The organism is Microvirga sp. CF3016, from assembly GCF_036314085.1.
Lineage (GTDB): Bacteria > Pseudomonadota > Alphaproteobacteria > Rhizobiales > Beijerinckiaceae > Microvirga.
On the sequence record NZ_JAYGGM010000003.1, the window covers coordinates 279543 to 336041 of the forward strand.

53 protein-coding genes and 1 tRNA gene (2 of these 54 running past the window's edge) are annotated in these 56499 nt (G+C 65.9%); 29 read left to right on the top strand and 25 right to left on the bottom strand.

Going from position 1 to position 56499, the window contains the following annotated elements; all coding sequences use genetic code 11:
• The 4 genes from VB672_RS05850 to VB672_RS05865 form a co-directional block, all read right to left on the bottom strand.
• Positions 1 to 1333 carry the 5' portion of an MFS transporter gene (locus tag VB672_RS05850; RefSeq protein WP_329783236.1) on the bottom strand. The gene continues 17 nt to the left of window position 1, outside the view, so only the first 1333 of its 1350 coding nucleotides appear in the window; its start codon is at positions 1331 to 1333; the stop codon falls past the left edge of the window.
• Complete coding sequence (gene bluB, locus VB672_RS05855) at positions 1330 to 1983, bottom strand: 5,6-dimethylbenzimidazole synthase (protein WP_329783237.1); 654 nt, start codon at positions 1981 to 1983, stop codon at positions 1330 to 1332. The genes VB672_RS05850 and bluB overlap by 4 nt, the downstream gene beginning before the upstream one ends.
• A 4-nt stretch (positions 1984 to 1987) precedes the next feature.
• On the bottom strand, positions 1988 to 6811 hold the full coding sequence (locus tag VB672_RS05860; RefSeq protein WP_329783238.1) for an NAD-glutamate dehydrogenase: 4824 nt from the start codon (positions 6809 to 6811) through the stop codon (positions 1988 to 1990).
• Positions 6812 to 7018: 207 nt separating this feature from the next.
• Positions 7019 to 7360: a winged helix-turn-helix transcriptional regulator gene (locus VB672_RS05865; protein ID WP_329783239.1), complete on the bottom strand. Its 342-nt coding sequence runs from the start codon at positions 7358 to 7360 to the stop codon at positions 7019 to 7021.
• Between the two features lie 95 nt (positions 7361 to 7455).
• Between VB672_RS05865 and VB672_RS05870 the strand changes: the two genes are divergently transcribed.
• The 3 genes from VB672_RS05870 to VB672_RS05880 all read left to right on the top strand — a co-directional run bounded on the left by VB672_RS05870 (position 7456) and on the right by VB672_RS05880 (position 10463).
• Positions 7456 to 8472, top strand: coding sequence for a zinc-binding alcohol dehydrogenase family protein (locus VB672_RS05870; protein ID WP_329783240.1), 1017 nt, complete (start codon positions 7456 to 7458; stop codon positions 8470 to 8472).
• A gap of 489 nt (positions 8473 to 8961) precedes the next feature.
• Positions 8962 to 9342, top strand: coding sequence for a DUF2794 domain-containing protein (locus VB672_RS05875; protein WP_173949073.1), 381 nt, complete (start codon positions 8962 to 8964; stop codon positions 9340 to 9342).
• Between the two features lie 125 nt (positions 9343 to 9467).
• On the top strand, positions 9468 to 10463 hold the full coding sequence (locus VB672_RS05880) for an SDR family oxidoreductase (RefSeq protein WP_329783241.1): 996 nt from the start codon (positions 9468 to 9470) through the stop codon (positions 10461 to 10463).
• 110 nt (positions 10464 to 10573) lie between these two features.
• On the opposite strand, the gene VB672_RS05885 is transcribed toward VB672_RS05880, so the two are convergent.
• Positions 10574 to 11818 (bottom strand): MFS transporter, encoded by a 1245-nt coding sequence (locus VB672_RS05885; protein ID WP_329783242.1) that lies wholly within the window; start codon positions 11816 to 11818, stop codon positions 10574 to 10576.
• 7 nt (positions 11819 to 11825) lie between these two features.
• The gene (locus VB672_RS05890; RefSeq protein ID WP_329783243.1) at positions 11826 to 12362 is read right to left on the bottom strand and encodes a GNAT family N-acetyltransferase; all 537 of its coding nucleotides are present in this window, start codon (positions 12360 to 12362) and stop codon (positions 11826 to 11828) included.
• 112 nt (positions 12363 to 12474) lie between these two features.
• Between VB672_RS05890 and VB672_RS05895 the strand changes: the two genes are divergently transcribed.
• Together VB672_RS05895 and VB672_RS05900 are read left to right on the top strand one after the other, a co-directional pair.
• A complete protein-coding gene (locus VB672_RS05895) occupies positions 12475 to 13983 on the top strand; it encodes an MFS transporter (RefSeq protein ID WP_329783244.1) in 1509 nt (502 codons plus the stop codon).
• 100 nt (positions 13984 to 14083) lie between these two features.
• The gene (locus VB672_RS05900; RefSeq protein ID WP_329783245.1) at positions 14084 to 14410 is read left to right on the top strand and encodes a GYD domain-containing protein; all 327 of its coding nucleotides are present in this window, start codon (positions 14084 to 14086) and stop codon (positions 14408 to 14410) included.
• Between the two features lie 81 nt (positions 14411 to 14491).
• Here the strand turns inward: VB672_RS05900 and VB672_RS05905 are convergent, their stop codons facing one another.
• The 3 genes from VB672_RS05905 to VB672_RS05915 all read right to left on the bottom strand — a co-directional run bounded on the left by VB672_RS05905 (position 14492) and on the right by VB672_RS05915 (position 18799).
• Positions 14492 to 15274 carry a Bax inhibitor-1/YccA family protein gene (locus tag VB672_RS05905; protein WP_329783246.1) on the bottom strand — a complete coding sequence of 261 codons (783 nt, stop codon included), beginning with the start codon at positions 15272 to 15274 and terminating at the stop codon, positions 14492 to 14494.
• Positions 15275 to 15501: 227 nt separating this feature from the next.
• Complete coding sequence (locus VB672_RS05910; protein WP_329783247.1) at positions 15502 to 18090, bottom strand: ABC transporter permease; 2589 nt, start codon at positions 18088 to 18090, stop codon at positions 15502 to 15504.
• Between the two features lie 10 nt (positions 18091 to 18100).
• The gene (locus tag VB672_RS05915) at positions 18101 to 18799 is read right to left on the bottom strand and encodes an ABC transporter ATP-binding protein (protein WP_442931918.1); all 699 of its coding nucleotides are present in this window, start codon (positions 18797 to 18799) and stop codon (positions 18101 to 18103) included.
• A 66-nt stretch (positions 18800 to 18865) separates the two neighbouring features.
• Between VB672_RS05915 and VB672_RS05920 the strand changes: the two genes are divergently transcribed.
• From VB672_RS05920 to VB672_RS05950, 7 genes are all read left to right on the top strand, one after another.
• Positions 18866 to 19528, top strand: coding sequence for an arylesterase (locus VB672_RS05920; RefSeq protein WP_442931920.1), 663 nt, complete (start codon positions 18866 to 18868; stop codon positions 19526 to 19528).
• A gap of 64 nt (positions 19529 to 19592) precedes the next feature.
• Complete coding sequence (locus VB672_RS05925; protein WP_329783249.1) at positions 19593 to 20636, top strand: aldo/keto reductase; 1044 nt, start codon at positions 19593 to 19595, stop codon at positions 20634 to 20636.
• Between the two features lie 125 nt (positions 20637 to 20761).
• Positions 20762 to 21298 (top strand): RNA 2',3'-cyclic phosphodiesterase, encoded by a 537-nt coding sequence (thpR, locus tag VB672_RS05930; protein ID WP_329783250.1) that lies wholly within the window; start codon positions 20762 to 20764, stop codon positions 21296 to 21298.
• Positions 21299 to 21334: 36 nt separating this feature from the next.
• Positions 21335 to 21925 carry a histidine phosphatase family protein gene (locus VB672_RS05935; protein WP_329783251.1) on the top strand — a complete coding sequence of 197 codons (591 nt, stop codon included), beginning with the start codon at positions 21335 to 21337 and terminating at the stop codon, positions 21923 to 21925.
• An 85-nt stretch (positions 21926 to 22010) separates the two neighbouring features.
• The gene (locus tag VB672_RS05940) at positions 22011 to 23027 is read left to right on the top strand and encodes a YeiH family protein (protein WP_329783252.1); all 1017 of its coding nucleotides are present in this window, start codon (positions 22011 to 22013) and stop codon (positions 23025 to 23027) included.
• A gap of 66 nt (positions 23028 to 23093) precedes the next feature.
• Positions 23094 to 23396, top strand: coding sequence for a 4a-hydroxytetrahydrobiopterin dehydratase (locus tag VB672_RS05945; protein WP_329783253.1), 303 nt, complete (start codon positions 23094 to 23096; stop codon positions 23394 to 23396).
• A 3-nt stretch (positions 23397 to 23399) separates the two neighbouring features.
• Positions 23400 to 23804 (top strand): GFA family protein, encoded by a 405-nt coding sequence (locus VB672_RS05950; protein ID WP_329783254.1) that lies wholly within the window; start codon positions 23400 to 23402, stop codon positions 23802 to 23804.
• 181 nt (positions 23805 to 23985) lie between these two features.
• Here the strand turns inward: VB672_RS05950 and VB672_RS05955 are convergent, their stop codons facing one another.
• Positions 23986 to 24771, bottom strand: a complete 786-nt coding sequence (locus VB672_RS05955; protein WP_329783255.1) for an SDR family NAD(P)-dependent oxidoreductase — start codon at positions 24769 to 24771, stop codon at positions 23986 to 23988.
• 79 nt (positions 24772 to 24850) lie between these two features.
• On the opposite strand from VB672_RS05955, the gene VB672_RS05960 reads away from it, so the two are divergent.
• From VB672_RS05960 to rlmN, 3 genes are all read left to right on the top strand, one after another.
• Positions 24851 to 25237 (top strand): YkvA family protein, encoded by a 387-nt coding sequence (locus VB672_RS05960; protein WP_329783256.1) that lies wholly within the window; start codon positions 24851 to 24853, stop codon positions 25235 to 25237.
• Positions 25238 to 25536: 299 nt separating this feature from the next.
• Positions 25537 to 26241 (top strand): hypothetical protein, encoded by a 705-nt coding sequence (locus tag VB672_RS05965; RefSeq protein WP_329783257.1) that lies wholly within the window; start codon positions 25537 to 25539, stop codon positions 26239 to 26241.
• A gap of 141 nt (positions 26242 to 26382) precedes the next feature.
• Positions 26383 to 27696 carry a 23S rRNA (adenine(2503)-C(2))-methyltransferase RlmN gene (gene rlmN / locus VB672_RS05970; RefSeq protein ID WP_329783258.1) on the top strand — a complete coding sequence of 438 codons (1314 nt, stop codon included), beginning with the start codon at positions 26383 to 26385 and terminating at the stop codon, positions 27694 to 27696.
• A 92-nt stretch (positions 27697 to 27788) separates the two neighbouring features.
• Here rlmN and VB672_RS05975 read toward each other — a convergent pair whose 3' ends face one another.
• Entirely contained in the window at positions 27789 to 28295 is a 507-nt protein-coding gene (locus VB672_RS05975) for a hypothetical protein (protein ID WP_329783259.1), read from the bottom strand.
• 127 nt (positions 28296 to 28422) lie between these two features.
• Between VB672_RS05975 and VB672_RS05980 the strand changes: the two genes are divergently transcribed.
• Entirely contained in the window at positions 28423 to 28920 is a 498-nt protein-coding gene (locus tag VB672_RS05980; protein ID WP_329783260.1) for a hypothetical protein, read from the top strand.
• Here VB672_RS05980 and VB672_RS05985 read toward each other — a convergent pair.
• Positions 28892 to 29533 carry a LysE family translocator gene (locus VB672_RS05985; protein WP_329783261.1) on the bottom strand — a complete coding sequence of 214 codons (642 nt, stop codon included), beginning with the start codon at positions 29531 to 29533 and terminating at the stop codon, positions 28892 to 28894. The two genes, VB672_RS05980 and VB672_RS05985, sit on opposite strands and share 29 nt — an antisense overlap.
• Positions 29534 to 29679: 146 nt before the next feature.
• On the opposite strand from VB672_RS05985, the gene VB672_RS05990 reads away from it, so the two are divergent.
• Genes VB672_RS05990 through VB672_RS06000 form a run of 3 tightly spaced genes read left to right on the top strand, consistent with a single transcriptional unit; the run spans position 29680 to position 31714 of the window.
• Complete coding sequence (locus VB672_RS05990) at positions 29680 to 30285, top strand: LemA family protein (protein WP_442931921.1); 606 nt, start codon at positions 29680 to 29682, stop codon at positions 30283 to 30285.
• A gap of 13 nt (positions 30286 to 30298) precedes the next feature.
• On the top strand, positions 30299 to 31102 hold the full coding sequence (locus VB672_RS05995; RefSeq protein ID WP_442931922.1) for a TPM domain-containing protein: 804 nt from the start codon (positions 30299 to 30301) through the stop codon (positions 31100 to 31102).
• Positions 31103 to 31714 carry a TPM domain-containing protein gene (locus VB672_RS06000; protein ID WP_329783262.1) on the top strand — a complete coding sequence of 204 codons (612 nt, stop codon included), beginning with the start codon at positions 31103 to 31105 and terminating at the stop codon, positions 31712 to 31714.
• Here the strand turns inward: VB672_RS06000 and VB672_RS06005 are convergent, their stop codons facing one another.
• The 8 genes from VB672_RS06005 to VB672_RS06040 form a co-directional block, all read right to left on the bottom strand.
• Positions 31715 to 32470, bottom strand: a complete 756-nt coding sequence (locus VB672_RS06005; protein WP_329783263.1) for a DUF1223 domain-containing protein — start codon at positions 32468 to 32470, stop codon at positions 31715 to 31717.
• Positions 32471 to 32480: 10 nt separating this feature from the next.
• On the bottom strand, positions 32481 to 33428 hold the full coding sequence (locus tag VB672_RS06010; protein WP_329783264.1) for a lipid A biosynthesis lauroyl acyltransferase: 948 nt from the start codon (positions 33426 to 33428) through the stop codon (positions 32481 to 32483).
• A 136-nt stretch (positions 33429 to 33564) separates the two neighbouring features.
• Positions 33565 to 34587 carry a zinc-binding dehydrogenase gene (locus VB672_RS06015; RefSeq protein ID WP_329783265.1) on the bottom strand — a complete coding sequence of 341 codons (1023 nt, stop codon included), beginning with the start codon at positions 34585 to 34587 and terminating at the stop codon, positions 33565 to 33567.
• Positions 34588 to 34801: 214 nt separating this feature from the next.
• Positions 34802 to 35548 (bottom strand): SDR family NAD(P)-dependent oxidoreductase, encoded by a 747-nt coding sequence (locus VB672_RS06020; protein WP_329783266.1) that lies wholly within the window; start codon positions 35546 to 35548, stop codon positions 34802 to 34804.
• Between the two features lie 3 nt (positions 35549 to 35551).
• Complete coding sequence (locus VB672_RS06025) at positions 35552 to 36832, bottom strand: beta-ketoacyl-ACP synthase (protein ID WP_329783267.1); 1281 nt, start codon at positions 36830 to 36832, stop codon at positions 35552 to 35554.
• Positions 36833 to 36842: 10 nt separating this feature from the next.
• Entirely contained in the window at positions 36843 to 37967 is a 1125-nt protein-coding gene (locus tag VB672_RS06030) for a beta-ketoacyl-ACP synthase (protein WP_329783268.1), read from the bottom strand.
• Positions 37967 to 38428, bottom strand: coding sequence for a 3-hydroxyacyl-ACP dehydratase FabZ family protein (locus tag VB672_RS06035; RefSeq protein WP_329783269.1), 462 nt, complete (start codon positions 38426 to 38428; stop codon positions 37967 to 37969). Before VB672_RS06035 ends, VB672_RS06030 begins: the two co-directional genes overlap by 1 nt.
• A 196-nt stretch (positions 38429 to 38624) precedes the next feature.
• Positions 38625 to 38906: an acyl carrier protein gene (locus tag VB672_RS06040; RefSeq protein WP_009490841.1), complete on the bottom strand. Its 282-nt coding sequence runs from the start codon at positions 38904 to 38906 to the stop codon at positions 38625 to 38627.
• 310 nt (positions 38907 to 39216) lie between these two features.
• On the opposite strand from VB672_RS06040, the gene VB672_RS06045 reads away from it, so the two are divergent.
• Positions 39217 to 39939: a fused DSP-PTPase phosphatase/NAD kinase-like protein gene (locus tag VB672_RS06045; protein ID WP_329783270.1), complete on the top strand. Its 723-nt coding sequence runs from the start codon at positions 39217 to 39219 to the stop codon at positions 39937 to 39939.
• Positions 39940 to 39948: 9 nt separating this feature from the next.
• Here VB672_RS06045 and VB672_RS06050 read toward each other — a convergent pair whose 3' ends face one another.
• A complete protein-coding gene (locus VB672_RS06050) occupies positions 39949 to 41736 on the bottom strand; it encodes an ABC transporter ATP-binding protein (RefSeq protein ID WP_329783271.1) in 1788 nt (595 codons plus the stop codon).
• A gap of 185 nt (positions 41737 to 41921) precedes the next feature.
• Here VB672_RS06050 and VB672_RS06055 point away from each other — a divergent pair, with 185 nt between their 5' ends.
• Complete coding sequence (locus VB672_RS06055; RefSeq protein WP_329783272.1) at positions 41922 to 42548, top strand: LysE family translocator; 627 nt, start codon at positions 41922 to 41924, stop codon at positions 42546 to 42548.
• A 13-nt stretch (positions 42549 to 42561) separates the two neighbouring features.
• On the opposite strand, the gene VB672_RS06060 is transcribed toward VB672_RS06055, so the two are convergent.
• Together VB672_RS06060 and VB672_RS06065 are read right to left on the bottom strand one after the other, a co-directional pair.
• Positions 42562 to 44958, bottom strand: a complete 2397-nt coding sequence (locus tag VB672_RS06060) for a transketolase-like TK C-terminal-containing protein (protein WP_329783273.1) — start codon at positions 44956 to 44958, stop codon at positions 42562 to 42564.
• 153 nt (positions 44959 to 45111) lie between these two features.
• Positions 45112 to 45186, bottom strand: a tRNA-Gly gene (locus VB672_RS06065).
• Between the two features lie 149 nt (positions 45187 to 45335).
• Here VB672_RS06065 and VB672_RS06070 point away from each other — a divergent pair.
• The 4 genes from VB672_RS06070 to VB672_RS06085 are packed head-to-tail and all read left to right on the top strand — an operon-like array spanning position 45336 to position 47761.
• A complete protein-coding gene (locus VB672_RS06070) occupies positions 45336 to 45863 on the top strand; it encodes a prolyl-tRNA synthetase associated domain-containing protein (protein WP_329783274.1) in 528 nt (175 codons plus the stop codon).
• Between the two features lie 52 nt (positions 45864 to 45915).
• The gene (gene trxA / locus VB672_RS06075) at positions 45916 to 46812 is read left to right on the top strand and encodes a thioredoxin (RefSeq protein WP_329783346.1); all 897 of its coding nucleotides are present in this window, start codon (positions 45916 to 45918) and stop codon (positions 46810 to 46812) included.
• 29 nt (positions 46813 to 46841) lie between these two features.
• A complete protein-coding gene (locus tag VB672_RS06080; protein ID WP_329783275.1) occupies positions 46842 to 47513 on the top strand; it encodes an LON peptidase substrate-binding domain-containing protein in 672 nt (223 codons plus the stop codon).
• A gap of 26 nt (positions 47514 to 47539) precedes the next feature.
• Positions 47540 to 47761 carry a Trm112 family protein gene (locus VB672_RS06085; protein WP_329783276.1) on the top strand — a complete coding sequence of 74 codons (222 nt, stop codon included), beginning with the start codon at positions 47540 to 47542 and terminating at the stop codon, positions 47759 to 47761.
• A gap of 64 nt (positions 47762 to 47825) precedes the next feature.
• Here the strand turns inward: VB672_RS06085 and VB672_RS06090 are convergent, their stop codons facing one another.
• Positions 47826 to 48707, bottom strand: coding sequence for an HpcH/HpaI aldolase/citrate lyase family protein (locus tag VB672_RS06090; protein WP_329783277.1), 882 nt, complete (start codon positions 48705 to 48707; stop codon positions 47826 to 47828).
• A gap of 66 nt (positions 48708 to 48773) precedes the next feature.
• Here VB672_RS06090 and VB672_RS06095 point away from each other — a divergent pair, with 66 nt between their 5' ends.
• The 4 genes from VB672_RS06095 to VB672_RS06110 all read left to right on the top strand — a co-directional run bounded on the left by VB672_RS06095 (position 48774) and on the right by VB672_RS06110 (position 55683).
• On the top strand, positions 48774 to 49511 hold the full coding sequence (locus tag VB672_RS06095) for a DUF429 domain-containing protein (protein WP_329783278.1): 738 nt from the start codon (positions 48774 to 48776) through the stop codon (positions 49509 to 49511).
• Between the two features lie 3 nt (positions 49512 to 49514).
• Complete coding sequence (locus VB672_RS06100; RefSeq protein WP_329783279.1) at positions 49515 to 50456, top strand: threonine/serine dehydratase; 942 nt, start codon at positions 49515 to 49517, stop codon at positions 50454 to 50456.
• A 13-nt stretch (positions 50457 to 50469) separates the two neighbouring features.
• Positions 50470 to 51144, top strand: a complete 675-nt coding sequence (locus tag VB672_RS06105; RefSeq protein ID WP_329783280.1) for a carbonic anhydrase — start codon at positions 50470 to 50472, stop codon at positions 51142 to 51144.
• 114 nt (positions 51145 to 51258) lie between these two features.
• Positions 51259 to 55683, top strand: a complete 4425-nt coding sequence (locus VB672_RS06110) for a hypothetical protein (RefSeq protein WP_329783281.1) — start codon at positions 51259 to 51261, stop codon at positions 55681 to 55683.
• Between the two features lie 99 nt (positions 55684 to 55782).
• Here the strand turns inward: VB672_RS06110 and VB672_RS06115 are convergent, their stop codons facing one another.
• Positions 55783 to 56499 carry the 3' portion of an aspartate-semialdehyde dehydrogenase gene (locus VB672_RS06115; protein ID WP_329783282.1) on the bottom strand. It continues 315 nt past the right edge of the window, so the window shows 717 of its 1032 coding nt (coding positions 316–1032); the start codon falls outside the window, past its right edge; the stop codon is at positions 55783 to 55785.

Sequence of the window (56499 nt, forward strand, 5' to 3'; positions counted from 1 at the left end):
CGCTCAAGAGCCAGAACCCGACGAGCAGGAACAGGATCAGCACCGCCGGTCCTGCCGCCTGGGTTTGGAAGATCGTCGTTGCAACCGCAACGGCAAGTGGCGCGAGGAAGGACGTGACCTTTCCCGACAGGGCCAGCAGGCCGAAATAACGCCCGGCCTCCCGCGCCGGTACGAGCCGCGCCAGCAGGCTGCGCGAGGAAGCCTGCAACGGTCCAGCGACGGAGCCAATGACAAGGCCGAGCAGCACGAACATCTTTTCGGGCGCGGAGGCGTAGAGGCCGTCATCGGGCGCCGGGGGCGCGGCTGGCACCACGAAGAGGACGTGATCGCGCCCGAGCGAGAGCACGCCGACGCAGACGAGGGCGAGAGTGACGATCGCCCCGAGGATCACGGGCTTTGCGCCGATGCGATCGTCGAGCCGCCCGCCGATCAGGGCGCCGATCGTGCCGGTGATGGTGAGCAGGATGCCGAAGATGCCGAGTTCGATGGCCTGCCAGCCGAACACGCCCGCCCCGTAGATGCCCCCGAAGGCGAAGAGCGCCACCAGGGCGTCCTGATAGACCATGTTGGCGATGAGGAAGCGCCCGACGCTCTCGTGCCGACGGGCGTCCGCGATGGTGCTCCTCACCTGCTCAAGTCCTTTGCGCGCGGCCTCGTTCAGGCGCATCCCCGAGCGCGGGACATCGGGGGTGACAAGGAAGAGCGGCAGCACGAAGACGAGGAACCACAGGGCCGAGAACGGTCCCGTGACGCGGTCGCCTTCGCGGGTGGCCGGATCGAGGCCGAACAGGGGATCCAGGCCGAAGACCGTCTTCATCGTCGCCGGATCGGCGGCGAGGAAGCCGAGCACGATCACGAGCGACACCAGGCCGCCCAGATAGCCCATGGCCCAGCCGGTGCCGGAGAGGCGGCCATAGCGCTCCGGCGGCACGAGATGCGGGATCATGGCGTTGTTGAACACCGCCGCGACCTCCACGGCCACCGTGCCAAAGGCGAATCCGATGAGGGCGACGGCGATCGCAAAGGGCTGCCCCGGCGCGGCGTACCACAGGGCGAAAGACGCGATGACCAGCACGAGGCCGCAGGTGGCGATCCAGGGCTTCTTCGGCCCGGTCGCGTCGGCGATGGAGCCGAGGACCGGCGACAGGACGGCGAGCACGAGCCCCGCCGCCGCCGTCGCATAGCCCCACAGGCTCTGCCCTGTCACCGGATCGGGCGCGAGCGCCGAGGCGAAATAGGGCGCGAACACGAAGGTGGTGACGAGGGTGAAGAACGGCTGGCAGGCCCAGTCGAACAGAAGCCAGCCCAGAATGGCGGGGCGCGAAGCGCTCATCGACGTTCCTTGAAGATGGAATCGAAAGGTAAGCGGTCCTGCCAGCCATGTCTCTGGAGTTCGGGATCGAGATGCGCCTCGACAGGATAACCGACGCACAAATACGCGATGAGCGTCCACGTCGATGGGACGTCGAGTGCGTGCTTGACCTCCTCGGGATCGAGGATCGAGACCCAGCCGACCCCGAGGCCCTTGGCCCGCGCAGCCAGCCAGAACGATTGAACGGCGGCCACGACGGAATACCGCAGCATCTCCGGCATCGTGCGCCGTCCCAGACCATGCCCGTCCTGTGTCTGCTCATCGCAGAACACGGCAAGATGCACGGGAGCCTCCCTCAGTCCCTCGAGCTTGAGACGGGCATAAAGATTGGCCCTCTCCCCGTCATAAGCCTGAAGGGCCTCGGCGTTGCAGCGCTCGAAGCTCGCAACGACGGCTTCGCGCATGGCCGCAGAGGCCACATGGACGAAGCGCCAGGGCTGAGAGTTGCCGACGGATGGCGAGAGGGCAGCAATTTCGATGAGAGAACGCAGCGCCGCAGGATCGACCGGATCGGCACGGAAGCGCCGGACGTCCCGGCGCCACCGCATCAACTCGGACAATCGGACCTGAAACGCATGGTGGAACTGCGCGTCTCCAGTCTGACCCGACAAGGCCTCAACTCATCCGCGCAAGATCCCCGAGCAGGCTCGCCGCCACGGTGATCTTCGACAGGGTCAGGCCCGACGAGACGATGCCGTCGACCGCGCTCCGGATGCGGTTGACGTCGGCGCCGCGCTTCTCGCTCCAGGCACGCACCGCCTCGGCGCCGGACAGATCCTGAGACGATACTTCCGCCGTCAGGCCGCGATGGGCATAGGCGATGCTGTCGATGGCACGGTCGAGCGCCAAACGGTCGAAATAGTCGCTGACATTGATCTGCTGCGCCGCGCTGATGAGCGCGCCGAGCCGGAACGAGGCCTCGAGGGCGAAATGGGTGCAGGCGATGTCGCTGACGGGCTTACCGGTCTTCTGCGCCGTCTGCACGACATCGGGCGCCGCCACGAGATCGGGCAGCGACGCGATGCGCCGCGCCAGGTCCTCCGGCGTGCCCTCGTCCACCAGCGCCTTGGTGCGGGCGTCCCAGGCCGTCCGGGCCTCGGGCGAGAGCGTTTCCGTGAGGTTGCGCTCGATCTCGGCGATGCCGGCCCGGTAAGTGCCGATGATCTCGTCGAGGGAATGGTTGACGAAATCCACGTTGCGGATGAACCAGACGATCCGGTTCATCAGGAGATCCTGCAATTCGCCGTAGAGGCGCAGCTGACCCTGGCCCGACACGACACCGTCGAGGGCATCGATGGCGACGTTCATCTCGGTGAGGCCGAAGGAATCGCGGGTCGCCGCATAGGCGGCCGCGATGGTCGGGGCATCGGCGCCGGTCTGGTCGACGAGGCGTGCCACCATGGTCGGCCCGCCCCGGTTGATGATGGCGTTGGCAAGCTGCGTCGCGATGATCTCGCGGCGCAGGCGATGGCTTGCGATCGCGTCCGGGAAACGTTCGCGCATCTCGGCCGGGAAGTAGCGCTCCAGCTCCTTGCCGAGATACGGATCGTCCGGCACGGGGCTTTCCAAAAGCTCGTCGTGCAGGGAAAGCTTGGCATAGGCGAGCAGCACCGCGAGCTCCGGCCGCGTCAGGGCCTCCCCGCGGCGTCCGCGCTCGGCCAGGGTGCTGTCGTCCGGCAGATACTCGACGGCCCGGTTGAGGCGTCCCTGGGCCTCCAGCATGTGCATGAGCCGGCGCGCGAAGCCGAGATCGGCGACGCCGAGTTGCTCGGAGAGCGAGATCGCCAGGGTCTGCAGGTAGTTGTTGCGCAGGACGAGGGCCGCCACATCCTCGGTCATGTGAACGAGCAGCTCGTTGCGCTGCTCTTCGCTGAGACGTCCGTCGCGTTCCGGGGTGGTGAGCGCGATCTTGATGTTCACCTCCACGTCGGAGGTGTTGACGCCCGCCGAGTTATCGATGGCATCCGTGTTGAGGCGGACGCCGCTCTGCGCCGCCTCGATGCGCCCGCGCTGGGTGACGCCGAGATTGGCGCCCTCACCGATGACCTTGGCGCGCACCTCCGGACCGGTGATGCGGATCGCGTCGTTGGCACGATCGCCCACCTGCTCGTCGGTCTCGATCGACGCGCGGATATAGGTGCCGATGCCGCCGAACCAGAGCAGATCGACGCGGGCTTTCAGGATCGCGTTCATCACCTCGGCCGGCGTGGCCTGCGGCTTGTCGATGTCGAGAAGCGTGCGCATCTCGTCCGAGAGCGGGATCGATTTCGCGCTGCGCGGGAACACGCCGCCGCCCTGCGAGATTAGGCTCTTGTCGTAATCCTGCCAGCTCGAACGGGGCAGATTGAACAGCCGCTCGCGCTCCAGATAAGAGGCTTCCGGATCCGGATTGGGATCGATGAAGATGTCGCGGTGGTCGAACGCCGCCACGAGCTTGAGGGCCCGTGACAGAAGCATGCCGTTGCCGAACACATCCCCCGACATGTCGCCGACGCCCGCCACGGTCACGGGCGTCGTCTGGATGTCCACGTCGATCTCGCGGAAGTGGCGCTTCACCGCCTCCCAGGCGCCGCGGGCGGTGATGCCCATCTTCTTGTGATCGTAGCCCTGGCTGCCGCCGGACGCGAAGGCATCGCCGAGCCAATGGCCTTTCTCGATGGAGAGCGCATTGGCGATGTCCGAGAAGGTGGCCGTGCCCTTGTCGGCCGCGACCACGAGGTACGGATCGTCGCCGTCATGACGCACCGTATCGGCGGGAGGGACCACGCTGTCGCCGACGATGTTGTCGGTGAGCTGCAGCAGCGTGCGCACAAAGATGCGGTAGCTCTCGGTGCCTTCCGTGAGCCAGGCCTGCCGGTCGCTCGCCGGAGGCAGATGCTTGGGCACGAAGCCGCCCTTGGCGCCCACCGGCACGATCACGGCGTTCTTGACCTGCTGCGCCTTGACGAGGCCCAGCACCTCGGTGCGAAAATCCTGCGGCCGGTCGGACCAGCGCAGGCCTCCACGCGCCACCTTGCCGAAGCGCAGATGCACGCCCTCGACGCGGGGCGAATAGACGAAGATCTCGTAGAGGGGCCTGGGCAGCGGCAGGCCTTCCACCTTGGCGCATTCGAACTTGAACGCGATGGTCTGGCGCGGCAGGCCGTTGTCCTCAAGCTGGAAGAAATTGGTGCGGATCGCTGATTCGATCAGGTTGACGAAGCGGCGCAAGATCCGATCATCGTCGAGGCTCGTGACCTCCTTGAGTTGCTCCTCGATCCGCTCGCGGATCGCCGCCTCGGCGCCGGCGCGGTTCTTATCCTGGCGCGGGTCGAAGCGCGCGTAGAAGAGCTTCACCAGATCGGCCGCGATGGCGCCGTGGCGGGCAAGTGTCTCGGCGATGTAATCCTGCGCGTAGGTCACCTGGATCTGGCGCAGGTAACGGCCGAACGCGCGGACCATGGCCACATCGCGCCAGCCCAGGCCCGCTTCGATCACGAGGCGATTGAAGCCATCCGATTCCGCGAGACCCCGGAAGAGCGCGAGCAGTGCCGCCTCGATGAGTGCCTGGATCTCATCGATCTTGATGGTGCCTCCCGAGGCACGCTCCAGGGTCATGTCGTGAAGCCACACCCGACCCGTCGCGCTGAAGGCGACCCGGTAGGTCCTCTCGTTGACCACCCGGAAGCCGAGGTTCTCCAGAAGCGGCACCCGCTCCGACAGGGGCAGCGCCACATTGAGCGAGAACACCTTCAGGTTCACGCGGGTCTCATCGTCGCCTTCGCGGCGATAGAGGTCGACGGCGCGGGGACGGGCCTCCGAGAGCTGCTCCAGGAGAGCGATGTCCGCGATGGCCTGCTCGGCCCCGAACGCTTCGCGGTAGGCCGCGCTGAAGGCCTCGCCGTAGCGGGACGCCAGGGCACGGGCGCGGGCGCCGCCGACGCTGCCGTCGAGCGCGTCGCGCAGGGCATCGCTCCAGGTGCGCACGATGGCGGCAATGCCCTTCTCCAGGGTCTCGCGCGGCACGTCCGGCGTCTCGCCCTCGTCGCGCCCGATGATGTAATGGGTGCGCGCGAGCGGGCCTTCCGGGTAATCGGGATAGGAGGCTGAAACGCGCCCCTCGTAGATGCCCGCCAGGAACTGGCCGATGCGCTGGCGCGCCTGGGTGTCGTAACGGTCCTTGGGCACGAAGACGAGCACCGAGACGAAGCGGTCGAACTCGTCGACGCGGGCGAGCGCCCGCACCCGCGGACGCTCCGACAGGTTCATGATGTCGATAGCGAAGCGATAGAGCGTGTCCTCGTCGATCTGGAACAGCTCGTCGCGCGGATAACTTTCGAGCACGTTGAGGAGCGCGCGGCCCGCATAGCTCGCGGGATCGAAGCCCGCATGGGAAACGACCTTCGCCACCTTGAGGCGCAAGTATGGCACTTCGCCCGTTGTGTTGGTATAGGCGCTCGCCGTGAACAGGCCGACGATGCGCAATTCGCCGCGCAGATGACCGCTGTCGTCGAACAGCTTGACGCCCACATAATCGAGATGGGCGCGGCGATGGACGCGGGATTTCACGTTCGCCTTGGCGATGATCAGCGCCTGCGGGCGCGCCAGGAAGGCGCGGATTTCCGGCGTCATCGCCACCAGCTCGCGGCCGCGGCGCAGCACGCGCACGGAGGGATCGCGCAACAGGCCGAGACCCGAGCCCTCGACCGGATCGGCCGCCGTGTCCCCGGAGGGCAGGCGATATTCGCGCAATCCTAAGAAGGTGAAGTTGTCCCGAGCGATCCAGTCGAGGAACGCGATGGCTTCCTTCACATCGTCCTCCGGCAGCGGCGGAGGATTGAGGCGGTAATTGTGCACGATCTCGGCGATCCGGGCGCGCATGCCCGGCCAGTCGTGGACCGCTACGGACACGTCCCTGTGCACCAGGCGCATGGCTTCGATCAGGCGGGTGCGGGTTTCCGCGTCGTCGATGCGCGGCAGGTGGATATGGATGAAGCTTTCCCGCTTCACGCCGAGCCGCAGGGCGGCCGTGGCCTCGCCCACCAGGCGCACGAGAGCGCCGCTCGAGTCCCGTTCCACGGCCAGGATCGGGTGGGCCACGAGCAGCGGCTCGTAGCCCTGGTCCACGACCTCGGCGAGGGTCGAATCGAGCAGGAAAGGCATGTTGTCGTTGACGATCTCGAGCACCGACACGTCCTGGCGCCGGCCCTCGCGCTCGATCTGGAAATCGAAGAGGCGGATATCGGCGCCATCGCCGGTGCGCGAGGCCTTGAGGTGCTCGAAGGCTTCCGCAGCGAGATCCGCCAGGGTCTGCGGCGAATAGGAAGCCAAGTCCTCCGGCGGGACGCGCCCGTAGAGATCGCGCACGAAGGTTGGCGGAACGGCCTTGTGTCCGGATTCCAGCACGGCGACGGCGGAGGCCGTCAATTCGCTTCCGCTGGTCGGTGTATCCAGCTTCATGCGCGCATCCTCTTATGTGTATCGAGCCGTTTCCCTTGCAGGAAATCAGCTCTTCCCTCTGCTTGATCGCATTTGTGGCGGCGAACCGGGTCCGCTGCGCCGAAAATGCTCTAACCGCGGGAGCGTTGCCACAGTGCGACAGGTTGCGCAACAAAAGCATAAAGATCTGAACAAAGTAGGGTAAAGTTGCTGCACCGCACAGGCACTTTACGCTGCCTCGGCCTGTTCAGACGACAGATTTTCGTCACCCCACTCCTTCATGGCCATCAGCACGGGTTCCAGAGATCGACCGCGGCCGGAGAGCGTATATTCGACCCGGGGCGGCACCTGGGCGTAAACGGTCCTGACGATGAGGCCGTCCGCCTCCAGCTCGCGCAGCTGATGGGTGAGCATACGCTGCGTGATGGATGGGATGAGCCGGCGCAACTCGTTGAAACGCAAGGTTCCGCGCAGGAGCTTGTAGAGGACGATGATCTTCCACTTGCCGTCGATCAGGCTCATGGTCCGCTCCACGGAGCATCCCTGAACCCTCGGCACCTTCTGCGGCATCACGGTATCCTTTTCGACACTATGGGCTTTTTTTGTGCGTTCTTGCGGCATCTAAGACTATGCCCAACTATGCTCCCGTCAACAGGAGACATGCCATGCGCGCCGTCGGATACCAGCAATCCCTTCCCATCGATCAGGACGATTCCCTCATGGACGTCGAGCTGCCCAGCCCGGAGCCGGGCCCGCGCGACCTTCTCGTCGAGATCAAGGCAGTGTCCCTGAACCCGGTCGACACGAAGGTTCGCATGCGGGCGCAAGCAGAGCCGGGCGGCTACAAGGTTCTGGGCTTCGATGCGGCCGGGATCGTCCGAGGGGTGGGCAAGGACGTTTCCCTGTTCAAGGAAGGCGACCAGGTGTTCTATGCCGGCGCCATCACCCGCCAGGGCACCAACGCGGAATTCCATGTGGTGGACGAGCGGCTCGTGGGCACAAAGCCGAAATCCCTTGGATTTGAGGAAGCCGCAGCCCTGCCGCTCACCACGCTGACCGCCTGGGAAACCCTGTTCGACCGGCTCGATATCCGCCATCCCGTGAAGGGCGCGGCCAACGCCGTCCTAATCGTGGGCGGTGCCGGCGGCGTCGGCTCCATCGCGATTCAGCTCGCGCGCCGGCTCACCGATCTCACCGTCATCGCCACCGCGTCCCGGCCCGACACGCAGGCATGGGTCAAGGAGCTTGGCGCCCATCACGTGATCGATCACGGCAAGCCTCTCGCGGCTCAGGTGGAAGCGTTAGGGATCGGCGCGCCGGCCTTCGTGTTCTCGATCACCCACACGGACAATCATTTCGCCGAGATCGCCAAGACTATCGCACCGCAAGGCCGCTTTGCCTTGATCGACGATCCGAAGGGGCCGCTCGACATCATGCTCCTCAAGGGCAAGAGCGTGTCGATCCACTGGGAATCCATGTTCACCCGCTCCACCTTCCAGACCGCCGACATGGAGCGACAGCACGAGATCCTGAACGAAGCGTCGCGTCTCGTCGATGCGGGCACGATCAGGACCACCTTGGCCGAGGTCGTCGGGCCGATCAACGCCGCCAATCTCAAGCGCGCGCACGCTCTCATCGAGAGCAACCGCACCCGGGGCAAGCTCGTGCTGTCGGGATTTTGAAGGATCTTGAGCGTGCCGGAATCCGCCTCGCCGTTAAGCAATCGGTAACCGACAAAAAAAGAGGGCTTTGCGATCTGGACCATCGCAAAGCCCTTTAAACAAGAGAAAAGGCTGCCTTGAAGGGCAGCCCTGTGCCTCGAGGGTGGCCCGGCCCTTCGCGCGACTCAGAGGGCTGGGGGGCTGACGTGTCCAAGCCGTTCGATGAGCCGGGCCGTCGAGGCAACTTAAGTATTTACGGCATTTACTGCGGCTCCATCACGGCGCGAATGAGGCAGGAATAAGATTTGGAAAAGAACCCGTGATTCATTGTGTCGTCATGGGTTGATCCCTTAGCCGCCGAAGCCCATCATCAGAGCATGTCGACCGAAGCATCGGACATGAAAGTGGGTCCCGCCTTTGGGTCCGATGCTCATGTTTTCACTTGCGCATCGTCGGGCGTGGAGAACCGGGTCCGGTGCTCCGCACGATGCGCCAGCCATGGGAGGCTTCATGAGCGAAGGTGACATCGCAGAGCCGCTGCGCGGCGGCTCGATGCAGGGTTCAGCCCACATCGTTCCTTTCCCCGCCGCGCCGAAACAGGTTTCCTTCGATCGTGCCGAGCTGCAGGCCATTCTCAATCTCTACGGCCGCATGGTGGCCGCCGGCGAGTGGCGCGATTACGCCATCGACTTCCTGCCCGACAAGGCGGTCTTCTCCATCTTCCGACGCACCTCCGAAATGCCCCTCTACCGGATCGAGAAGGACCCGAAGCTCGCCAAGAAGCAGGGCGCCTATTCGGTCATCGTCTCGACGGGTCTGATCCTCAAGCGCGGACATGAACTCGCCCGCGTGCTGCGGGTGCTCGACAAGCCGAAGGTCGTGTCGGCTTAGAGCCGTCACCGCTCGGCAGTCCGGAACACCGCCCGGTTCATCGCGTTGCAGGAAGAATGCCGCTGAAGCCGGACCGGCTTCGACAGCGACGCGGCTCGATCACAGCAGCAGCGATGAGGACGCTCATGACGCGCGACCTGGCCGGCCTTTCCGTCGTGATCACCGGCGCCTCGAGCGGGATCGGCCGCGCTGCCGCCCTCACGTTTGCCCGGCGCGGCGCCCATGTGGCCCTCGCGGCCCGCCGGGCGGAGCTGGTCGAGGACCTGGCCCGCGAATGCCGGGATCTCGGCACACGGTCCATCGCGGTTCCCACGGACGTGACCGACGCGGCAGCCGTCGACGACCTGGCCCAGGCGGCCCGGCGGGCCTTCGGCACCATCGACGTCTGGATCAACAATGCCGGCACTGGCGTGTTCGGCCCCTACCAGGATGCGGACATCGCCCTGCACCGGCGCACGATCGAGGTGAACCTGCTCGGGTCCATGCACGGCGCCTATGCGGTCCTGCCGATCTTCCTCGGCCAGGGCCACGGCATCCTCATCAACAACATCTCCCTCGGCGGCTGGGCGCCGAGTCCCTTCGCGGCAGCCTACACAGCATCCAAGTTCGCCCTGCGGGGCTTCTCGGCGAGCCTGAGGCAGGAGTTGGGCGACCACCCCGACATCCATGTTTGCGGGGTGTTCCCGGCCATCATCGACACCCCGGGCCTCGACCACGGGGCGAACGTGTCGGACCGCCAGATCAATCCGGGACCGCTGATCTATGCGCCCGAGGACGTGGCCGAAACCTTCGTCTCGCTGGTGCGCCGCCCGCGCGACGAGGTGGCCGTGGGATGGCCCGCCCGCGCGGCGCAGGTCGCCTATGCCCTGGCTCCCGGCCCGACGGAGCACCTGGCCGGCGCCTTCATGCGCCGGGCCCTGGAGCGGGCTCGGCCCGCGCCGCGGACGGAAGGCGCCCTGTTGCAGCCCGTTCCCACGGGCCGGGGCGTGAGCGGCGGGTGGCGGGATCGCAAGGGCCTGCCCCGCTCGGCGCGGCAACCGAGCCGCATGGTTGGCGCCATCGCCCTGGCCGGCTTGGCGCTTCTGCTCGGCACGAAGGCTGCGGCGCGCGTTCGGCACTAGAGCATCGGCCCAAAAGTGGATTTGCACTTTTGGGATCCATCCGATGCTCTACTGCTTGATGTGCGCATCGGATGAGCCGGAAAACCGGGTCCACTTTTCCGTCCGATGCGCTAGCTTTCGATCGTCTCGGGCAGGGCGATCAGCCACAGGGTCGAGGCGAGGACGCCGAGGGCCCCGGTCCACAGGATCGGCCGGATGCCGATGTGGTCGGCGAGCAATCCCGCCAGCAGGGCGGCCACCAGTCCGAGCCCGGTGCTGAGAAGATGCACGACTCCACCCTCCCGCCCACGCAGGGCATCGGGCGTCACGGTTTGGCGCAGGGTCGTCAGATTGGTGTAGAACACCACATAGAGCCCGTCTCCGCACAGCTGCGCCACGCAGAGCAGCGCCACGGCCAGCCAGAGGGGTCCGTGCGCCAGCGGAATGAAGCTGATCACGAGCCCATACAGCACGAGCACGCCGATCAGCAGCGTGCGGACGGAAAAGCGCTTGCCGGCCCATGCGGCGAGCCGCGAACCGATGACCGCGCTGATGCCGCCAAGAGCAATCACGAAGCCGAGAATGCCCGGAGGAATGGCGAGATCGCGCACCGCATAAAGCACGTAGAGCGGCGCGAAGAACGACAGGAAGAACATGAGCGTCGAAAAGCAAAGCGTCAGCGGCCTTAAGACCGGATGCGCGAAGACGAAACGCAGCCCCTCGGCCGTCTCCCGCCACAGGTTCGGCGCGTGCTCGCCCGTCTCGAGCGGCTTTTCCGGCCGCCGGATCGAGCCGAGAAGAGCGGCAGACCAGAGATAGGACAGGGCGTCGAAGAGAATGGCGAAGGGCGCGGTGAGGAGCTGAATCGCCACGCCCGCCGCGGCGGGACCGACGACCTCCGCGACCGCATCGGTGGTGGCAAGCTTGGTATTGCCTTCGAGGAGTTGGTCCTGCGCGACCACGCTCGGCAGATAGGCGTTGTCGGCCGTCTGAAAGATCATGGAGAAGAGCGCCACGACGGTGGCCACTCCCATGATCTGGCCGATGGAAACGGCGTCGTGCCAGGCGGCAACCGGCAGGCTCATCAGGGCGGCCGCCCGGACGAGATCCGCCATGATGAGCACGCGCCGACGGCGGGTGCGGTCGATCCAAGCCCCGACGAACGGGCTCAGCAGAACCCCCGGCAGGGCGCTGAGCGCAATCAGCAATCCAAGATCCGTCGCAGTCGCGCCCAGGGACAGGGCCGCGATGATCGGCAAGCCTTCGCGCGTGAACCGTGTGCCGATGGCCGACAGGCTTTGGGCGGCCCACAGGCGCAGGAAATCCGGGTTGTCCCACAGGCCACCCCGGGGCCGGGTCAGGAAGCCAGCTTTCATGGAGACGCTATCTGATCGGCCGGGTCGGCGGTTCCAACATGCCGCGCCCGAGCGGGCGCTGCATCAGCACGGTGGAGAGCCAGCGCCCGTGCTTGTAGCCGATGCCCTTCAGGATCCCCACGGGCTCGAAGCCAAGGCTCTGGTGCAGGCCGATGGAGCCCTTTGATTCCTCGTCCCCGATGACAGCCACCATGAGCCGGAAATCCCGGGTCTCGCATGCCTCGATCAGGGCCGTGAGCAGCAGGCGTCCGACACCCTGCCCCTGCGCGGACGGGGCGACGTAGATCGAATCCTCCACGGTGGAACGATAGGCCGGCCGCGTCCGGTAGGCCCCCGCATAGGCATAGCCAAGGATGGTGCCGTCCTTCTCCGCCACGAGATAGGGATAGCCGCCCTCCAGAAGGGCGTTCCGGCGGCGCGCCATCTCCGGTTTGTCGGGCGGATCGAGCTCGAACGAGGCCGTGCCATGCGTCACCGCATGGGCATAGATCGCCGTGATGGCATCGAGATCGGATTCGGACGAGGGGCGGATGAAGATGCTCATGGAGGCTCTCTAAACCACATTGAAGCCCGGACGGAATGGCATTCCGGATTGGGAAGACTGTCTTTTCCTCTCGTTTTCGCCTTAGCATGGACATCATGAGAAAGGCACGCCCGTGAACGACCAAGGCCCAGGCGGGGTGCGACCGCCCACCGCTTCCAAGACCCAGACCATTGTGGTCTGGACTGCGATCCTGGCCTCCAGCATGGTCTTTGCCGACGGGGCCATCGTCACCGTGGCGATGCCGCGGATGCGCGAGAGCCTGCAGGCGTCGCTCGCCGAGATGCAGTGGGTCACCAACGCCTATGCGCTGACGCTCTCCGCCTTCCTGCTGCTGGGCGGCGCGGCCGGCGACGCCTATGGTCTCAGACGCATTTTCATGATCGGCATCGCCTGCTTCGGCCTGACCTCCCTGTGGTGCGGCCTGTCCGAATCGGCCGGGATGCTGATCGCGGCCCGGGCATTTCAGGGGATCGGCGGTGCCCTGCTGGTGCCGGGATCGCTCGCCCTGATCAGCGCCCATTTCCCGAAGGACGCGCGTGGCAAGGCCATCGGCACCTGGGCGGCGGCCTCGGGGATCGCCGCGGCGCTCGGGCCGATTCTCGGCGGCTGGCTGATCGATATCGGCCCCTGGCAGGCGATCTTCTGGATCAACGTCCCAATCGCCGCTCTGGCGCTCTGGCTATGCTGGCGACATGTGCCGGACAGCCCGGTCATGGGAGAGACCGCCATGGACTGGCTGGGCGGTGTTCTTGCCGTCGTGGCCCTTGGTCTCCTGGCCTATGGGCTGACGGCTTTAGGCGAGCGAGAGAGCCACAAGGGCGCGGCGACGCTGCTGACGCTCTCCGGCGGAGTGGCGCTAAGCCTCTTCGTCCTGCACGAGAAGCGCTCTGCCGCGCCGATGATGCCCCTCGACCTGTTTCGCGTCCCTGCGTTCGCCAACGTTAACGCCCTGACCCTTCTGCTCTATTTCGCTCTGAGCGGCGCCCTGTTCTTCCTGCCTACCGCGCTGATCGAGGCCCATGGCTATTCGGCCGCCCAGGCAGGCTCGGTGTTCCTGCCCTTCACCATCGTGATGGCCGTGCTCTCCCGGCTCGGCGGCGCGATGACCGATCGGTTCGGCACCCGGATGCTCCTCACAGCAGGCCCGCTCGTGACGGCCTTGAGCTTCGCGCTCCTGGCCCCGGCCATGTTTCACGGCGGCTATTGGCTCGCGATAGTGCCGGTCATGGCCATCATGGGGCTTGGCATGGGGATCACGGTCGCGCCGCTGTCGACGACCGTGATGAATGCCGTCCCGGACGAGCGGATCGGTGTTGCCTCCGGCATCAACAACGCGGTCTCCCGCGTCGCCGGGCTGATTGCCGTCGCCGGATTGGGCGTCGTGGTCACGTTCGGGTACCGGCAGGCGGCCCGATGGGCGAACCCGGAAAGGGCGGATCTCTTCGCGCAGGCGACCTTCGGGGCGCTCCCGCCCTCCTCCGCCTCGCCGCCCGAAGCCCTGCAGGCGCTCTACACGACGGCCATGATCGGCGGGTTCGGGGTCGTGGCTGTGATCTGTGCCGCTGCGGCTGCTGCAAGCGCGTATTTCGGCTACCGCTCGGCATTGAAGGGACAGGCCTAAGTCGATTGTCTTTCGGTCCTGGTGCAATGGACTCGCCGCCTCACCGATTTGGGCGTTAACTGCGGTCGCTGGGGCCGAACTCCGACGGACGAGGTGAGCCATGGCCATGTATCTTACACGCTTCAGCTACACGCCCGAGACATGGGCGCGCCTGATCCAAAATCCCGAGGATCGCCGCGCCGCGGCTCGTTCGTACATCGAGTCAGTAGGCGGAAAGCTGCACGGGTTCTGGTACGCTTTTGGCGAGCACGATGGCTGGAATTTATGGGAGGCACCGGACAACGTATCGATGGCATCTGTTGTGCTTGCTATCGGTGCGGGAGGCGCGCTTCGCTCGTGCGAGACGACTGTCCTCCTCAGCGTCGAGGAGCTGATGGAAGCCCTCGAGAAAGCGAAGTCGGTTCGGTATCGCCCACCGGGAGCCTAGAGGATCGTCAGACGTCGGCTCGTCAAAACAAAAGCCCCGGCCTTTCGGCCGGGGCTTCGCGATCACGCGATCCGCTCGTCCTTACTCGTTGCGGTTGCCCACGAGAGCGAGGAGGAACTGGAACATGTTGATGAAGTCCAGGTACAGCGTCAGGGCGCCGAACACGGAGGCCTTGCCGGCAGCCTCGGAATCGAAGTTGCCGTAGAGATACATCTCCTTCAGCTTCTGCGTGTCGTAGGCCGTCAGGCCTGCGAAGATCAGGACGCCGATCACGGAAATGCCGAACTGCAGGACGCTCGACGCGACGAAGATGTTCACGATCGAGGCCAGGATCAGGCCGACGAGACCCATGATCAGGAACGAGCCCATGCCCGACAGGCTGCGGTTCGTGGTGTAGCCCCACAGCGACAGCGAGCCGAAGGCCGCCGCCGTGATGAAGAACACCTGCACGACGCTCGCGCCGGTATAGCGGATGAGAAGCGTCGAGAGCGAAGCGCCCATCACCGCCGCGAAGGCGAAGAAGGTCGTGCGAGCGGACGCCGCCGACATCCGGTCCATCCGGAACGAGAAGAAGAAGATGAAGGCCAGCGGCGCCAGCGCCACGATCCACATCAGGGGCGAGCCGTACAGCGTCGCGCCGAACTGGGTCAGGCCGACGCCACCCATCCGGGCGACCGCCTGAGACGGATCGCTCGTGGTGGCGAGCATGTTGATGCCAAGGGCGACCAGGGCCGAGATGGCCAGGCCCAGGACCATGTTGTTGTAGACGCCGAGCATGAAGGCGCGCAGGCCCTGGTCGACCTGAGCCGCCGTCCGGGCAAAGCCGGTGCCATAGGCGTTTTGGTTTTGCTCATACGGTTGCATCGGAGTCCTTTCTCGCGGTGTCCCGTGTGTTCCCTCGAAAGGCTGGAATCAGCCCTCGGCCGCCGTGTTTCCGGCGACACCGGAAATATGAGAGGGCTGCGCTCATTCCGCAAGGGGGAGAGCCAAGCTTCAAACCTTCGTGAAGAAAGAAAAATGAGGAGCAGCGGCGATGCCGCTCCTCATTCCATTTCAGTCGCTTCTTTATAGCGGCGCGCGAGGATAGAACGTTAAAGGTTTCTTAAGTAGAGGGCCGGCTTTTGACTTAAGATCCGCCAGGTTCCCACAAGGCCTAGACCGACGCTCACGAGAACCGCCAGCGCTGAGGCCAAGACGGCCCCCGACAGGTCCAAAGTAAAGCTTAGGTTCATCACGCGGGTGATGATGAAATAGGCCGCGAGCGTTCCTGCCATCAGTCCGAACACGGCCGTGGCGGCGCCCAGCAATCCGTATTCGAGGGCATAGGCCGAGAGCAGCCGGGCTCGGGTGGCGCCGAGCGTTTTCAGCACCACCGCATCGTAGAGCCGCGCCCGGTGGCCGGCGGCCAGGGCGCCGGCGAGAACCAGGAGGCTCGCGATCAGCGCGATGGAGCTGGCGCCGCGGATCGCCATGACGAGCTGCGAGACCACGTCGTTCACCGCCTCCAGGGCATCCTTCACCCGCACGCTCGTGACCATGGGATAGGCCTGGGCGGAGCTTCTCAGGATGCGGGCGTCGAGCGCCGCATCCGAGCCGTTCGGGAAGGTGACGGTGGCGAGATGCGTATGCGGCGCGCCGGCAAAGGCATTGGGCGAAAACACCATGACGAAGTTGATGCCCATCGAGCGCCATTCCACCTCGCGCAGGTTGCCGATCGTGGCGCTGATGTTGCGGCCGAGCACGTTGACGGTGATCTCGTCGCCGATCTTGAGCCCGAGACCCTCGGCGATCTTGCGGTCGAAGGAGACCAGCGGCCGACCGCGGTAGCCCTCAGGCCACCATTCGCCCTGCACCACCTTCGAGCCTTCCGGCGGCTTGGCCGCATAGGTGATGCCGCGGTCGCCCTCCAGCACCCAGGACACGTCCTCGGGCGCCTTGACTTCGGCCACCGGCCGCCCGCCGAGCGTCACCAGACGTCCACGCATCATCGGCACGCGCTCGATCTGGGCTTCGGAAGCTTGACTCTTCAGGAAGCCCTCGAACGAATCCGCCTGCTGGTTGGGAATGTCGAGGAAGAAGAAGCTCGGCGCGCGCTCCGGCAGGCTCTGGGTGAGCTGGCGGGTGAGATTGGTGTCGATGAGCGCGAGCGTGACCAAGAGCGTGATGCCAAGGCCGAGCGACAGCACCAGCGAGGGCGTGAGCGCACCCGGCCGGTGGATGTTCGCGAGCGCCAGCCGCGGCGCCGTCCGGCGGGGACGCGGCAGGCGGCGGGCAAGCGCCATGATCCCGAGCGCCACGAGACGCAGGAGCAGGAACGAGCCTGCGGCGGCACCCACGAACATGAGGGCGATGCGGCGGTCATAGGCCGCCAGCAGCGACAATCCGACCAGCGCCGCAACCGTGAGCGCCAGCGCCGCCAGGTAGCGCTTGCGCGGCCAGCGCCGCTCCGGATCGACCTGGTCCCGGAAGAGGCCGGATACCGGCACGTCATGGGCCCGGCCCAAGGGCGCAAGCGCGAAAACCAGAGCCGTGAGGACGCCGTAGAGCAGCGCGATGCCGAGTTCGCTCCAGGCCAGGGTCGGCTGGATCGGGATCGGCAGGAGATGGCCGAAGAGACCTGTCACGACGAAGGGCAGGACGGCGCCAAAGGCCAGGCCGATCCCAATGCCGACGAGGGCGATCAGCATCACCTGCGTGAGATAGAGCAGCACCACCTGCCCGCCGGGAGCGCCGAGGCTCTTGAGGGTGGCGATGGAGGCGCGCTTGCGGTCGACGAAGCCGCGCACCGCATTGGCGACACCGACGCCGCCGACGAGGAGCGCGGTCAGGCCGACCAGCGTGAGGAACTGGGTGAAGCGCTCGATGTTGCGGGCAAAGCGCGGATCCGCGTTGAGGCGCGTGCGGATGTTCCAGCCTGCCTCCGGCAAGACGCGGTTCGCCTCCGCCTCGATCTGCGTCAACGCCTCCTCGGTCGATCGCTCGGCCGGCAGGGTGAGCCGATAGGTCCAGCGCACGAGGCTGCCGGGCTGCACCAGGCCCGTCGCCTTCAAGGTATCCTGCGACAGCAGGAGGCGCGGCCCGAACCCGATGCCGTCGGCGATCTTGTCGGGTTCCGAGACGAGGCGGGCCCGCAATTCCACGTTGGCCGCGCCCACCGTGACGCGATCGCCCACCTTCAGGTCGAGACGGGCGAGGAGCGCCGGATCGACGGCGGCCCCGAAGGCACCGTCGCGCTCGGCGAACAGGTCGGCCGGCGGCAACTGCGGATCGGTTTCAAGCATGCCGACCGTGGGATAGCCTCCGTCGACCGCCTTCATCTCCACGAGTCCGGAGCCCTTCTCGCCGGCCAATGCCATGGCCCGCATGGTAGCGATGACGTTGACCCGGCCCTTCGATTCGAGGAAGGCCCGCTCGGGTGCCCCCGCCTCGCGCTGGAGCAGAGAGAAGGCCATGTCGCCGCCGAGGATCCGCCGGCCCTCGCGGGAGATGCCTTCGGTCAGCGAGCGGGACAGGGACGAGACGCTGGCGATCGCCGCCACGCCGAGCGCAATGCAGGCGAGAAAGATGCCGAAGCCCCTCAAGCCCCCGCGCAACTCGCGAAAGGCAAGGCGCAGCAGGAGAGGCAGACGCGACGCGAATCCGGGACGTCGCTGCGGCGTGGCGGGAAGGGAGCCGTGCATGGTCGTCTCCTTACGCCACGGTCGGGGCCGGTGCGGCCTCCACCTGCCCGGAACGTAGACGAACCATACGGTCGCAGAGGCGGGCGAGATTGAGATCGTGGGTCACGAGCACGAGGGTGGCGCCGCGGTCGCGTTTGAGGGCGAAGAGCAGGTCGATGATGGACCCGCCCGTGTTCTCGTCGAGATTGCCGGTGGGCTCGTCGGCCACGAGGATTGCCGGATTGGGCACGATGGCGCGGGCGATCGCCACGCGCTGCTGCTCGCCGCCCGAAAGCTGCGCCGGATAATGATGCAGGCGATGGCCGAGGCCAACGGCCTGCAGCTCCGCCTCGGCCCGCTCGAAGGCCTCGTCGTCGCCCGCGAGTTCCAGCGGAAGGGCCACGTTCTCCAGCGCCGTCATGGTGGGAACGAGGTGGAAGGACTGGAACACGATGCCGATCCGCCGGCCGCGAAACCGGGCGAGCGCATCCTCGTCGAGGCCCGCCAGATCGGTGCCGTCGACGATCACCTTGCCCGAATCGGGACGCTCCAGGCCGGCCATGGTCATGAGCAGGGTCGACTTGCCCGAGCCCGAGGGACCGATCAGGCCCACCGCCTCGCCCCTGTCGACGTTCAAGGAAATGCCCTTGAGGATATGCACCCGTGCGGCCCCGCGCCCGAGGCTCAAATCGACATCGTGCAGCGCGATGGCCTTGTCCTGCATGCCCATTCACCCGATCTGTTGGAAATTCCGACGTTACCCGGTTCTAGTCCGGTAGAGATGGGAAGCCTATCGATGAAGCGCCAATCCGGCCCATTCATGACGATCATTTTTGCGTGTGCGGCGGCCCTTGCCGCCATGGTCGCTCCCCTGCCTTCCGCCCAGGCGCAGGGCCGGACGATCCGCCTCGTGGCGCTGGGCGACAGCCTGAGCGCCGGCTACAACCTGCCGCAGGAGGCGGCTTTCCCGGTGGTGCTGGAGCGGGCGCTCAAGGCCAAGGGCTACAAGGTGGAGGTGGCCAATGCCGGCGTGTCAGGCGACACCACCTCGGGCGGCCTCGACCGGCTCGACTGGTCCGTGCCAGACGGCACCGACGGGGTGATCCTGGAACTCGGCGCCAACGACATGCTGCGCGGGCTCGACCCGGCCGGAACCCGCAAGAACCTCGAGTCCATCGTCGAGCGGCTGAAGAGTCGCAACATCCCGGTGATGCTGGCCGGCATGTATGCCTCGCGCAATCTCGGGGCGGATTACGTGCAGAAATTCGACAGCATCTATCCGGACATTGCGAAGAAGCACGACCTTGTGCTCTATCCCTTCTTCCTGGACGGAGTCGTGGGCGAACGATCCCTCAACCTGCCCGACGGGATGCACCCGACGGCCAAGGGCGTGGAGATCATCGTCGAGCGCATTCTGCCCAGCGTCGAGAGCTTTCTCGCCCGTCTTTCTCAGCGCTGACCGTCGTCGGCGCCTCATTCTCGCCTGAACGCGGCGGATCATGTCCCCGCGAGGAGCTTACCTCATGGAATACCGCCGCCTCGGCCGCACGGATCTCAACGTCAGCCTCATCTGCCTCGGCACCATGACCTGGGGCCAGCAGAACACGGAGGCCGACGGCCACGCGCAGATGGATTACGCCCTCGATCAGGGCGTCAACTTCTTCGACACGGCCGAACTCTATTCGATTCCGCCCCGGCCTGAGACTCAAGGGGCCACCGAGCGGATCATCGGCTCCTGGTTCAAGGCGCGAGGTTCGCGCGACAAGGTGATCCTCGCCACGAAGGTGATCGGCCGCTCCGACAGCACCTGGTACCGGGACGACGGCTCCAAGGGCGAGCTGTCGCGGGCCCAGATCGAGGAGGCCGTGAACAAGAGCCTCAAGCGGCTCCAGACCGACTATATCGATCTCTATCAGATCCACTGGCCCGACCGGCCCATGCCCTGGGGCTCGAACCCGACGATCTACCGTCATCAGGAGGGCGAATCCCATCCGATCGGCGAGACGGTCGAGATCATGACCGACCTGGTGAAGGCCGGAAAGATCCGCCATTTCGGCCTCTCCAACGAGAGCGCCTGGGGCACCATGACCTTCCTCAAGCACGCGGATGCCAAGGGCCAGGCCCGGGTGCAGTCGGTGCAGAACGCGTACAATCTCCTCAACCGCACCTACGAGGTGGCACTGGCGGAGGTCAGCATGCGCGAGAATGTCAGCCTGCTCGCCTATTCACCGCTGGCGCAGGGCTATCTGACCGGCAAGTATCTCGACGGCGCCCGCCCGCCAGGGGCCCGCACCACCCTGTTCAACCGCGGCCAGCGCTACGAGAACCCCACCGCCGAGGCGGCGATCCGCAAATACATCGCGCTTGCCAAGGAATTCGGCCTCGATCCGGCCCAGATGGCGCTGGCCTTCGTCAATTCCCGCCCGTTCGTCGGGTCGAACATCATCGGCGCGACCTCCATGGAGCAGCTGAAGACGGATGTCGCTTCGATCCATGTGACGATCACGCCGGAACTGGAGGAGCGCATCGACGCGATCCACGTCGAACACTGCAATCCCTGCCCATAGCCCTCCCCTTTCCCGTCATGGCCGGCCCCGTGCCGGCCATGACGATCACGAGGGGAGATTCTCACCGGAACAAACCCCTCTCGCCAGTCGTCTGACTCGACACCAGCAGCCTCGGGAGGTGCCGCATGCCCCGTCTTTTCACCGGCATCGAGATCCCGGCCGAGATCGGCCTGGCCCTTGCGAGCTTTCGCGGCGGACTTCCCGGGGCGCGCTGGATTGATCCCGAGAACTATCATCTCACCCTGCGCTTCATCGGCGATATTGACGACCGCATGGCGGACGACGTCACGTCGATCCTCGGCGAGAGGCGCCAACGCGCGCCGCTGAACCTGACCATCGACGGGCTCGACACCTTTGGCGGCGGGAAACCCCGGGCGGTCTTCGCCCGTACCGCCGGCAACGGCGAATTGAACGAGCTGCAGGCGGAGCAGGAACGTCTCCTGCGCCAGGTCGGCCTGCCCCCGGAGACGCGCAAGTTCACCCCGCATGTGACCCTGGCGCGCCTGCGCAACGTCTCGCCCGTCGATGTGGCGGATTACATCGCGACCCGCGGACACTTCCCGAAGCTGACGTTCACGGCCGACCGTTTCGTCCTGTATTCCTCCCGGAACTCGGTCGGCGGCGGGCCCTACATCGTCGAGGCGGCCTATCCCTTGAGCTAGCTCGACGCACGCGTGCAAGGCTGTTACAGCAGCCTCATGACTTCGCTCGTCTTCATCACCCATCCCGAAGTGGTCATCGATCCCGACCAGCCCATTCCCGAATGGCCTTTGAACACCGTGGGCCGCGCCCGCATGGAGCGTTTCGCCGGAGTGCTCGCGGACCGGGACGTCTCCGCCGTCTATGCCAGCACCGAACGAAAGGCCATGGATGGCGCCGCCATCGTGGCCGAGCGCCTCGGCCTCTCCTATGCGACCGACGAGGATCTGGGCGAGAACGACCGCTCCGCCACGGGCTACATCGCGCCGCCGGAATTCTGGGACGTGGTGCGGGAATTCTTCGGTCGCCCGCACGAGAGCATCCGCGGCTGGGAGCGCGCCGTGGACGCGCAGGCGCGCATCGTGAACGCCATCGGTCGCATCCTGCGCGAGGACGAGACCGCCGGCGACATTATCGTCGTCTCGCACGGTGCGGTCGGATGCCTGTTGACCGCGCATCTGCAGAAGGTCGCGATCGGCCAGGAAAGCCGCCCATCCCACCCCGGCGGCGGCTGCTTCATCGTCATCGACCGCGATTCCTTCACGCTGACGCAGGACTGGCGCACCATCGAGGATGGGTTTGCGGCTTGAGAATAACGGCGCCGTGTTTCGCGCTTGCATCCGCTCAACCTTGAGACTAGCGCTGCGCTCCAAAACCCAGGACCGATCCGAGCCCATGACCCGCACCCGCATTGCGCAAACAGCGCCCGGCATCGCCCTGTGCACGGCGATCGCGCTTGCGGCCATGGGACTGCAATGGGCGGAAGACCAGTGGACCGGGCGACCCTGGCTCGAGGCACTCGTCATCGCCATCCTGCTCGGCACCCTGGTGAGGACCCTCTGGACGCCTGACCGGCGTTGGGTTCCCGGCATCGGGTTTTCCGCCAAGACCTTGCTCGAGATCGCCGTGATGCTTCTGGGCGCCTCGATCAGTTTTCAGGCCGTCATCGAGGCGGGCTTCGGCCTCATCGTCGGCATTGCCGTCGTGGTGGCGCTCGCCATTGCGGCGAGCTACGGGCTCGGCCGCTGGCTCGGGCTGCCGAAGCGCATGGCGATGCTGGTCGCCTGCGGCAACTCGATCTGCGGCAACTCGGCGATTGCCGCCGTGGCGCCGGTCATCGGCGCCAAGCCCGAGGACGTGGCCTCCTCCATCGCGTTCACGGCCATTCTCGGGGTGATCGTCGTGCTCGCACTCCCCCTGCTGGTGCCGCTCCTCGGCCTGTCGTTGACGCAATACGGCGTGCTGGCAGGCCTCACCGTCTACGCGGTGCCGCAGGTGCTGGCAGCCACCGTGCCGGTGAGCCTCGTCAGCACGCAGCTCGGCACCCTGGTGAAGCTCGTGCGCGTGCTGATGCTCGGCCCGGTGGTGATCGGCCTGTCGCTCGTCGCGGGACGCAGCACGAAGGATGCGAAGCCGAGCCTGGCCTGGAACCGGCTCGTGCCCTGGTTCATCATCGGGTTCTTGGGCCTGGCCCTGCTGCGCTCTCTCGGCCTCATCCCGGATATGGTTCTGCGCGTGATCGCTCCCGTCGCGACCCTGCTCACCGTCATCTCCATGGCGGCCCTGGGCCTTGGGGTGGATTTCAGGGTTCTCGGCCGCGTCGGCGCCCGTGTGACGCTGGCCGTGACGCTCTCGCTCCTGGTGCTGATCGCGATCAGCCTGGGCCTGATCCGGCTGCTCGGCATCGCGTGAGGGCTTGAAACCTCGGAACTGTGCTTCATGACTAAGGCGAGCCTGCCGTGACGATGAAGTGCGCCCATGCCCCGCCTGACCGAATCCGAGCGTTCCGAACTCCTGCCCGCCCTCGACGGCTGGGCGCTGGTCGAAGGTCGCGACGCCATCCACAAGCGTTTCGTGTTCGACGATTTCAACGCGGCCTTCGGCTGGATGACCCGCGTTGCCCTCGCCGCCGAGGCCATGAACCACCATCCGGAATGGGTCAACACCTACAACAAGGTCGAGGTGACGCTGGCCACCCATGATGCCAAGGGCCTGACGCGCCGCGACGTCGAGCTGGCGCAGCGCATGGACCAGATGGCCGCAGGATTGGTGAAGCGCTAGACCATGACCGATCAACGCATCCGTACGGGCGGCTGTGCCTGCGGGCAACTGACTTTCGAGGCCCGGGGCGAGCCGAAGCGCGTGGGGCTCTGCCATTGCATGACCTGCCGCAAAATCAGCGGCGCGCCCTTCAACGCCTATGTGATCTTCGCCACCGATCAGGTGACGATCTCGGGCGAATTCCGAGGCTGGTCCGCGACGCCCGAGAGCGAGCGCTGCTTCTGCGTCGTGTGCGGCTCGCAGGTCTTCGACCGGGATTCCGACACCGAGATCGAGATCAAGCTCGGCGCCTTCGACGAGACCGACCTCTTCACGCCGACCTATGAAGCCTGGGCCAAGCGCCGGGAGCACTGGCTCCGCACCTCGGATCTCGAAAGCTTTTCCGAGAACCGGGGCGAAGTGTCCTGAGAGTTGGGAAAAGGGTTCACCAGCCTTGCATTGACGTCTCTCGACGTCATGGCCGGGCTTGTCACGGCCATCCCGATCGGACAAGCGCCGCGCTCTACCGAAGCGGGATCACCGGCACAAAGCCGGTGATGACGAAATGATGCGGGCGCGATCAATCAACGGCCCATGCGATGTGAATCGTCTATTTCGGCTGCATGCGCAGCGCGCCGTCGAGGCGGATGCCTTCGCCGTTGAGCATGTCGTTCTCGATGATGGCCTTTACCAGCGCGGCATATTCCTCCGGGCGTCCGAGGCGCGAGGGGAACGGCACGTTGGCTTCGAGGGCCTTGCGGTAATCCTCTGCGATCCCTTCGAAGAGCGGCGTGTGGAACAGGCCCGGCATGATCGTCATCACCCGGATGCCGAATCCGGACAGGTCACGGGCGACGGGGAGCGTCAGCCCCAGCACCCCACCCTTGGAGGCGGCATAGGCGGCCTGCCCGATCTGGCCGTCATGCGCGGCCACGGACGAGGTGTTGACGATGACCCCGCGTCCGCCGTCCGGCGTCACCGGGTCGAGCCCGGCCATGGCGGTGGCACATTTCGCGATCATGGCATAGGTGCCGATCAGGTTGATCTCAACCGCACGGCGGAAGCTTGCCAGGTCGTGGGGGATCAGTTCCCCGGTCTCGCGCTTCTTCGCAACCGTGCGCTTGCCCGGCGCGATTCCAGCACAATTAACGAGGACCCGTTCGATGCCGTTGGCCGCACGGGCCGCGGCAAGCGCCGAATCGATGGAGGCCTCGTCGGTGACATCGGCCTTGCAGAAGACGGCCCCGATCTCCCGGGCAACCTCCTCGCCGCGCTCGGCGTTCATGTCCAGGATGGCGACTTTCGCGCCGGTGGCGGCCAGCATTCGGGCCGTGGCCTCGCCGAGGCCCGACGCACCCCCGGTGACGATTGCTGCCATCAATTTGTCGAGCTTCATCGCTTTTCTCCTCCGATCGGAGACGTCTTAAGCTATCCTCGACGCTTCGGGAACGCACACGATGGAAGGAACCGGTTGAATGAGTGAACCCTTCATGAAGCCTTTCTCCAAGGCCGAGATGGAGGCCATCCGCCAGGAGACCCGAGACGAGGAAGGCCTGAAGCGAAGGTTCTGGGACAAGCTGAAGCGTGTGGCAGGCAAGATTCCCTTTGCCGAGGACCTCGTGGCCGCCTTCTTCTGCGCCACGGACCCCGCAACGCCAAGCCGTGTGAAGCTCATCCTCCTAGGAGCGATCGCCTATTTCGTGTTCCCTACGGACGCCATCACCGATCTCCTGCCCCTGTTCGGCTTCGCCGATGACGCAGCGGTCCTGGCGGCCGCGATCACGCAGGTCGCCGGTTCCATAACGGAAGAGCACAAGGAGCGGGCTCGCAAGGCTTTGAAGGACACGGTCGAGCGGACCTGATATCTTGGTGTTAGGATTCCATTCAGAACAAAGAATATTGACTTATTGCAATGTTATTATAGTTAACGTAAAGATGAGTCGTTCGCAACAAAGTCATTTCCTTCCTCCGGCTTTTAAAGACGAACAAGCATTGCAGAACCACCTCGGGCCGCCCTTCCGGCGGCCCTTTTTCTTGGGCGGCGCGGATGGATCCGGTTGGCCAGACCCACCGCCACGTTTCGACGCATCGCCAATCCGCCGTCGCAGCCTTAACGGAGATGGTGAAGAGTTCTTAACCATCCACCTGTATGGTCCGCCCCATGATTACTGCATCTCTCCAGCGCGGCATCGCCGCGGGCATCCTTTCCGCCGTCGTCGTCATCGGAACCGGACCTGCAGCCCTGGCTCAGTCCCAGCGTTCGACGCAGCAATCGACCCGTCCTGCCGCCCCCAAGCCGGCGCCGGTGGCCAAGCCTGCAACAACCACCCGGTCCAACGCGGCCAAGCCCGCGGCAGCAGGGGCTGCGGCTGGAGCGGCGGCGGCGACGGCCGTCAGGCCGGCTCAGGCAGCGACCGGTCCCGGAGGCGCTTCGCTTCTCACGTCCTATGGCGACTGGGGCGTTTACACGGCCCAGACCGGTCGCTCGAAGATCTGCTATGCCCTCAGCCAGCCGAAAGACCGGTTGCCGAAGAACGTGAACCGCGATCCGGCCTATCTCTTCGTGTCCTTCCGCCCGGCGGAGAACGTCAAGAACGAGGTCGCCCTGGTGCTCGGCTTCACGGCAAAGGAGAACGGCCCGGCGGAAGCCGCGGTCGGCAATGCCTCCTATGCCCTGATCACCAAGGCGGCGAACGCCTGGCTCAAGAACCCCGCCGAGGAGGGGCAAGCCATTGCCACCATGGCGCGAAGCGGAACCGTGACGGTGAAGATGCAATCGGCCCGCGGCTCGAGCCTGACGGACCGCTACTCCCTGAACGGCTTCGGCAAAGCTCTGGAGCACGCCCGCAAGGAATGCGCTTCTTAAAACCCTCCGCCGTTGAAAATTAGTGCCTCAATGAGCATGTTCCGGGTCTTGCGCCCGGAATTTTGCGTTTGAAGGCTCACGGTTTCGGCGCAATCGTGTTATAGGCACGCCGACTCCCAACAACGAGGCTTGAGATTTCCCATGGCGACGGTGCTCGACATCGCCAAGCGTAACCCCAATGCGGTCCCGGTGGCCGTGAGCGATGCCGCGCGCGCGGCCGGGTTCATCGAAAAGACCGCGGAACTGAACGTGGCGGCGGGAGCCGCCCCCGGCGGCGCCTCCCTCGTCGGCCTCACCCGCGACCAGCTCAAGGACTCGCTTGCCGCCATCGGCGTGCCGGAGCGCGAGCTCAAGATGCGCGTCGCCCAGCTCTGGCACTGGATCTATTTCCGCGGGGCCAAGGACTTCGCCGAGATGACCAACGTGGGCAAGGACCTGCGCGCCAGGCTGGCCCAGGCCTATACGCTCGCCCGCCCCCAGGTGGTCTCCGAGCAGGTCTCGAAGGACGGCACCCGCAAGTGGCTCATCCGCATGCCCTCCACGGGCCCGCTCGACAAGGGCGCGGAGATCGAGTGCGTTTACATCCCGGAAGTCGACCGCGGCACCCTGTGCGTGTCGAGCCAGGTCGGCTGCACGCTCACCTGCTCCTTCTGCCACACGGGCACGCAACGTCTCGTGCGCAACCTGACCTCGGCCGAGATCGTGGCGCAGCTCATCGTCGCCCGCGACTCCATCGGCGACTGGCCGGACGCGGTCCCGCCGGAAGGCGCCTTCGTGCCCGCCGACGGCGGACGCTTCGTGTCCAACATCGTGTTCATGGGCATGGGCGAGCCCCTCTACAACATCGGTGACGTGATCGCCGCCATCGACGTCATGTCGGACGGCGAGGGCCTGACCCTGTCGCGCCGCCGCATCACGGTCTCCACCTCCGGCGTCGTGCCGCAAATGGAGCGTTTGGGCTCTGAGGCCAACACCATGCTGGCGATCTCGCTTCATGCGGTGCGCGACGAGTTGCGCGACGAGCTGGTGCCGATCAACCGCAAATACGACATCAAGCAGCTGCTTGATGCCTGCCGGGCCTATCCGGGTCTGTCGAACGCCCGCCGCATTACGTTCGAATACGTGATGCTCAAGGGCGTGAACGATTCGGATGCCGACGCCCGCGAGCTCGTGCGACTCCTGAAGGGCATTCCGGCGAAGATCAACCTGATCCCGTTCAATCCCTGGCCCGGCTCCAAATACGAGTGCTCGGACTGGGAGCGGATCGAGCGCTTCTCCGAGATCGTCTACCGCGCGGGCTACGCCTCGCCGGTGCGCACGCCGCGTGGCCGCGACATCCTCGCCGCCTGCGGGCAGCTCAAGAGTGAGACGGAAAAGCTGCGCGCCCGCGCCCGCATGATGGCCGAACAGGGCATCGGGGCCGAGGGCGTCTATGCGTTGGGGGACGAGGAGTAGACTCGCGGGCATCCCCGATCTTCGAAATCAACGGTGAGAGTTGTTTCCGCTGGCGTGGAAACAACTCTTTTCTTTGGTTCAATGAAGACTCTCTAAGCGTTGTCCCGCGCCGCCTGCGCGCGCTTGCCCGCCTGCGAGACGCGCCCGACATCCATCGGATTGACGATCCGCTCGCGGCGGCTGCTCGCATTCTTGCGCATGCCCTTGCGCGGCGTCTTGCCTGAATCCGGCCGCGCCGTCGTCTCCGCTCCCTGGCGCAAGGCGAAGGCCCGGTGGGCGTTGGCGCGAAGCTCCTCCGCCTTCCGGCGCGTGCGCTCGCTGTTGATCCGGGTCAGCGCCTCGGCCAGGACGCCTGCCTTCTGGCGGTTGCCGGCATCCTGCTTCTCGAAGGTCGTGGCCTGCCGGCCCTTGCCGCGAACGTCGCGGCGCTGGCGATGGGCGATGTCCCGCGCCCGGTCGCGCCGCTCCCGCAGGCGCTGCGTCAGGTCCTTGAGCGCCGAATCCTCCAGCTTGCCCAGCACCGGATATCGGGTCTGCTCGACGAGGGTGTATTCCTCGTCGCTCATGAGCCGCCGCTCGTCCAACCTCGACGTCGCCATGACGTCCTCCTCTCGTAGGAATGCCCGCCGCCCGGTGCCTTAACTAGCGCATTGTCAGGCGCGGAAAACCGGGCCGTTCCGATGGGCCACTGGCGAGGCGAGGCGAATTTTGCCACTATGCACCGGCATGATCCGCTGGCTTCTCCTCATCCCTTTCGCGCTTCTCATCGCCATCGGCGCGAGCGGCACGTTCTTTCTCATCGCCTCCATCGTGGATCCGGTCATGGCGATGCTGACCGGCGACACCCTCTTCGTCGGATTCTGGTCGTTCGTGGATGCGGTATTTGCCGCAGAGGATCCCGGCCCCATCGTAGAGGATGCGTTTTTGGCCGTCGGCCGGATCATCTTCACCCTGCTGGTCTTCCCCCCGCTGATGATCGCCGTCGTCAGCGAGGTGCTGGGAATGCGCAGCCTCCTTTGGCACACGCTCGCCACCGGCGTGCTGACGGCCGCCGTGCCGTTCATCCTGCGCGGGTCGGCGCGGATCGCCTCGCCGGCGGAGCTGCATGTCAGCCTCGTGCTCGGCCTCACCGGCGCAATCGCCGGCCTCGTCTATTGGGCGATCATCGGCGGTCGGGAGCCGAGGCGGCCCGAGCCTATCGGGCCGATGTCGTCAGGATCTTGATGGCGAAGACCGAGAACAGTCCCGCGAAGGAATAATCGATCCCACGCATGAACTTCGGGTGGCCGCGCAGGAGCCCGATCACCTTGTCGGCGCCCAGGATCATCAGCGCACCCATGGGGGTCGTGAGCGCGATGAAGTAGAGCCCAAGGAACAGGAGCTTGTCGGCCGCGTGGGGATCCGCCGCATCGACGAATTGCGGCAGGAAGGTCACGAAGAACAGCACGACCTTCGGGTTCGTGAGGTTGATCCCCACCCCCATGAAGAAGGTCTTCCAGAACGGAATCTCCGCCCGTCCTTCCTCTTTCACGTGCAAGGCCGAGCCGTGGCGCACCGCGTCGAAGGCCATCCACAGCAGATAGAGTGCGCCGACGATTTTCAGCACCGTAAATGCCGTAACGGAAGCTGCCAGCAGCGCCGAGAGGCCAAGGGCCGCCAGCAGCGTATGCACGCCGCATCCCGCCATGGCGCCGAGCATCGAGGCCATGCCGGCCTTGCGCCCGCCGGCCATGGTTTTCGCCAGGAACAGGCTCATGTCCGGACCCGGCGTGATGAAGAGCAGGATCGCGGCGAGCGTGTAGGTGAGCAGGGTGCTGACGTCCGGCAGGAAGGTCATGGATCGACTCGATTGGCTGAGACGGCGGGATCATGCCTCAATCCGGTGTGCACGGCCACCCGAAAGCGGCTTGTTGACAGACCGCCCCTGCCCCATGTGTTGATCCCAGCAAAGGTTCGAGGAACCGAATCGCGAGAAGGACAGACATGACGGCCCTGCTTTTACCGAACCGGATCCGCGTCGCTCTCACCGGCATGCTTCTGGCGTTCGGGCTGTCCGCTTGCGGCATCAACAACGTTCCGACCCTGGAAGAACAGGCCAAGGCCGCCTGGAGCGAGGTGCAGAACCAGTACCAGCGCCGGGCCGACCTCATCCCCAACCTCGTCGAGACGGTGAAGGGCTTCGCCCAGCAGGAGCGGGAGGTGCTGACCCAGGTGACGGAGGCTCGAGCCCGCGCCACGCAGGTTCAGGTGGATGCCTCCACGGTCACCGACCCGGAGAAGTTCCGCCAGTTCCAGGAGGCGCAGAACCAGCTCTCCGGGGCTCTCGGCCGGCTGCTCGCCACCGTGGAACGCTATCCGGAGCTGAAGTCGAACGCCAACTTCCTCGCCCTGCAGTCGCAGCTCGAAGGCACGGAGAACCGCATCGCCGTGGCGCGGCGCGACTACATCGCGGCCGTGCAGGCCTACAACACGGAACTGCGCACCATTCCCGGCCGATGGATCGCCTCCATCGTCTATCCGGACGCCAAGCCCATGGAGACCTTCACCGCCACGGCCGGCTCCGAGCGTCCGCCCGAGGTGAAATTCTGACGAGCTTCGCCCGATGAAGGGCGGCCCTTCCTTCCTGCCCGTTTCCGCTCGGCAGGTATTCATGGTGGCGCTGGCCGCCATGCTCTTCCTTGGTCTCAGCCCTGCCTCCGCCCAGACCTTTCCGCAACTGACGGGACGGGTGGTCGATGCAGCTGATCTTCTCAAACCCGAGGAGCGGGCGGCCCTTGAGGCGAAACTCAAGGCCCACGAGGACAAGACCACCGATCAGGTGGTGGTCGCGACCGTGCGCTCGCTGGAAGGCTATCCGATCGAGGACTATGCGAACCGTCTCTTCCGCCATTGGCAACTCGGCCAGAAGGACAAGGACAACGGGGCGCTCCTCCTCGTGGCCCCGCAGGACCGCAAGGTGCGCATCGAGGTGGGCTACGGACTGGAGGGCGCGCTGACCGATGCGCTCTCGAAAGTCATCATCACCACGGCCGTCGCGCCCCAGTTCCAGAAGGGCAATTTCGCCGGCGGCATCGATGCAGGCGTCGATGCCATGCTGTCGATTCTGACCGGCGACGCCGAGGAATGGCACCGCCGGGCTGAAGTGCGCGAGGACAACACCACGAGCATCGATCCCGTCATCGCCTTCGTGATCCTCCTGATCCTGTTCTTCCTGATCTCGCGGATGATGGGCGCCGGCCGTGCCCGGGGGGTCAGGCGAGGTCGCCGCGGCCCCTGGATCGTCACCACCGGCGGCTGGCCGGGCGGAGGCGGTTGGTCCGGGGGCGGTGGAAGTTGGTCCGGCGGGGGCGGCTTCTCGGGAGGCGGCGGCTCGTCGGGAGGCGGCGGGGCTTCGGGGAGCTGGTAGATGATTTCAGCCGACGATCAGGCACGCCTTGCCCATGCGATCAGCGACGTGGAGGACGACACCTCCGGCGAGGTCGTGCTCGTGATCGCCGAGCGGGCGGCTTATTACCGGGGGGTTCCGCTGCTCTGGGCGCTCCTTGCGGCGCTGGTCACGCCGTGGCCGCTGATCTGGCTGACATCGATCAGCACGTCGCGGATCTTCCTGATCCAGCTCGGGGTCGCGCTCGCCCTGAGCCTCCTCCTGTCGTGGCCGAAGCTGCGCTATGCGCTGGTGCCGCGCTCCATCAAGCGGGCGCGAGGTCATGAGGCCGCCTCCCGCGAGTTCCTGCGCCGGGGGCTCACCCGCACCCGCGAGAAGACGGGCGTGCTGATCTATCTGGCGCTCGCCGAGCATCATGCCGAGATCCTCGCCGATACGGGGATCACGGACCGGGTCCATGCGGGCGTCTGGGCCGATATCGTCGCGGACCTGACCGGCGCTATCCGGGACGGGCGCATGACCGACGGCCTCATCGAGGCCATCCGGCGCACGGGCGCGATCCTGGCGGAACACGCGCCGCCCCGCCTCGACGACGTGGACGAGCTGCCGAACAAAGTTGTCATCTTGCCCTGATCAGAGCCCCGGGCCCTTCGCGGCCCCCAGGATGATGCCCGGTCGTGCGGCATCGGTGCTCTGCAGCAGCACCACATAGCCGTCTCCGCCGCTGCGCGCGGTCTCGAGCGGCACCTCGAAACGCGCCGAGCCGCCGAGCCATTCGCCGATGCGTGTCAGCCCGCGCACCACATTGGCATAGGTGATCGTCTTGCCCCGGTTCTCGCCGCGCTCGATCGGCACCGTCTTCGCCTTCAGGACCGGTAGCACCCACAATTCGGCGGCACGCTGCGTGGTGTCCGGGGTCTCCTCGACGGCAATCGTCACGGTGCCGTTTTGCTCGTCGAGAGTGACGTTCACCGGCAGGGTCTTGCGGCCCTTCGTGGTATATTGGATCGCCTTCTCGATCTGCTCCCGGTCGGAACCGATGCAGGACTTCTTGCCGTTGACGATCATCTGCGGCGTGAAGACCTGCCGGTCCTTGCGGGAATGGGCATAGGCCTTCTGGCGCTCGGTGAAGGCCACATGGGCGAGCGTGTCCTTCCAGCCGAGATAATCCCAGTAATTGACCGGCAGGGACAGGGCGATGATGTCGGGCTGGCGGGAATACTCGACCAGGAGTTCATCGGCCGGCGGGCAGGAGGAGCAGCCCTGGCTCGTGAACAGCTCGACGACCGCGCGCGGCGGATCCGCCAGAGCAGGCTGAAGGTGCGCGGCCAGACCGAGGGCCGCCAAAGTCAGTGTCAAACGGGACGCCATGGTGCGGCTATCGAACACGAAACCAACCTCAAGGGGAACTCACGTTACCTTGAACGGTTGCCGGAACCCGCCAGCGGCGGTGCATCCACAGCCACTGTTCGGGATATTCCCGCACCCACTCCTCCACCACGGATGTCATGGCCTGCATGGCGCCCTGCACGTTGACCTGGCCGTCTGGATCGCGCGGCAGGTCGAGGGGCGGCGTGAGCTGGAGGCGGAAACGGTGCCCTGGAAGCCTGATCACCCGCACCCCGTGCACCGGACAATCGAACCGGCGGGCGAATTTGCCCAGGATCGGGTTCACCAGGGCCGGGCGGCCCATGAAGTTCACGATCACCCCGCGGGTGAAATGCTGGTCGATGAGCATGCCGAGATGACCGCCCTTCTCTAGCGCTCCCTGCATGGCGAAGGCCGCGCCCTGGCGGGCCGCTTCCAGGTTGCCCATGGTCTCGCTGCGGATCTCGTGCAGGACGCGGGCGATGGCCGGATCGTTGGGCGCGCGGAACACCGCCGTGGTGTCGAGCCCGAAGCGCGCGGCGCAGATCGCCGGCAGCTCCCAATTGGCCAGATGGGCGGAGAAGATGAGCCCGGGCTTGCCGTCGTCGCGAAGGGCCAGAAAGTGATTGATCCCGTCGACCTCGGTGCGGCCGGGCACCGTGCTGTCCGGGTCGAAGTCGAACAGGCGCCCGAGATGGGGATACTCGCCGGCCGTGCGGCCGAGATTGTCCCAGGCGGCCATCGCCAGGGCCTTCACCTCGGCCTCCGGCTTCTCCGGATAGGCCGCACGGATATTGGCGAGCGCCGTCCTGTGCGCCTTCAGCAGCGGCCCGAAGGTGCGCGTGAGCGCGGCGCCCACCGCACCGGAGCGCTCGGGGCCTAATGCCCGCGAGAGGGCGAACACGCCGCGCACGACGCCGACCATGACCGTCTCCGTGAGGCGCGAGACAAGGCTGCGGGGGCGGTGGGGCTGCTGCACGTCGATTCAATCCTGGCGTGGGGGGCCGGTTCGAGGGCCGGCCTAGACAACAAAAGGCCCCGCGTCTTTCCGCGGGGAGCCGGTTTCGTCAAGATCTGTGGTTGCGCGGCCCTTTGTACCAGAGGCCGTGGGGCGATCAGAACGTCACGATCACCTTGCCGAACACCTTGCGGCCCTCGAGCCGCTCCAGGCCTTTCTGGAATTCGTCCAGCGGGAAGACGGCGTCGATGACCGGCGTCATGCCGCCGGCCATCTTGTCGAGGGACTGAGCGATGTTCTCGATCCGGCAGCCGAAGGAGCCGAAGATGCGGTATTGCTGCTGGAACAGCTGCATCAGGTTCATGGTCGTGGACACGCCCGAGGTCGAGCCGCAGGTGACGAGGCGCCCGCCGCGCTTGAGACAGAGCAAGCTGCCGTTCCAGGTTTCGGCGCCCACATGCTCGAACACCACGTCGACGCCCTTGCGCTTGGTCAGGCGGCGCACCTCGCCCTCGAAGCGCTCGGTGCGGTAATTGACGACGTGATCGGCCCCCAAGGCCTTCGCCTTCTCGCCCTTCTCGTCGTCGCCCACCGTGGTGTAGACGGTGCAGCCGATGGCCTTGGCCATCTTGATCGCCGCTGTCCCGATGCCTGAGCCGCCCGCATGGACGAGGATCGACTCGCCCGGCTCCAGCTTGGCGTTGTCGAAGAGCATGTGCTGCACGGTGCCGAAGCCGATGGGCGCGCAAGCGGCCTGCTCGAAGGACACGCCCTTCGGCACCGGAATCACGAGCCGCTCCGGCCGGTTGATCAGCTCGCGGGCGAAGCCGTCGATATGGAAGCCCATGATGCCGGCGACGTTCTCGCACAGATTGTCCCAGCCCCTTTGGCAGGCCTTGCAGTGGCCGCAGGTCTCGGCGCCGTACATGGTCACCGGATCGCCCGCCTTGAAGCGCGTCACGCCCTCGCCCACCGCCGAGATCTCGCCCGAAGCCTCGACGCCCACGGCCTGGGGCATCTTGCGCTTGGCGAAGGCCATGCCGCGAAAACCCCAGACATCCAGGAAGTTCAGGGCCAACGCCCTGACCCGCACCTGCACCTCGCCGGGAGCCGGCGGCGGGGGCGGCTCGATCTCGGTGATGCGAAGATCACGGTCGCCGAACAACTGAAGGGAGCGCATTCCTGAAGATCCTTTTCATCGTCATCCCCGGGCTTGGCCCGGGGATCCACGTCTTTGCAGCGGTGAGTTGAAGACGTGGATGGCCGGGACAAGCCCGGCCATGACGCGGAGAAATCGTTTGCGGCGGATTAAAGCCCTGTGAGCCGGATAGCAAGTTTCCTGCGGACATGGCTCATCCTGGACGCCGCAGGCGTCCAGGATGACGCCTTTGCACTTACCGATGCACGCCCAGCATCGAGGTGAGCCCGCCGTCGATGGGGAGCACCGCGCCGGTGATGTAGGCGGCGGGCTCGCTCAGGAGGAAGGCGGCGAGACCCGCGATCTCCTCCGGCTTCGCGAAGCGCCCGGCCGGGATCTGCTTTTCCATGTTCTCGCGATAGGCCGCGTAGGGGGCCATCATGTCCGTATCGATGAAGCCCGGGGCAATCACGTTGACGGTAACGCCGCGCTTAGCGGTCTCGACGGAAAGTGTGCGGCAATAGGAGATCAGTGCCCCCTTGGAAGCCGCGTAAGCCGCGTTGCCCGGATTGCCCTGGAGCGCCGCCACCGACCCGATGGCGACGATACGCCCGGCCTTGGCGCGGATCATGCCGCGCATGATCGCCTTGGCGATGCGGGTCAGCGACCAGAAGTTCACCTGCATGGCGGCTTCGGCCTTGTCCTGCTGCATCATGGCGGCAAGCGCATCGTAGGGCTGGCCGGCATTGTGGATGAGCCCGAAGAAGCCCTCGCCCTCGACAGCCTCGCAGAAGGCTTCCAGGGCCGCCTTGTCGGCAAGATCCACTTCGTGCGCCCTGATGGTGCGGCCGGGATTGGCCTGCATCAGCTCGTCGGTCAGCGCCTTGGCGGCATCGCCCGAGGAACGGTAGGTGAAATCGACATCGTGGCCGGCTGCCACGAGCGCCTGTACGATGGCGGCGCCGACGCCCTTGCCTCCGCCGGTCACCAGAACCCGGGTCATGGTCTAAGCCCCCTTCGGCTCGGCCCCGAAGACGAGGCAGGTGTTCTGGCCGCCGAAACCGAAGGAGTTCGAGAGCACGTAATTCACCGTCGCGTCGCGGGCGACGTTCGGCACCACGTCGAGGGGAATAGCCGGATCGGGCACCTGGTAGTTGATGGTGGGCGGGATGCGGCCCGTGCCGATGGTCATGAGCGACATCACCGCCTCCACGGCGCCGGCGGCCGTGAGGGTGTGGCCGATCATCGACTTGTTGGAGGAGATCGGAAGACGGGCCATGCGCTCGCCGAACACGGCAGTGCAGCTCATGGCTTCCATCTTGTCGTTCTCCGGCGTCGAGGTGCCGTGGGCGTTGATGTAGTCGATGGCCTCCGGCAAGACGCCCGCATCCTCGAGCGCCTGGCGGATCGCCGTGATGGCCGGCATACCGTCGGGCGAGGAGCGGGTGCGGTGGAAGCCGTCGCCCTTCTCGCCGCAGCCGAGCACGTAGCCCAGGATCGTGGCGCCCCGCGCCTTGGCGCTTTCCGCGTCCTCGAGCACCAGGGCGGCGCCGCCCTCGCCCATGACGAAGCCGTCGCGGTTCTTGGAGAAGGGTTTCGACGCCCCTTCCGGGGTCTCGTTCTGGGTCGAGAGGGCCGAGAGCAGGGAGAACCGGATGAGGGATTCCGGGTTCACCGACCCGTCGGTGCCGATGCAGAGCGCCGCCTGCGTCTCGCCGCGGCGGATCGCCTCGACGCCGAGCTGGATCGCCGTGGCGCCGGACGAGCAGGCGGTGGACAGCGAGATCGGCGAGCCCCTGGTGCCGAAGCGGTCGGCCACCCTGTCGGCCACGGTGCCGAAGATGAAGAGATCATGCCAGGGCTTGAACTCGCCTGAGGCCGCGGCCTTCAGAAGATCCTTGTAGGTGATGTCCCCGTCCTGGCCCGAGGCCTTGGCCAGCGCCTCGCGCTGCGGCCATTCCATCTCGACCGGCGGCACCGCGATGAACAGCGCCCCGGGGAAATCCTCTTGAGCGAGCCCCGACTGGCCGACCGCCTCCTCGGCCGCCAGCATGGCGAGCCGCTCGGACAGCATGGGGGCGCAGAAGGGCTCCACGTCGACCGAATCGATGGTGCCGGCAATCGTGGTGCGCAGGCCTTCCGTGGGGAAGCGGTTGATCCGGTGAATGCCGGATTTGCCGGCGGTCAGAGCGGCCCAGGTGTCGTCCTTGCCCTGGCCGAGGGACGTGACCACCCCCATGCCGGTGACGGCGACGAGCGGGCGGCCCTGTTTATCGCGAAACGCCATGGCCTTCTCCTCAAGCCTTGGTGAGCCGGATGGCGCCTTCGCCGCGCCAATGGCCAATGGAGGTGACGAGCGCCTCGCCTGCCTTTCCGTCGGCGATCAGCCCTGCGGCGAGCGCCACGCCCGTGGCCGCCTGGGCTTCCATCGTATGGCCGACGAGATCGCCGGTGGCGTGAACGGCCGCGCCGGGTGCAATGTCCTTCAGCCCCGCCTGCTCTTCCTCCGTGATGCCCTTGATGCCGGTGGCGCCCGAGATCACCACGTCGGGTTTGGCGTTGAGCTGCCTCGACAGGGCGTGGAGCGCGCCTTCGACGCTGCCGGCCTTGCGGCGGGAGCGATCGGAGGCAACAGCCGCGACGGCAGCCAACGGCGTCGCGCCGCGGGAGGCCGCGTGCTCGCGGGATTCCAGCACCAGGAAGCAGGCGCCCGATCCGAGGATCATGCCGCCGCCCTCCGCAGGGCGCTCCCAAACCGGACGGTACGGCTTCTTCCAGAGGAAGCCGCCCATCTCGTAGATGAGGAGCACGTCGGCCCGCTCCGCATTGTAGGCGCCGCCGACGAGGAAGATCTCGTCCTGGCCCGAGGCGATGCGTTCGCGGGCGATGCGGATGGCATCGACGCCGCTCGATTCCTCGCCCATGAAGGTCCGCGACGCGCCGGTGACGCCGTGGACGATGGAAATGTTGCCGGCGAGCAGATTGGAGAGCTGCGCGAGAAACAGGGTCGGGCGCAGGTCGCCCATCAGACGCTCATTGAGGAAGACGCCCGGGTTGTCGGCCTTCGCCAAGCCGGTGAGGATCTGCCCGTCGACCGCGTAATCCCGCTCGCCGCCGCCGGCGGAGACGATGAGCTGCATGCGCCCTTTCAGGGTCGCATCCTCCTTGGCGCCTGCCGCATCGAGGGCGAGGCCCGCGGCATAGCAGCCGAGCTTCTGCCACGCTTCCATCTGGCGCTGGTCGGACTTCTTCGGGATTTGCCGGTCCCATTCCAGAGGGCCGACGGGATGAACCGGGAAGGGTTCGAAAGTGACCGGATCCGTGTTCGGAGCGGTGCCGCCGGCAAGCGCCGCCAGATGCGCCTCCAGGCCCTCTCCGGCGCTGGAGACGAGGCCGATTCCCGTAATCACGACATCCCGCATCAAACCGTCTCCTCCAGGAGGCCGATGCGCTTGGCTTGAGCCCGCATCAGGCCGTCCATGCCTTCCGGGAAGGGCATGATCCGGAAGCGCAGCTCCGCGTCGCAGATCGGCTTGCCCTCGGCCGCGATCTTGGCCTTGGTCACCGCATAGCCCGAGCCCTCATGTTCCAGCGTTGCCGTGACCGCGAGCACCGTACCCGGTCCGACGAAGGTGCGAAAGCGCGCCTTGTCGACGCCCATCAGGAACGGCATGTGGGAAAAACCCATGAGGCCGAGCACCAGATAGCCGGAAGCCTGGGCCATGGTTTCGGTCAGGAGGACGCCGGGCACGAGGGGATGACCGGGGAAATGCCCCTCGAAAACCGGGCTTTCCATGGGCACGATGGAGGACGCCTCGATCCGCTTGGTCTCGCGGTCGAGGCTCGTCACCCGATCGATCATTTCAAAATATTCGAGGCGCATTTTCTTGCAGAACCTGTTTCCCCTCCCCTTGTGGGGAGGGCCAGGGTGGGGGTGCTGGCGCCAATCTATTATAGGCTATCGCTCACACCCCCACCTCCAACTCCTCCCCACAAGGGGGAGGAGGGTTGCGTCGCGCCTATCACTCCCGGCGGATAGCCTCGATCCTCGAGTCGACCCGCCGGGTCCTATTATTCAATCAGGCCTGCTTGGCGGCCACGAGAGCATCGATGCGCGCCACGAGGTTCTTCAGGACGAAGTATTCCTCAGCGGGAGCCTTGCCCTCGTTCACTTCCTGCGTCCACTGCTCCAGCGGCAGCTTGATCCCGAAGGCCTTGTCGATGGCAAAGGCGATATCGAGGAAGGCGAGGGAGTCGATGCCGAGATCCTCGATGGCATGGCTCTCGGGGGTGATCTGCTCGCGCGGGATATCGGCGGTCTCTGAAATGATGCCGGCGACGGTCTCGAAGGTGGACGACATGACGCCGCTCTCCTGAACTGCTTGTTGGTCTCAACGATCCAGCGCCGGCAAGCTCTCGAGGCCCGGTGTCCAGCCGCTCGTTTCGTCAAAGAGGGTTGTTTCGAACGGCACCCCTTACACGAGAGGCCGCAAGGCGGCAACCGATTGGTTGCATCCCAAGGGGTCCTGCCTTGGCCGAAACTTTGGAATTGTGCTTGCGGCAACTACTTAAAGGGCAAGAGATTGATTAATCGGCTGCCATCGTCGATAAGGGCCGCCTTCGGTCGCAACCCGAATTATCTTACATTGATGACAGATTGCTTGGATCGACGTGCTGAACAGGTTCCTCAAGCCTGAAATCCGCTATGCCCGCCGCATGGCCCGCATCGCGCGCTGGGACCGGCCCGTCGAGGGCCTGTTCGGGCGCTTGCGCGCCTGGGCCCATATGCTGGTCGCCGATCATGGGGTCTTCCGGCTCTTCTACCTGAACAAGCACCGGGTGACCGACCGCCTGTGGCGCTCGGCCCAGCCCGCCCCGCATCAGATTGCCGCCCTGAAAAGCGAGGGCGTGCGCACCATCATCAACCTGCGCGGCGGCCGGGAGCACGGCTCTTGGCAGCTCCAGAAGGAGGCCTGCGAGCGGCTCGGCCTCCAATTGGAGGAGTTCGTCGTCCGCTCCCGCGGGGCGCCCGACCGGGAGACGCTGCTGTCCGCCAAGGACTTCTTCGACAGGATCGAGTACCCGGCCGTCCTGCACTGCAAGTCGGGCGCGGATCGGGCGGGCTTCGTCGCAGCCCTCTATCTCATCGTCTTCGAGGGCAAGTCCATCGACGAGGCCCAGCGCCAGCTCTCCATGCGCTACGGTCATTTCCGCTTCTCGAAGACGGGTATCCTCGACGAGTTCTTCGACCTCTACCGCCGCGAGGGCGAGGCCAAGGGCATTCCGTTCCTGACCTGGATCGAAACCCGATACGATGCCGAGGCCCTGGAGCGGAACTTCCGCCCGAGCTTCTGGTCGAGCCTCCTCGTCGACAGGATCATGCGCCGGGAATAGGCCGGATCCTTAAGGCTCCACGGCCACCAGATTGTGCTCTCCGTCGTCGGAGAGCTGCAGGCGATGCAGGCGGGCATAAGTGCCCCTCTTCGTCATCAAGGCGTCGTGCGATCCTGTCTCGGCGATGCGTCCGTTCTCCATCACCACGATCTTGTCCGCATTGCGCACGGTCGACAGCCGGTGGGCGATGACCAGGGTGGTGCGGCCCTTCATGAGGCGACGGATGGCATCCTGCACCAGACGCTCCGATTCCGAATCGAGGGCACTGGTCGCCTCGTCGAGGAGCAGGATCGGGGCATCCTTCAGGAAGGCGCGGGCGAGCGAGATGCGCTGGCGTTCGCCACCCGACAGGCGCCCGCCCCCGGGACCGACCAATGTGTCGTAGCCCTCCGGCTGCTTCAGGATGAAATCATGGGCCGCGGCGGCCTTGGCGGCCGCAACGACGTCCTCCTCCGACGCATCCGGGCGGCCGAAGGCGATGTTGGCCCGGATGGTGTCGTCGAACAGGATCACATCCTGGCTGACCACCGCGACGGCCCAGCGCAGGCTGGCCAGGCTCACGTCCCGCACGTCCTGCCCGTCGATCAGGACGGCGCCCTGGTTGACGTCGTAGAGGCGCGGCACGAGGGACAGGAGGGTGGATTTGCCGGAGCCCGAGCGGCCGACCAAGGCCGTGGTCTGACCGGCTTCCGCCACCAGATCGACGTGGTGGAGGGCTGCGGCCTCGCCATCATAGGAGAAGCTGAGGTTCGAGAATCGGATCTCCCCGCCTTCGAGCACGAGCGGCTTCGCTCCAGGCTTGTCCTGGATCCGGGGCGCCTCGTCCATGACGGTGAAGGTGCGGTGGAGGGCCGATGCCGCCTCCTGAACGATGGCGTTGAGGTTGCCGAGCGCCCGAATCGGCTGTGCCGCCATGACAAGGGCAGTGACGAAGCCGGTGAAGTCGCCGACCGTGCTGCTGCCGGAGAGAATCCGGTGGCCGATCAGCATGAGCACGATGGCCACGGCAAGGCCGCCGCCGGTCTCGAGAATGGGGTCCATCCGCCCGCGGGCATTGGCGGCCTTCATCTTGAGGTCGCGCACATCGTCGAAGGTTCTGGCGGCCTTGGCCTTGAGATAGCGCTCGAGCCCGTAGGTCTTGGCGATTCGCGTCCCCGCCAGGCTCTCGGTGATGAGGCTCGCCATCAGCCCCGTCTGTTCCTGGGTCGAGATGGCGACTTGGCGCAGCCTGCGGCCGATCTTGTTGACAGGATAGGCGAAGAAGGGCGCGATGACGGCCGCCACCAAGGTCAGGACCGGATCGATCCAGAGCATCGCCGCAACGAGCGCGACGAGAGTCGTGATCTCGCGCAGGAACACCGTCGACAGACGGGTCAGCGCCTCCCGGATGAAGGCGAAATCCGTGGTGAAGCGCTGGGTCAGGGCGGCCGGGCTCTCCCGCCCGATCTGGGCGAGATCGGCCTCGATCAGGTGGCCGTAGAGCGCCGTCTGCATGTCGGCCTCGATCCGCGTCACGACCTTGTTGGTGAGGATCGTCAGGGCGAGCAGCGAAAAGCCCTTCACGGAGGTCACGGCGATCACGAAGAGCGGCGCCAGCATGATGGCGTGCGCGTCCTTGGCATCGAAGGCATCGAAGGCGGCCTTGATCAGCACCGGATAGAGCCCCGTCGCACCCGAGACCAGGCCCACGAGCAGGAGCACCACGGCGAGTGTCTTGGCGTGCGGACGCATCCAATCGCCCCACAGGCGGCGGACCAGGGGAAGGGTATCGCCTTGGAGAAGGCTTTTGCGGGCCATGCTCTGCCTTAACATGCTCGTGCCGAAGGGCTCGCGGTTAGCACGTCAAGCCCACCGGCGGCAAATCCTGGACAGGGTCGGGCCTCGGCCAGCGCCGCTTTGCCGCTTTCGGGCAGGCGCATCCCTTCTCTCGACACCGGCCTGATTCCATGGCTGCATGACCAAATCGTCAGAGAGGAAACGCCATGACGCTCGAGACCTGGCTCGCCTTCACGGCCGCCTCCGCCGTGCTGCTCGTCATCCCGGGCCCGACCATCCTGCTGGTCGTGTCCTACGCCCTCGGACAGGGTTGGCGGACTGCCCTGCCCATGGCCATCGGCGTCGCCCTGGGCGATTTCACCGCCATGACCCTGTCGCTCCTGGGCCTTGGCGCCCTGCTCGCCGCATCCGCCACCCTGTTCACGGTTCTCAAGTGGATGGGCGCCGCCTACCTGGTCTGGCTCGGCCTCAAGCTCTGGCGGGCCGGCGGAGCCCTCGATGCCAAGCCGCGCACGGATGCGGCGTCCGCGCTCAAGATGCTGGGCCATGCCTGGCTCGTGACGGCGCTCAATCCGAAGGGCCTGACCTTCTTCATCGCCTTCCTGCCGCAGTTCATAGACCCAAAACTCGCCCTTCTGCCTCAGGTGAGCGTCTTCGCCGCAACCTTCCTGATCCTCGCTTTCGCGAACGTCCTCACCTACGCCCTCATCGCCTCACGGGCGCGCCGCGTCGTGCAGAGCCCGCGGACGATGCGTGTGATCAACCGGACCGGCGGCAGCCTCTTGATCGGCGCCGGCGTTGCGACGGTGGCGTTGAGAGCGGGGCAGGCCTAAGGCTCCGCTCTCCTCACACGGCCTTCAGGTGCCGGATCGGGCGACCGGGTGCGATCATCTCGGCGGCGGCGATGATGCCCTGAGCGTCGATGCCGAAATGGCGGTAGAGGTCCTTGATCGTGCCGGTCTGGCCGAAATGCTCGACGCCCAGGGAGCGCGTCCGGTGGCCCAGGACCGACCCCATCCAGGCCAGCGTCGCCGGGTGGCCGTCGATCACCGTCACCAGGCCGCAATGGGGCGGCACGTCGGCCAGCAGGCGCTCCACATGGGACCGGGCATGGACGAGGCCGCGCTCCCGGGCGCGCTGGGCCGCCGTCCAGCCGGCATTGAGCCGGTCGGCGGACGTGATGGCGAGCAGCCCGATGTCGCGCCGATCCTCGGCCATGAGCCCCACGGCCTCGATGGCCTCCGGGGCGACCGCGCCCGTATAGGCCACGACCACCTGGGCGTTGGGGCCGGGCTTTCGCAGCCAATAGGCGCCGGCCATGACGTTGTCGGCGAGATGCGGCGTCATCTCGCGCTGGGGCTGCTCCAGGCTGCGGGTGGACAGGCGCAGGTAGACCGAGCCTCCGGTCTCGTCGCGCAGCCAGGTCGTTTCGTCCGCTTCGCCCTCGCCGTTGCGCTGCATGTAGTCGAAGGCCCAGCGCATGATCACGGCGAGCTCGTCCACGAAGGCGGGCTCGAAGGAGGCGAGCCCATCCTGCGCCATGCCGACCAGAGGCGTGCCGATGGATTGATGCGCGCCGCCTTCCGGTGCCAGCGTCACGCCCGAGGGCGTGGCGACGATCATGAAGCGGGCATCCTGGTAGCAGGCATAGTTCAGGGCATCGGCGCCGCGATAGATGAACGGATCGTAGAGAGTGCCGATGGGCAGGATCCGCTCGCCGAACAGCGAGTGCGAAAGCCCGAGCGCCGAGAGCACGATGAACAGGTTCATCTCGGCGATGCCGAGCTCGATATGCTGACCGGACGGGGAGAATTCCCAGTTGTAGGTCGAGGGGATCCGCTCCTTCTTGAAGGTGTCGACGAGGCTCTCGCGGGCATAGAGCCCGCGCCGGTTCACCCAGGCGCCGAGATTGGTCGAGACCGTCACGTCCGGGGCCGTCGTGACGACGCGCGAGGCGAGCGCATGGTCGGATCGGGCGAGCTCATTGAGGATGAAGCCGAAACCCTGCTGGGTCGACATGGCCGGATTGGCCGGGAAGGCGAGTTTTTCCGGTACCGGCACCTGCGGGGCCGTGTAGCGCCGGGTGCCCTTCTGGACGAACGGAACCTCGTTGAGGAAACGCTCGATCTCCGCCTGCGAGGTCTCGAGGCCCTCGAACTTGTCCCATTCATGGCCCGGACGCACGCCTTGCGTCTTCTGCCAGGCCTCCATCTGGGAGGGCGTGAGCATGCCGGAATGGTTGTCCTTGTGACCCGCGAGCGGCAGTCCGAAACCCTTGATCGTATAGGCCAGGAAGCAGACCGGCCGGTCGTGCCGGCGGGCCTTCTCGAAGGCGTCGAGCAGGCTCGGCAGATCGTGTCCGCCGAGGTTGGACATGAGCTGCGCCAGCTCCTCGTCCGAGCGCTTCTCGATGAGGCGGGTGACCGGCCCCTGATCGCCGAGATCGTCCAGGAGGCGCTTGCGCCAGGCAGCCCCGCCCTGGAACGTCAAGGCCGAGTAGAGCTGGTTGGGGCAGGAATCGATCCAGTCCCGCAGGCGTTCGCCGCCAGGCTCCCTGAACGCCTCCTGCATCAGGGAGCCGTGCTTGAGGATCACCACGTCCCAGCCGAAATTGCGGAACAGCGCCTCGAAGCGCTCCCACAAACCCTCCCGGATGACCGCATCGAGGCTCTGGCGGTTGTAGTCGATGATCCACCACGTGTTGCGGATGCCGTGCTTCCAGCCCTCCAACAGGGCCTCGAAGATGTTGCCTTCGTCCATCTCCGCATCTCCCACCAGCGAGATCATGCGGCCTTCGGGCAGGTCCTTGGCCCAGCCATGAGCCTTCACGTAATCCTGCACCAGGCTGGCAAAGAGGGTCTGCGCGACACCGAGGCCCACCGATCCGGTGGAGAAATCCACATCGTCGATGTCCTTGGTGCGGGACGGATAGGATTGCGCGCCCTTGTAGCCCCGGAAATTCTCCAGCTTCTCGCGCGTCTGGCGGCCGAAGAGATACTGGATGGCGTGGTAGATCGGGCTGGCATGGGGCTTCACCGCCACCCGATCCTCCGGCCGCAGCACGGAGAAGTAGAGCGCCGTCAGGATCGTCGAGAGGGAGGCCGAGGAGGCCTGGTGCCCGCCGATCTTCATGCCGTCCTCGTTGGCGCGCAGGTGATTGGCGTTGTGGATGGTCCAGGTGGAGAGCCAGAGCACCTTGCGCTCGAGTTCCTTCAAGATGCTCAGGTGCCGCGCGTCCGCCATGTGGTCTCTCCCGGTTAGGCCGAGATATACGCCCGAAGCCTCCGGGAGGCGAGGCCCAAGCCGGCGGCATCGGATTGGCTTTTGGGAGGGGCCCGAAAAACGAAAAGCCCGCCGGGAGCGGGCCTTCGTGAAACTCTCTCGGTCGAGAGAAATTGGAGCGGGCGAAGGGATTCGAACCCTCGACCCCAACCTTGGCAAGGTTGTGCTCTACCCCTGAGCTACACCCGCGCTCCGCGACGCCGGGACGTCGTTGCGAGGCCGTTGATGTGCCCCAAAACGCAGCGCATTGCAAGAGGGTCCCTCGGATCTTTTCCGGCGTACCCTTGAGCCTGCTTCATCCGGTCGCTAGAACGCGGGCCGACACGGAGATTGCAAGCTTGGCCCATCTGTCCCCGCAGGAACTCCTGGAGCGTATGTCCGCCCTCGGCATCAGGACCGAGACGGTGGCGCACGAGCCCGTCTTCACGGTGGCGGAATCCCAGCACGTCAAGGAGCAGATTCCAGGCGCCCATTCCAAGAACCTGTTCGTGAAGGACAAGAAGGGCCGCTTCTTCCTGATCTCCGCCAAGCACGACACCGCCATCGACCTCAAGCGGGCGCACGAGGCCATCGGCGCCTCCGGTCGCCTCTCCTTCGGGTCCGCCGAGCAGTTGCGCGCGCTCCTCGGCGTCGAACCCGGGTCGGTCACCGCCTTCGCCGTGGTGAACGATACGGCAGGCAAGGTCACGATGGTGCTCGACGCCAATCTCATGGAGCATGAACGGGTGAATTTCCATCCCCTGGTCAATTCCATGACCACCGGGGTGTCGCGGGAGGATCTGGTGACGTTCCTGCGGGCCACAGGCCACGATCCGCTGATTCTGCGCCTGCCGGAACCGCCCGTGGAATTGCCAGATGACGCTTGAGCTCCCATTTATGGAGCGTTCTTCTCACGACATCCCACCCTTCGAGGATCGCATGCTGTCCGACACTCCCCTTCCCTCCGACGATCTCGTGAAGGACACCACCACGGCGAGCTTCCGCCAGGACGTGCTCGCCGAATCCATGCAGCAGCCCGTGCTCGTGGATTTCTGGGCACCCTGGTGCGGTCCGTGCAAGCAGCTCACGCCGATCCTCGAGAAGGCGGTACGCGCCGCCGGCGGCAAGGTGAAGCTCGTGAAGATGAACATCGACGAGCACCCGCAGATCGCGGGCCAGCTCGGCGTGCAGTCGATTCCCGCCGTCTTCGCTTTCCAGCGCGGTCAGCCGGTGGACGGCTTCATGGGTGCCCTTCCGGAAAGCCAGATCAAGAGCTTCATCGAGCGCCTCGTCGGGCCGCTCGGCCCGAGCGCGGCCGAGGAGATCCTGGCCGAGGCCGACCGTCTGGTTGCCGAGGGCGATATCGGGGGCGCAGCTGAGCTCTACTCGGCCGTCCTTGCCCAGGATCCGGAGAACGTCGCGGCGCTGGCCGCGCTCGTGAAGCTGCATGTGGAGGTGAGCGACCTTGAAGGTGCCAAGCGCTTCCTCGCCATGGCACCGCAGGAAAAAGCCAACGATCCGGCCATCGCCGGCGCGCGGGTGGCGATCGAACTCGCCGAGCAGGCGGGCTCTCTCGGCGATCTGGCAGACCTCCAGCGCCGGGTCGAGGCCGACCCCATGGACCATCAGGCGCGCTTCGATCTGGCCGTGGGCCTGAACGCCCGCGGGCGGCGCGAAGAAGCTGCCAATCACCTCCTTGAAATCGTCCGCCGCGACCGCAATTGGAACGATGACGGCGCACGCAAGCAGCTCGTCCAGTTCTTCGAGGCCTGGGGCCCGATGGACCCGATGACGCTGGCAGGACGGCGGAGGCTCTCCTCGCTCCTGTTCTCTTGACGCTGTCCAACGCGGTTTAGGAGATCGGGATGGGAATGAACGCGGTATACCGAGGGCCGGAGGATTGCCCGTCGGTCATCCCCGTATTCCCGTTGCCGGGCGCCCTGCTCCTGCCGCGCGGGCAGATGCCCCTCAACATCTTCGAGCCGCGCTATCTGGCAATGGTCGACGAGGCGCTGAGGACGGACCGCATCATCGGCATGGTGCAGCCCGACGCGGACAACGATCCCCTCGCAAGCGTGCCGAAACTCTACCGGGTCGGCTGTGCCGGGCGCATCACGCAGCTCGCCGAAACCGGCGACGGGCGGTATCTCATCACGCTCATCGGGATCGCACGCTTCCGCATCCAGGAGGAGCTGCCGCCGATTGATCTTTTCCGCCGGTGCCGGGTGACGTTCGAGCCGTTCGCCAACGACTTCACTGCCCGCGCCGGCGAGAACGACGTCGACCGCGCCGGCGTGGTGAAGGCCCTGCGCGACTTCGTCAATGCGGTGCATGTGAAGGTCGACTGGCGGGGCATCGAGGAGGCTCCCAACGAAGCTCTCGTCAATGCCCTGTGCATGATGAGCCCCTTCGGGGTGCGCGAGAAGCAGGCACTGCTCGAGGCGCCGAACCTGAAAAGCCGGGCGGAAGTGCTCATCGCGCTCACCGAGATCGAGCTCGCCCGCGGCGGCGCCGGCTCCGACTCGACCCTGCAATAGGCAATTTTATCTTAGGAATGATCACGATGGTTCCGGACACTCCTCAAGCCGAGACGCTCCAGCCTGTCGAGGCGACGCGGATCGATCCCAAGCTCCTGGAGCTTCTGGTCTGCCCGCTCACCAAGGAAACCCTCGAATACGACGCGGCCAGGCAGGAGCTGATCAGCCGCCGCGCCAAGCTCGCCTATCCGATCCGCGACGGCATTCCGATCATGCTGCCGGAAGAGGCGCGGCAATTGACGGATTGAGGGAAAGGCCAGGTCTCTCCCGTCCTGCCGGGCTCTGCTCCGCAGCCGCGGAACGACAGTGAGGTTACGCGTCCGCCTTAATCGCCTCCGCCAGCGCCAATGTCCGCTTGGCCATCTCGGCATGCAGCCGCTCGACCATGCGGCCGTTGAGGCTGATGGCGCCCTTGCCGGCATTCTCCGGCTGCTCGAAGGCTGCCACGATGGCCCGCGCGCTCTCGATCTCGTCCGGCGACGGCGCGAAGATCTCGTTGGCGGCCGCGATCTGATCGGGATGGATCAGCGTCTTGCCGTCGAAGCCGCAATCGCGGCCCTGCTCGCATTCGGCGCGCAAGCCGCTTGTGTCGGACAGGCTGTTGTAGACCCCATCGAGGATGTGGATGCCATGCGCCCGTGCGGCGGCAAGCGCCGTCATCAGCCAGGGCAGCATTGCCGCACGCCCCGGCAGCAGGCGGGCGCCGGTGTCCTTGGCGAGGTCGTTCGTGCCCATGACGAAGCAGGCAAGCCGCGTGTCCACGTCGTGCGCCGCGCTCGCGATGGATTCCGCCCGAAGGATCGCGAACGGCGTCTCGATCATCGCCCAGATCTTGGTGCGCTCCGCGGCTCCGAGCCTGCGCAGACGCAGGCCCACCCCGGCGAGCGTTTCGGCCGAGGACACCTTCGGCACGAGGACCGCGTCCGGCGCCGCCGCGACGGCGGCCGCAAGATCCGCCTCGCCCCAGGGTGTGTCGAGCGCATTGATGCGAATCACCAGCTCCCGCCGGCCGTATCCTCCGGCCTGCACGGCGGCGCAGACCTGTTCGCGCGCCTGCGCCTTCGCATCAGGCGCGACTGCGTCCTCCAGGTCGAATATCACCACGTCGGCGGCCAGCGTCTTGGCCTTTTCGATCGCGCGGGCGTTCGAACCGGGCATGTAGAGGGCGCTGCGGCGCGGGCGAATCGGGACCATGGTTTTCCTCATGCGGCTGATGGGTTGTAATGCTCCCGCAAGCGTCGGCAAAGGAGAAGCCGAGGGATGTGGGTGGCGGGAGTCGATGGCTGCCGGGCCGGGTGGATCGCGGTGCTCATGCGCGTGGACGATCCGGATGCCTCTCGCATCATGACGGTGGCGCGTTTCGAGGCCGTCGCGGATGCGCCCGAGCAGCCTGCGGTGATCGCCGTGGATATGCCCATAGGCCTCCCGGAGCGGACCGAAGGCTCGGGACGCCGGCCGGAGCAGCTGATCCGTCCCCTGCTCGGCGAACGGCAATCCTCCGTCTTCGCCATTCCGTCGCGCCGCGCCGTGGGGGCCATCGACTACGCCGACGCCTGCGTGATTGCCGCCGCGACCTCCGATCCCCCGCGAAAGGTGTCCCGGCAGGGTTTTGGCATCTTCCCGAAGATCCGCGAGATCGACGCGCTGCTGCGCGCCCGGCCCGACCTGGTGCCACGCGTTTACGAGGTTCATCCCGAACTCGCCTTCTGGGCCCTGAACGGCCGGGAAGCACTCGACCAGCCGAAGAAGGTGAAGGGCACGCCCTACGGACCCGGCATGGCGCTTCGTCGCGAGCTTCTCGGCCGGTCCGGGGATCTTCCCGATGGCTTGATCCAGGCGCCGCCGCCCCGCGGGGCGGCGGCGGACGACCTGCTCGATGCGCTGGCGGGGTTGACCGTGGCGCTGGATCTGGCGAGAGGTGGGGGACAATCCTTTCCCGATCCGCCCGGCCGTGACGCACACGGCCTTCCGGTCGCCATCTGGACGCTTCGCAGGTAGCTCATGATCATCACCCGCGCCGACATCGAAGCAGCCCATGCCCGCATCGCCCCCCATATCCGCCGCACGCCGGTCCTGAACGTGGAAAACGCCTTCGGCCATGACGGGCCGGTGAGCCTGAAGCTGGAATTCCTGCAGCATGCGGGCTCGTTCAAGACCCGGGGGGCCTTCAACACCCTCCTGTCGAAGGAGGTTCCGGCCGCGGGCGTTGCGGCGGCGTCCGGCGGCAATCACGGGGCGGCGGTCGCCTATGCGGCCAAGCAGCTCGGCGTGACGGCGCGAATCTTCGTGCCGGAGATCTCGAGCCCCGCCAAGATCGCCGTCATCCGCTCGCACGGGGCCGAGGTGGTGATCGGCGGCGCGCGCTATGCGGACGCCCAAGCGGCCTGCGATCTTCATGTGGCCGAGAGCGGCGCCCTGCGGGTCCATCCTTTCGCGGCCGAGAGCACCGTGATGGGCCAGGGCACGGCGGCCCTCGAATGGGAGCAGGACGCTCCCGCCCTCGACACCGTCCTCGTCGCGGTGGGCGGCGGCGGCCTCATCAGCGGCGTGGCGAGCTGGTGGGCCGGCCGCGTGAAGGTGGTGGGCGTCGAGCCGGAAGGATCCCGCGCGCTGCATGCGGCCCTCGAAGCCGGACGGCCCGTCGACGTGGAGGTGGATTCGGTGGCGGCCGATTCGCTCGGCGCGAAGAACACCGGCGACCTCGTCTTTTCGGTTTGCCGAGAAACCGTCGATCACGTGGCCCTCGTCACGGACCCCGCGATCCGCGATGCGCAACGGCTGCTCTGGCGCGACTACCGGATCGCCTCCGAGCCCGGCGGCGCCGCGGCACTGGCGGCGCTGGTTTCGGGCGCCTATAAACCCCGCTCAGGCGAGCGCGTCGGCGTGCTGCTTTGCGGCGCCAATGTCGAACTCGCCAAATTGGCCGAGATCACCCATCCGTAATGGAAGGACGCCCATGTTCCCGCAACGTCTGACCGAAGGCTACCGCGCATTCCTCGACGACCGCTTCCCGCGCGAGAAGAACCGCTTTGAAACGCTCGCCGAGAAGGGCCAGTCGCCGGAGGTGATGGTGATCGGCTGCTGCGACAGCCGCGTCTCGCCGGAGGTGATCTTCGACGCAAACCCGGGCGAATTGTTCGTGGTGCGCAACGTGGCGAACCTGGTGCCGCCCTTCGAGACCGGCGGCGACTATCACGGCACCTCGGCGGCACTCGAATTCGCCGTGCAGGCGCTGCGGGTAAAACATATCGTGGTGCTGGGCCATGCCCGCTGCGGCGGCATCCGCGCCTTCGCGGACGACACGGCGCCTCTCTCGCCGGGCGATTTCATCGGCCGCTGGATGAACCTGATCAAGCCCGCGGGCGAGCGCCTGGGGCCGCCTGCCGGCAACCTGGACGAGTACCTGCCGCGCCTCGAACTCGCGGCGATCGAGAACAGCCTCAAGAACCTGATGACGTTTCCTTGCGTGCGCATTCTGGTTGAGCGCGGCAAGCTGCAGTTGCATGGGGCCTATTTCGGCGTCGCGACAGGTGTCTTGCTGGTGCGCGATCCGGACACGGGTGAGTTCAAGCCGGCGGTCGAGGACGTGCCGGAGAGGGTTTCGATGTTCAGCGCCCGCAGCGTCGACTAGCCGTTGGTGCTCCTGGAATCCCGGGAGCTTAACCATTCGGTTTATTCCTAGACTGTTTAGAGATTGACGGCCCCTGGACATGTAATAACATGTCTTAAATTTCAGGGGGCCGGCATGTCTACTTTATTCGTTTCAGGCGCACGCACCACTCAAGTCGAGCTTGATGGGACCACCGAGAGGCTTCATGTCACGGAGGGTGGATCGATCACGACTGCCAACAACCCGGCAGTCTCGGGCGGGCTTGAGGGCTTGGAAGTCATCGTCGACGGCGCGATCCGCTCGCAGTTGATCGGTATTGATTTCTACGCCGCTCATGGTGCCATCACCGTCGGAAGCACCGGCACCGTCAGAGGGAGCAATACTGGCATCTACCTGGGAGACGATGCCAATGTGGTGGTCAACAACGGTCAGATCTCGGCATCTCCGCATTTGGCGGACAGCTCCGCCCTCTGGCTCGATGGTTCCGACAACCACATCTTCAACAAGGGGATTTTGTCAGGCTTCTATGGTATTCGCGGGAGCGGCATCCAAGGGGACGGCAATCTCAACCACATCGTTAACACTGGACAGATTGAAGCGGGCGACACTGGCATTCTCCTGAATACGGCGATCACTCTCGTCCCCTCCACCATAGCGTCCCCCAATATTCCCTACGGCGTGTTCAACAGCGGCCAGATCATCGCCGGGGTGACGGGAATCTTCGTCCAGCTATCCGGCAATGTCACCAACAGCGGCCTCATTCAGGCCGGGACTACCGGCATCAGCTTCGGTTTTGGTGACACCTTCCTGAACAACACTGGCACGATCGCGGCGCAGACCGCCGTCTCGGGCTCCGGCGATCGGGACACCCTGCTCAATCAAGGTACAATTCAGGGCGACATCCTCCTCAACGAGGGCAACGATGTCTACGATGGGCGCACCGGAACGGTGACCGATATCGTGGATCTGGGAGCGGGTGACGACGTCGCCTATGGCGGCAGCGGCACCGAGACCCTCGTGGGCGGAGCCGACCAGGATTCTCTCTTCGGCCATGGCGGCGACGACAGTCTCATCGGTGGCAACGGTCTCGACTACCTCGACGGCGGCGCAGGCGCCGATCAGTTGGTTGGTGGCGCAGGCGACGACACCTACGTGGTCGACGATAAGGATGACGCCGTCACCGAAGCTGCGAACCAAGGCTCCGATCTCGTCCGCGCCTCGATCTCCTACATACTCGGCATGAATGTCGAGAATCTTGCGCTGATCGGCGCCTCCGACGTCGACGGCACGGGCAACGAACTGGCCAACAGGATCACCGGCAATGCCGGCCACAACGTGCTCGACGGCGGCGCGGGGGCCGATAATCTCGCGGGCGGGCTCGGCAACGACACCTATGTGGTGGACGATCAGACCGATGTCGTGACGGAAGCGGCCGACGAAGGCACCGACACGGTGCGCGCTTCCGTCGCGCACAGGCTCACGGCGAACGTGGAGAACCTCGTTCTCACCGGCGCGGGCGATATCGACGGCACCGGCAACGAGCTGGGAAATACCATCACGGGCAATGCCGGCAGCAACCGGCTCGACGGCGGCGCGGGGGCGGACGTTCTCGCCGGCGGCGAGGGCCACGACACCTATGTCGTCGATCATGAAAGCGACCTGGTGACGGAGCGGGCTGGCGAAGGCACCGATACGGTGCGGGCCTCCGTGTCCTATGCGCTCGGCGCGCATGTGGAAGATCTCGTCCTCACAGGCGCCGAGGACATCAGGGGGATCGGCAACGATCTCGCGAACACGATCACCGGCAATGACGGCCACAACATCCTCGACGGCGGCGCCGGCGCGGATGCTCTCGCCGGTGGCGAGGGCAACGACACCTATATCGTCGACGATGCAAACGACGTCGTCACCGAAGCCATCGACGAGGGTACCGACACCGTGCGCGCCTCGGTGTCCTACACCCTTGCTGGCAACGTCGAGAATCTCGTCCTCACGGGCAGCGGCGACAAGGACGGCACGGGCAACGATCTTGGCAACACCCTCATCGGCAATGACGGCAGCAACCGCATCGTGGGCGGTGGCGGGAACGACGTGCTCGATGGCGGCGCCGGTCAGGACACGGCGATGTTCTCCGGCCTGCTCGCCGACTACACCATCGAGCGCAACCCGGACGGAACCCTCGAGGTCACGGACGAGACGGCTGGCCGTGACGGGATCGACACGCTGAAGAACATCGAGTTCCTGCAGTTCCAGGACGGCACGATCACGCTGCCGACGCGCGCCCCCGGAGCACCCGCGGTGCAAGGGACCGTGAGCCCGATCAACGAGAACGCCGCGCCCTTCACCTATGTGGCGAGCGTGCAGTCGCCTGGGCTTGCCGCCGGAGACGTGACCTATTCGCTCACGGCGAATCCCGGCGGCAAGTTCACCATCGATCCCACCACCGGGGTCATCTCCCTCGTCGGCGCCGTGAACTACGAGGCCGGCGCCGCGGATCCCGATCTGCAGACCGAGATGGTTGGAACGCTGGTGCGCAAGTTCTATCTTCTGCGCGTCAAGGCCACCGAGACCGTCACGGGCTGGTCCTCCGCCGACGCCCCGGTGAAGGTCTATGTGAACGACGTGAACGAGGCGGCGACAGGCCTCTCCTTCACGGACGGATCGACCAAGGCTGCCATCAGTGAGGCCGCCGCCGATGGCACAATCATCGGTAATCTACAGGCCTTCGATCCGGAAGGCGATGCGGATCTGATCTACGCCTTCGACACCACCGGCGCCGGCGGTACCAGCGGCGCCGGCAATGCGGGCGGGCGGTTCAAGATCGAGAACGGTCATCTGAAGGTGGCGGCGCTCACCGACATCACCAAGACGGAAACCTATACGATCACCCTGAAGGTCACGGACAAAAACGGCGGCCCCGGCGCGGTCTCGGCCTACAAGGATTTCCAGATCACGGTGAATCCAGGGGCCGGTAATACCGTTCCGACAGCTCCTCAGGTCCAAGGGGACACGGCGGAGCTGACCGAAAACGGCGGTGAGGTGGAAACGGTCGCGACGATCCTCTCCAACGACGACAATTTCGGCGGCACGACAATCCAGTACGAAATCGCCCACAATCCCGGCGGCCTGTTCTCCATCGATCAGGAGACCGGTGTGATTTCCTTCACGGGAGGTGCCAATTACGAAGCGTCGAACATCGAGCTTCAGACGGAGAATGCCGGAACGCCGCAAGAGAAGAAATACTTCAACGTGGTGGTGCGCGCCCGGGAGAGCGGGGAGAACGGTCAGGTCTCCGGCAACACGACCGTGAAGGTCTATCTCACGGACGTGAACGAGGCGCAGACGGGTGCAGTCTATGCAATCAACGCCGTGTCAAAGGACGCGCAGGCCGGCACCACATTGGCAAGCCTGCAGAGCGTGATCGACCCGGACACGCGGCAGGCCTACCGCAGCTACTCCTATGCCCTCGTGAACGCCGATGGCAGCGCCTATACGGGCAGCGAGTTCTCGGTCGATGCCAGCGGCAACGTGAAGGTGGGCGCAGGCGGGCTGCGCGACGTGTCCGACCCCACCGTCGTTCCGGTCTTCGTCAAGATCACGGATCAGGGCAATGCAGCCTTCACCGTCACCGAGCGGGTGGAACTGACGATCAGGCCGGTCAATCACGGGCCGACCGACATCACCCTGACGAACAAGAGCATCCGCGAGCTGTCGGCGGTGGGCGATTTCGTGGGCAGCCTGGGCGCCGACGACGAGGATACCGGCGAGACCTTCACCTACGAACTCGTCGACACCGCGGGCGGCCGCTTCAAGATCGTCAACGGCCGCGACCTCGTGGTGGACAACGGGTTCCTGCTCGATTGGGAGCAGGCGGCCGCGCACAATATCAGGGTGCGGGTGACCGACAGCGCCGGGGCTTCGTTCGTCAAGGACATCACCATCGGGCTGGTCGACTGGAATCCGGAATTCACCGCCGGCTCAAGTGCCAGTGACGTGTTCTACGGCGGTGCGCTGGCCGACACGCTCTCGGGCGGTCTCGGCAACGACCGTCTGGTCGGTGGAGCGGGCGCCGACATCCTCAAGGGCGATGGAGACGGCGACACCCTCTCGGGCGGTGCCGGCAAGGACAAGCTCTACGGCAGCACCAGCGCCACCAAGGGCCTGAAGGATGCCGACGTCTTCCTGTTCGACACCGACCTGAAGAACAAGAAGGCGGAAGCGAACAAGCACAAGGACATCGTCTACGGCTTCGAGCACAAGAAGGATGCCATCTGGCTCGACGGCGACGTGTTCAAAACGAAGGCGTTCACGAGCCTGGACAAGAAGGGCAACGATCTGAACGCCCAGAAGATCGGCAAGGCTTTCGTCGCCTCGGGCAGCGCCAAGGACGGGAACGACTACATCATCATCAAGAAGATCGGAACCAAGAAGGCGCAGATCCTCTTCGATGCCGACGGCAGCGGCCGCAAGGCCGCCGTCGAAATCGCGACGGTCAACTACGAACCCAGCGCCAAGAAGATGGGCGGGGCCCTCGATCATACCGATTTCTTCATCATCTGATCGAAGACACCGCCGATGTGAAAAGAGCCGCTGTCGCATCCGACAGCGGCTCTTGGCTTTCATGCGCCGAAGACCGGACGCTTTAGGTCTTGCCGGCGGTCAGGCCGCCTGCTTCTTCGGCTTCAGCAGGCCGCGATTGGCCATGGCTTCGGCGATCTGCACCGCATTGAGCGCCGCGCCCTTGCGCAGGTTGTCGGACACGCACCAGAAGGACAGGCCGTTCTCCACCGTGATGTCCTCGCGGATGCGGGAGATGTAGGTGGCGTCCTCGCCGGCTGCCTCGTGGGGCGTGATGTAGCCGCCGGGCTCGCGCTTATCGACCACCATGATGCCGGGCGCGGCCCGCAGGATGTCGCGCGCCTCGTCGGCCGTGATCGGCTTCTCGAACTCCACGTTCACCGCCTCCGAGTGGCTGATGAAGACCGGCACGCGCACACAGGTGGCCGTGAGCTTGATCTTCGGGTCGAGAATCTTCTTGGTCTCGGCCGTCATCTTCCACTCTTCCTTCGTGTACCCGTCCTCCATGAACACGTCGATGTGGGGGATCAGGTTGAAGGCGATGCGCTTGGGGAACTTCTTCTCCTGCACGTCCTGGAGCGAGTAGAGCGCCTTGGTCTGGCGGTCGAGCTCGTCCATGCCGTCCTTGCCGGCTCCGGAGACCGACTGGTAGGTGGCCACCACGACGCGCTTGATGGTGGCGGCGTCGTGGAGGGGCTTGAGGGCCACGACAAGCTGGGCCGTGGAGCAGTTCGGATTGGCGATGATGCCCTTCTTCATGTCGCGGAGCGCCTCGGCGTTCACCTCCGGCACCACCAG

Bases quoted from the DNA above. Each gene is read 5' to 3' on its own strand.
- VB672_RS05860 (WP_329783238.1), bottom strand. From the start codon at position 6,811: ATGAAGCTGGATACACCGACCAGCGGAAGCGAATTGACGGCCTCCGCC.
- VB672_RS05865 (WP_329783239.1), bottom strand. From the start codon at position 7,360: ATGCCGCAGAAGGTGCCGAGGGTTCAGGGATGCTCCGTGGAGCGGACC.
- VB672_RS05870 (WP_329783240.1), top strand. From the start codon at position 7,456: ATGCGCGCCGTCGGATACCAGCAATCCCTTCCCATCGATCAGGACGAT.
- VB672_RS05875 (WP_173949073.1), top strand. From the start codon at position 8,962: ATGAGCGAAGGTGACATCGCAGAGCCGCTGCGCGGCGGCTCGATGCAG.
- VB672_RS05880 (WP_329783241.1), top strand. From the start codon at position 9,468: ATGACGCGCGACCTGGCCGGCCTTTCCGTCGTGATCACCGGCGCCTCG.
- VB672_RS05885 (WP_329783242.1), bottom strand. From the start codon at position 11,818: ATGAAAGCTGGCTTCCTGACCCGGCCCCGGGGTGGCCTGTGGGACAAC.
- VB672_RS05890 (WP_329783243.1), bottom strand. From the start codon at position 12,362: ATGAGCATCTTCATCCGCCCCTCGTCCGAATCCGATCTCGATGCCATC.
- VB672_RS05900 (WP_329783245.1), top strand. From the start codon at position 14,084: ATGGCCATGTATCTTACACGCTTCAGCTACACGCCCGAGACATGGGCG.
- VB672_RS05905 (WP_329783246.1), bottom strand. From the start codon at position 15,274: ATGCAACCGTATGAGCAAAACCAAAACGCCTATGGCACCGGCTTTGCC.
- VB672_RS05910 (WP_329783247.1), bottom strand. From the start codon at position 18,090: ATGCACGGCTCCCTTCCCGCCACGCCGCAGCGACGTCCCGGATTCGCG.
- VB672_RS05915 (WP_442931918.1), bottom strand. From the start codon at position 18,799: ATGGGCATGCAGGACAAGGCCATCGCGCTGCACGATGTCGATTTGAGC.
- VB672_RS05920 (WP_442931920.1), top strand. From the start codon at position 18,866: ATGAAGCGCCAATCCGGCCCATTCATGACGATCATTTTTGCGTGTGCG.
- VB672_RS05925 (WP_329783249.1), top strand. From the start codon at position 19,593: ATGGAATACCGCCGCCTCGGCCGCACGGATCTCAACGTCAGCCTCATC.
- thpR (WP_329783250.1), top strand. From the start codon at position 20,762: ATGCCCCGTCTTTTCACCGGCATCGAGATCCCGGCCGAGATCGGCCTG.
- VB672_RS05935 (WP_329783251.1), top strand. From the start codon at position 21,335: ATGACTTCGCTCGTCTTCATCACCCATCCCGAAGTGGTCATCGATCCC.
- VB672_RS05940 (WP_329783252.1), top strand. From the start codon at position 22,011: ATGACCCGCACCCGCATTGCGCAAACAGCGCCCGGCATCGCCCTGTGC.
- VB672_RS05945 (WP_329783253.1), top strand. From the start codon at position 23,094: ATGCCCCGCCTGACCGAATCCGAGCGTTCCGAACTCCTGCCCGCCCTC.
- VB672_RS05950 (WP_329783254.1), top strand. From the start codon at position 23,400: ATGACCGATCAACGCATCCGTACGGGCGGCTGTGCCTGCGGGCAACTG.
- VB672_RS05955 (WP_329783255.1), bottom strand. From the start codon at position 24,771: ATGAAGCTCGACAAATTGATGGCAGCAATCGTCACCGGGGGTGCGTCG.
- VB672_RS05960 (WP_329783256.1), top strand. From the start codon at position 24,851: ATGAGTGAACCCTTCATGAAGCCTTTCTCCAAGGCCGAGATGGAGGCC.
- VB672_RS05965 (WP_329783257.1), top strand. From the start codon at position 25,537: ATGATTACTGCATCTCTCCAGCGCGGCATCGCCGCGGGCATCCTTTCC.
- rlmN (WP_329783258.1), top strand. From the start codon at position 26,383: ATGGCGACGGTGCTCGACATCGCCAAGCGTAACCCCAATGCGGTCCCG.
- VB672_RS05975 (WP_329783259.1), bottom strand. From the start codon at position 28,295: ATGGCGACGTCGAGGTTGGACGAGCGGCGGCTCATGAGCGACGAGGAA.
- VB672_RS05980 (WP_329783260.1), top strand. From the start codon at position 28,423: ATGATCCGCTGGCTTCTCCTCATCCCTTTCGCGCTTCTCATCGCCATC.
- VB672_RS05985 (WP_329783261.1), bottom strand. From the start codon at position 29,533: ATGACCTTCCTGCCGGACGTCAGCACCCTGCTCACCTACACGCTCGCC.
- VB672_RS05990 (WP_442931921.1), top strand. From the start codon at position 29,680: ATGACGGCCCTGCTTTTACCGAACCGGATCCGCGTCGCTCTCACCGGC.
- VB672_RS05995 (WP_442931922.1), top strand. From the start codon at position 30,299: ATGAAGGGCGGCCCTTCCTTCCTGCCCGTTTCCGCTCGGCAGGTATTC.
- VB672_RS06000 (WP_329783262.1), top strand. From the start codon at position 31,103: ATGATTTCAGCCGACGATCAGGCACGCCTTGCCCATGCGATCAGCGAC.
- VB672_RS06015 (WP_329783265.1), bottom strand. From the start codon at position 34,587: ATGCGCTCCCTTCAGTTGTTCGGCGACCGTGATCTTCGCATCACCGAG.
- VB672_RS06020 (WP_329783266.1), bottom strand. From the start codon at position 35,548: ATGACCCGGGTTCTGGTGACCGGCGGAGGCAAGGGCGTCGGCGCCGCC.
- VB672_RS06025 (WP_329783267.1), bottom strand. From the start codon at position 36,832: ATGGCGTTTCGCGATAAACAGGGCCGCCCGCTCGTCGCCGTCACCGGC.
- VB672_RS06030 (WP_329783268.1), bottom strand. From the start codon at position 37,967: ATGCGGGATGTCGTGATTACGGGAATCGGCCTCGTCTCCAGCGCCGGA.
- VB672_RS06035 (WP_329783269.1), bottom strand. From the start codon at position 38,428: ATGCGCCTCGAATATTTTGAAATGATCGATCGGGTGACGAGCCTCGAC.
- VB672_RS06040 (WP_009490841.1), bottom strand. From the start codon at position 38,906: ATGTCGTCCACCTTCGAGACCGTCGCCGGCATCATTTCAGAGACCGCC.
- VB672_RS06050 (WP_329783271.1), bottom strand. From the start codon at position 41,736: ATGGCCCGCAAAAGCCTTCTCCAAGGCGATACCCTTCCCCTGGTCCGC.
- VB672_RS06055 (WP_329783272.1), top strand. From the start codon at position 41,922: ATGACGCTCGAGACCTGGCTCGCCTTCACGGCCGCCTCCGCCGTGCTG.
- VB672_RS06060 (WP_329783273.1), bottom strand. From the start codon at position 44,958: ATGGCGGACGCGCGGCACCTGAGCATCTTGAAGGAACTCGAGCGCAAG.
- trxA (WP_329783346.1), top strand. From the start codon at position 45,916: ATGCTGTCCGACACTCCCCTTCCCTCCGACGATCTCGTGAAGGACACC.
- VB672_RS06080 (WP_329783275.1), top strand. From the start codon at position 46,842: ATGGGAATGAACGCGGTATACCGAGGGCCGGAGGATTGCCCGTCGGTC.
- VB672_RS06085 (WP_329783276.1), top strand. From the start codon at position 47,540: ATGGTTCCGGACACTCCTCAAGCCGAGACGCTCCAGCCTGTCGAGGCG.
- VB672_RS06090 (WP_329783277.1), bottom strand. From the start codon at position 48,707: ATGGTCCCGATTCGCCCGCGCCGCAGCGCCCTCTACATGCCCGGTTCG.
- VB672_RS06095 (WP_329783278.1), top strand. From the start codon at position 48,774: ATGTGGGTGGCGGGAGTCGATGGCTGCCGGGCCGGGTGGATCGCGGTG.
- VB672_RS06100 (WP_329783279.1), top strand. From the start codon at position 49,515: ATGATCATCACCCGCGCCGACATCGAAGCAGCCCATGCCCGCATCGCC.
- VB672_RS06105 (WP_329783280.1), top strand. From the start codon at position 50,470: ATGTTCCCGCAACGTCTGACCGAAGGCTACCGCGCATTCCTCGACGAC.
- VB672_RS06110 (WP_329783281.1), top strand. From the start codon at position 51,259: ATGTCTACTTTATTCGTTTCAGGCGCACGCACCACTCAAGTCGAGCTT.